Origin of the sequence: Catalinimonas locisalis (assembly GCF_038039535.1) — a bacterium.
GTDB lineage: Bacteria > Bacteroidota > Bacteroidia > Cytophagales > Cyclobacteriaceae > Catalinimonas.
Genome location: NZ_JBBPHP010000010.1, coordinates 115,344 through 173,014 on the forward strand (window position 1 = coordinate 115,344; position 57,671 = coordinate 173,014).

45 protein-coding genes, 1 tRNA gene and 1 other RNA gene (2 of these 47 cut by a window edge) are annotated in these 57,671 nt (G+C 38.3%); 10 read left to right on the forward strand and 37 right to left on the reverse strand.

Annotation, left to right across the window (positions count from 1 at the left end; all coding sequences use genetic code 11):
- From WJR50_RS14985 to WJR50_RS14995, 3 genes are all read right to left on the reverse strand, one after another.
- On the reverse strand, window positions 1-844 hold the 5' portion of the coding sequence (locus WJR50_RS14985) for a sigma-54-dependent transcriptional regulator (RefSeq protein WP_341294111.1). Its footprint begins 515 nt before the window's first position; only the first 844 of its 1,359 coding nucleotides appear in the window; its start codon is at window positions 842-844; its stop codon lies off the left edge, out of view.
- A 97-nt stretch (window positions 845-941) separates the two neighbouring features.
- Entirely contained in the window at window positions 942-1,322 is a 381-nt protein-coding gene (locus WJR50_RS14990; RefSeq protein ID WP_341294112.1) for a response regulator, read from the reverse strand.
- Between the two features lie 310 nt (window positions 1,323-1,632).
- Window positions 1,633-2,022, reverse strand: a complete 390-nt coding sequence (locus tag WJR50_RS14995) for a gamma-glutamylcyclotransferase family protein (protein ID WP_341294113.1) — start codon at window positions 2,020-2,022, stop codon at window positions 1,633-1,635.
- A gap of 59 nt (window positions 2,023-2,081) precedes the next feature.
- Between WJR50_RS14995 and WJR50_RS15000 the strand changes: the two genes are divergently transcribed.
- From WJR50_RS15000 to WJR50_RS15015, 4 genes are all read left to right on the forward strand, one after another.
- On the forward strand, window positions 2,082-2,963 hold the full coding sequence (locus WJR50_RS15000) for a diacylglycerol/lipid kinase family protein (RefSeq protein ID WP_341294114.1): 882 nt from the start codon (window positions 2,082-2,084) through the stop codon (window positions 2,961-2,963).
- A gap of 283 nt (window positions 2,964-3,246) precedes the next feature.
- A complete protein-coding gene (locus WJR50_RS15005) occupies window positions 3,247-4,095 on the forward strand; it encodes a UDP-2,3-diacylglucosamine diphosphatase (protein WP_341294115.1) in 849 nt (282 codons plus the stop codon).
- Window positions 4,092-5,105, forward strand: coding sequence for a glycosyltransferase family protein (locus tag WJR50_RS15010; protein ID WP_341294116.1), 1,014 nt, complete (start codon window positions 4,092-4,094; stop codon window positions 5,103-5,105). Before WJR50_RS15005 ends, WJR50_RS15010 begins: the two co-directional genes overlap by 4 nt.
- Window position 5,106: 1 nt before the next feature.
- Window positions 5,107-6,444: a GH1 family beta-glucosidase gene (locus WJR50_RS15015; RefSeq protein WP_341294117.1), complete on the forward strand. Its 1,338-nt coding sequence runs from the start codon at window positions 5,107-5,109 to the stop codon at window positions 6,442-6,444.
- Here the strand turns inward: WJR50_RS15015 and WJR50_RS15020 are convergent, their stop codons facing one another.
- From WJR50_RS15020 to WJR50_RS15140, 25 genes are all read right to left on the reverse strand, one after another.
- Entirely contained in the window at window positions 6,445-6,621 is a 177-nt protein-coding gene (locus WJR50_RS15020; RefSeq protein ID WP_341294118.1) for a hypothetical protein, read from the reverse strand.
- 59 nt (window positions 6,622-6,680) lie between these two features.
- Window positions 6,681-7,130: a hypothetical protein gene (locus WJR50_RS15025; protein WP_341294119.1), complete on the reverse strand. Its 450-nt coding sequence runs from the start codon at window positions 7,128-7,130 to the stop codon at window positions 6,681-6,683.
- Window positions 7,131-7,735: 605 nt separating this feature from the next.
- The gene (locus WJR50_RS15030; protein WP_341294120.1) at window positions 7,736-10,018 is read right to left on the reverse strand and encodes a TonB-dependent receptor; all 2,283 of its coding nucleotides are present in this window, start codon (window positions 10,016-10,018) and stop codon (window positions 7,736-7,738) included.
- Window positions 10,019-10,282: 264 nt separating this feature from the next.
- On the reverse strand, window positions 10,283-13,954 hold the full coding sequence (locus tag WJR50_RS15035) for a DUF8818 domain-containing protein (protein ID WP_341294121.1): 3,672 nt from the start codon (window positions 13,952-13,954) through the stop codon (window positions 10,283-10,285).
- On the reverse strand, window positions 13,951-17,748 hold the full coding sequence (locus WJR50_RS15040) for an ATP-binding protein (protein WP_341294122.1): 3,798 nt from the start codon (window positions 17,746-17,748) through the stop codon (window positions 13,951-13,953). Before WJR50_RS15040 ends, WJR50_RS15035 begins: the two co-directional genes overlap by 4 nt.
- Window positions 17,749-18,064: 316 nt before the next feature.
- A complete protein-coding gene (locus tag WJR50_RS15045) occupies window positions 18,065-18,394 on the reverse strand; it encodes a DUF983 domain-containing protein (RefSeq protein WP_341294123.1) in 330 nt (109 codons plus the stop codon).
- 25 nt (window positions 18,395-18,419) lie between these two features.
- On the reverse strand, window positions 18,420-18,680 hold the full coding sequence (locus WJR50_RS15050; protein ID WP_341294124.1) for a CAMCR motif-containing small membrane protein: 261 nt from the start codon (window positions 18,678-18,680) through the stop codon (window positions 18,420-18,422).
- A gap of 65 nt (window positions 18,681-18,745) precedes the next feature.
- Complete coding sequence (locus WJR50_RS15055) at window positions 18,746-19,321, reverse strand: DUF420 domain-containing protein (protein ID WP_341294125.1); 576 nt, start codon at window positions 19,319-19,321, stop codon at window positions 18,746-18,748.
- Complete coding sequence (locus WJR50_RS15060) at window positions 19,314-19,949, reverse strand: SCO family protein (RefSeq protein WP_341294126.1); 636 nt, start codon at window positions 19,947-19,949, stop codon at window positions 19,314-19,316. Before WJR50_RS15060 ends, WJR50_RS15055 begins: the two co-directional genes overlap by 8 nt.
- A gap of 49 nt (window positions 19,950-19,998) precedes the next feature.
- The gene (locus tag WJR50_RS15065) at window positions 19,999-20,328 is read right to left on the reverse strand and encodes a cytochrome C oxidase subunit IV family protein (RefSeq protein WP_341294127.1); all 330 of its coding nucleotides are present in this window, start codon (window positions 20,326-20,328) and stop codon (window positions 19,999-20,001) included.
- A gap of 13 nt (window positions 20,329-20,341) precedes the next feature.
- The gene (locus WJR50_RS15070) at window positions 20,342-21,094 is read right to left on the reverse strand and encodes a cytochrome c oxidase subunit 3 (protein WP_341294128.1); all 753 of its coding nucleotides are present in this window, start codon (window positions 21,092-21,094) and stop codon (window positions 20,342-20,344) included.
- 14 nt (window positions 21,095-21,108) lie between these two features.
- Window positions 21,109-21,711 (reverse strand): cytochrome c oxidase subunit 3, encoded by a 603-nt coding sequence (locus tag WJR50_RS15075; protein WP_341294129.1) that lies wholly within the window; start codon window positions 21,709-21,711, stop codon window positions 21,109-21,111.
- Between the two features lie 5 nt (window positions 21,712-21,716).
- Window positions 21,717-22,616 (reverse strand): heme o synthase, encoded by a 900-nt coding sequence (gene cyoE, locus WJR50_RS15080; protein ID WP_341294130.1) that lies wholly within the window; start codon window positions 22,614-22,616, stop codon window positions 21,717-21,719.
- Complete coding sequence (locus tag WJR50_RS15085) at window positions 22,591-23,709, reverse strand: COX15/CtaA family protein (protein ID WP_341294131.1); 1,119 nt, start codon at window positions 23,707-23,709, stop codon at window positions 22,591-22,593. The genes cyoE and WJR50_RS15085 overlap by 26 nt, the downstream gene beginning before the upstream one ends.
- A complete protein-coding gene (locus WJR50_RS15090) occupies window positions 23,693-25,576 on the reverse strand; it encodes a cytochrome c oxidase subunit I (RefSeq protein ID WP_341294132.1) in 1,884 nt (627 codons plus the stop codon). Before WJR50_RS15090 ends, WJR50_RS15085 begins: the two co-directional genes overlap by 17 nt.
- A gap of 27 nt (window positions 25,577-25,603) precedes the next feature.
- Window positions 25,604-26,662, reverse strand: coding sequence for a cytochrome c oxidase subunit II (coxB, locus tag WJR50_RS15095; RefSeq protein WP_341294133.1), 1,059 nt, complete (start codon window positions 26,660-26,662; stop codon window positions 25,604-25,606).
- Window positions 26,663-26,685: 23 nt separating this feature from the next.
- Window positions 26,686-27,957 carry a quinol:cytochrome C oxidoreductase gene (locus WJR50_RS15100; RefSeq protein ID WP_341294134.1) on the reverse strand — a complete coding sequence of 424 codons (1,272 nt, stop codon included), beginning with the start codon at window positions 27,955-27,957 and terminating at the stop codon, window positions 26,686-26,688.
- Between the two features lie 32 nt (window positions 27,958-27,989).
- Complete coding sequence (locus WJR50_RS15105; RefSeq protein WP_341294135.1) at window positions 27,990-28,616, reverse strand: c-type cytochrome; 627 nt, start codon at window positions 28,614-28,616, stop codon at window positions 27,990-27,992.
- A gap of 4 nt (window positions 28,617-28,620) precedes the next feature.
- Window positions 28,621-29,148, reverse strand: a complete 528-nt coding sequence (locus tag WJR50_RS15110; RefSeq protein WP_341294212.1) for a DUF3341 domain-containing protein — start codon at window positions 29,146-29,148, stop codon at window positions 28,621-28,623.
- 5 nt (window positions 29,149-29,153) lie between these two features.
- The gene (gene nrfD / locus WJR50_RS15115) at window positions 29,154-30,572 is read right to left on the reverse strand and encodes an NrfD/PsrC family molybdoenzyme membrane anchor subunit (RefSeq protein WP_341294136.1); all 1,419 of its coding nucleotides are present in this window, start codon (window positions 30,570-30,572) and stop codon (window positions 29,154-29,156) included.
- A gap of 20 nt (window positions 30,573-30,592) precedes the next feature.
- The gene (locus WJR50_RS15120; protein WP_341294137.1) at window positions 30,593-33,691 is read right to left on the reverse strand and encodes a TAT-variant-translocated molybdopterin oxidoreductase; all 3,099 of its coding nucleotides are present in this window, start codon (window positions 33,689-33,691) and stop codon (window positions 30,593-30,595) included.
- A 39-nt stretch (window positions 33,692-33,730) separates the two neighbouring features.
- Window positions 33,731-35,077 (reverse strand): c-type cytochrome, encoded by a 1,347-nt coding sequence (locus WJR50_RS15125; RefSeq protein WP_341294138.1) that lies wholly within the window; start codon window positions 35,075-35,077, stop codon window positions 33,731-33,733.
- 349 nt (window positions 35,078-35,426) lie between these two features.
- A tRNA-Cys gene (locus tag WJR50_RS15130) sits at window positions 35,427-35,497 on the reverse strand.
- Between the two features lie 105 nt (window positions 35,498-35,602).
- Window positions 35,603-37,504, reverse strand: coding sequence for a 30S ribosomal protein S1 (gene rpsA, locus WJR50_RS15135; protein WP_341294139.1), 1,902 nt, complete (start codon window positions 37,502-37,504; stop codon window positions 35,603-35,605).
- Between the two features lie 236 nt (window positions 37,505-37,740).
- A complete protein-coding gene (locus WJR50_RS15140; RefSeq protein WP_341294140.1) occupies window positions 37,741-39,303 on the reverse strand; it encodes a M28 family metallopeptidase in 1,563 nt (520 codons plus the stop codon).
- A gap of 356 nt (window positions 39,304-39,659) precedes the next feature.
- On the opposite strand from WJR50_RS15140, the gene WJR50_RS15145 reads away from it, so the two are divergent.
- From WJR50_RS15145 to WJR50_RS15170, 6 genes are all read left to right on the forward strand, one after another.
- A complete protein-coding gene (locus WJR50_RS15145; protein WP_341294141.1) occupies window positions 39,660-40,808 on the forward strand; it encodes an OmpA family protein in 1,149 nt (382 codons plus the stop codon).
- Between the two features lie 248 nt (window positions 40,809-41,056).
- Window positions 41,057-41,431, forward strand: coding sequence for a DUF7793 family protein (locus tag WJR50_RS15150; RefSeq protein WP_341294142.1), 375 nt, complete (start codon window positions 41,057-41,059; stop codon window positions 41,429-41,431).
- 15 nt (window positions 41,432-41,446) lie between these two features.
- Window positions 41,447-41,824 (forward strand): DUF7793 family protein, encoded by a 378-nt coding sequence (locus tag WJR50_RS15155; RefSeq protein WP_341294143.1) that lies wholly within the window; start codon window positions 41,447-41,449, stop codon window positions 41,822-41,824.
- A 1-nt stretch (window position 41,825) separates the two neighbouring features.
- Entirely contained in the window at window positions 41,826-43,061 is a 1,236-nt protein-coding gene (locus tag WJR50_RS15160; RefSeq protein ID WP_341294144.1) for a sensor histidine kinase, read from the forward strand.
- 26 nt (window positions 43,062-43,087) lie between these two features.
- Window positions 43,088-43,588, forward strand: coding sequence for a hypothetical protein (locus WJR50_RS15165; protein WP_341294145.1), 501 nt, complete (start codon window positions 43,088-43,090; stop codon window positions 43,586-43,588).
- 42 nt (window positions 43,589-43,630) lie between these two features.
- Window positions 43,631-45,067: a CCA tRNA nucleotidyltransferase gene (locus WJR50_RS15170; RefSeq protein ID WP_341294213.1), complete on the forward strand. Its 1,437-nt coding sequence runs from the start codon at window positions 43,631-43,633 to the stop codon at window positions 45,065-45,067.
- Here WJR50_RS15170 and WJR50_RS15175 read toward each other — a convergent pair.
- The 9 genes from WJR50_RS15175 to WJR50_RS15215 form a co-directional block, all read right to left on the reverse strand.
- Window positions 45,064-49,671 carry a hypothetical protein gene (locus tag WJR50_RS15175; RefSeq protein ID WP_341294146.1) on the reverse strand — a complete coding sequence of 1,536 codons (4,608 nt, stop codon included), beginning with the start codon at window positions 49,669-49,671 and terminating at the stop codon, window positions 45,064-45,066. The genes WJR50_RS15170 and WJR50_RS15175 overlap by 4 nt on opposite strands.
- A gap of 140 nt (window positions 49,672-49,811) precedes the next feature.
- Window positions 49,812-50,534: a cell division ATP-binding protein FtsE gene (locus tag WJR50_RS15180; RefSeq protein WP_341294147.1), complete on the reverse strand. Its 723-nt coding sequence runs from the start codon at window positions 50,532-50,534 to the stop codon at window positions 49,812-49,814.
- Between the two features lie 9 nt (window positions 50,535-50,543).
- Entirely contained in the window at window positions 50,544-50,747 is a 204-nt protein-coding gene (locus WJR50_RS15185) for a fructose-6-phosphate aldolase (RefSeq protein WP_341294148.1), read from the reverse strand.
- Between the two features lie 27 nt (window positions 50,748-50,774).
- Window positions 50,775-51,431, reverse strand: coding sequence for a fructose-6-phosphate aldolase (gene fsa / locus WJR50_RS15190; protein ID WP_341294149.1), 657 nt, complete (start codon window positions 51,429-51,431; stop codon window positions 50,775-50,777).
- Between the two features lie 86 nt (window positions 51,432-51,517).
- An RNA gene (ffs, locus tag WJR50_RS15195) (signal recognition particle sRNA small type) lies at window positions 51,518-51,613 on the reverse strand.
- 143 nt (window positions 51,614-51,756) lie between these two features.
- Window positions 51,757-52,137: a hypothetical protein gene (locus tag WJR50_RS15200; protein ID WP_341294150.1), complete on the reverse strand. Its 381-nt coding sequence runs from the start codon at window positions 52,135-52,137 to the stop codon at window positions 51,757-51,759.
- A 47-nt stretch (window positions 52,138-52,184) separates the two neighbouring features.
- Window positions 52,185-53,660, reverse strand: coding sequence for a SusD/RagB family nutrient-binding outer membrane lipoprotein (locus WJR50_RS15205; RefSeq protein WP_341294151.1), 1,476 nt, complete (start codon window positions 53,658-53,660; stop codon window positions 52,185-52,187).
- 14 nt (window positions 53,661-53,674) lie between these two features.
- On the reverse strand, window positions 53,675-56,839 hold the full coding sequence (locus WJR50_RS15210; RefSeq protein WP_341294152.1) for a SusC/RagA family TonB-linked outer membrane protein: 3,165 nt from the start codon (window positions 56,837-56,839) through the stop codon (window positions 53,675-53,677).
- A gap of 491 nt (window positions 56,840-57,330) precedes the next feature.
- On the reverse strand, window positions 57,331-57,671 hold the 3' portion of the coding sequence (locus tag WJR50_RS15215; RefSeq protein WP_341294153.1) for a bifunctional UDP-N-acetylmuramoyl-tripeptide:D-alanyl-D-alanine ligase/alanine racemase. It continues 2,134 nt past the right edge of the window; the window shows 341 of its 2,475 coding nt (coding positions 2,135-2,475); its start codon lies beyond the right edge, outside the window; the stop codon is at window positions 57,331-57,333.

Consider the following 57,671-nt stretch of genomic DNA (forward strand, 5'->3'; position numbering starts at 1 on the left):
CAGCAAGGTTTTCATTGGTCGCTACGATCAGACGCACATCAATAGGAATGTCTTTAGTCCCTCCTATTTTCTTAATTTTCCTCTCCTGAATTACCCTAAGTAATTTGACCTGATTTTCATATGACAAATTGCCTATTTCGTCCAGAAAAAGAGTCCCTCCATTAGCAGATTCAAAGCTTCCTTCCTTGTCATTGAGTGCGCCGGTAAAGGCCCCTTTTACATGACCAAAAAGTTCACTCCCTGCCAGATCTTTAGGTAGGGCACCGCAGTCAATTGCAATAAATGGAGCTGATTTTCTTTTACTGTAATTATGGATTTCGTTTGCGACAAATTCTTTACCAGTACCCGTCTCTCCCTGTATGATCACTGACATGTCTGTAGGAGCGATGAGTTTGATATGCTTCATCACCTGATTGGCCTGAGGGCTATCTCCTATGATAAATTTTTTCTGCTTGGGCTTTTTGGGTTTATTCTGATCTTTTTTGTTATTGAGCGCCTGCTCAATTGTAATAAGGATTTCATCGGGATAGAGCGGCTTAGTTACATAATCATACACGCCTAGTTTGATGGCTTTTACAGCCACTTTCACATCCGAATAACCCGTAATCACAATAAGCGCAGCCTCTGGGTTAATTACTTTGATTTTCTGAATAAGCTCCAAGCCATTTAAGTCAGGTAGTTTAAAATCACATAATACAAGATCACACTTATGCGATTTAAGTATTTCTATGGCAGATGAGCTATCAGAAGCTGTCTTGGTTTCGTAACCATTTTTGCTTAGAAACCGATCCAATAATAATCGGATGTCCTGATCATCATCAACAATAAGAATTTTTTTAGCCATTGAACAGGATAATAGTAGGTAAAAGTAGTTTTAATTTACAATAAATTGGGACAAAAAATAAAGTCCTCAAAATAAAAAAAGACCGAATCTCAATCTCCTAGCTGGAGGAATAATTATACATATTTAGTTTAATTAATGCTTCATTTATTTTTTCCTTATTAAAAGGTTTATCTATAAAGTGGTCAATGCCCTCTACTTCAGATTGAATTTGTTTGAGCATACCATCATGGGCGCTAATCATAACAATCCTTGAGTTTTGATGATACTTCTTGATCATCGGGGCTAGGTGATAACCCAAACCATCAGGAAGGTTAAGGTCAAGAAAGAAAAGATCATATGAGTGCTTTTTCAATTTACCCATCGCTTCCTCAATCGTAAAAGCCTGGTCAGGTAAATATCCCATTTGTTTTAATAGTGCGGAGAGTAAAAAGCAAATTTCTTTTTCGTCATCTACAATAAGAATTTTCCTCCCTTTCATTATTTAACTATACTCAGTATCAGTAAAAAATATAACATGACCTTAAACTTTTTCAAAAAACGCTCCTAATCCAATAACATTCTCAGGATAAACATACTTATAATATTCAATTGTTATCCAATAGTATACAATGCTATGGTGTCAGGCCCTAAAAAAATATTATGGGGCTAAACTATTTCAATATGTAATATGAATAAATAGTTTTTTAATTTCTCAACCTAAAGTGTAATAAAGAAAAAACCCAATATAATCAGAATTTATTTCCACAAAAAATGTAGAAAAAAGGCAACGTTTTTCGGTACTTTTAATTCTATAACTTCAATGTCACTATATAGCTGATCCAATCACCTCCCTCAATTTTGGGCATATCAAAGATGTTATCATCATATTTGATATAAGCATAAAACCCTTCAGTCGGCAAATATACAAACTTATACAAGTTATTATCTATATCTTCCAGGATGTCAAGCTGCTTTTTTACCCTTTCATCTACTTTGTATATTTCTCCGACTACGCTATCCTGCTCAGTACTATAGACCATATATGGATACCAATGTTCATAATCATATAGACTAAATCCTCTCAAATTATGTTGATTACTTATACATTCGCAATCCTTAATGATATGATGGTTAGTTCCTTGCTTGCGAAGGGTACCGTAAACGAATACATTGTAAAAATCCATTGTAGAAATTAACAAATTATAAATCTTAAACTGCGATAAATAGTAGTATAGTAGAGCATTAGTTTATAAGTAAAATGAATAAAAAACGCTGTCTGTTTATCATCAACCCAATTTCAGGAATTGGCAATCAAAAACTACTTCCCGACCTAATCAGGAAATACCTTGATCTAAACCAATATAGTTACGATATCGCTTATACGAAATATGCTGGCCATGCTCCCCAACTCACTGCCGACCACAAAGAGGATTTTGATGTTATCGTAGCAGTTGGTGGCGATGGCACCGTAAATGAAGTGGCCACCGCTTTGGTAGACTCTACTACTGCCATAGGAGTGATCCCATCAGGTTCCGGCAATGGCTTTGCCAGACATATGGAAATTTCTATGCAGGTGAACAAAGCAATTCTTCAACTCAACAGCAGCAAGGCTGAAAAATTTGATACAGGCTTACTGAATGAGAAGACCTTTTTCAATGTCTCAGGAGTAGGTTTTGATGGCCAGATCAGTAAAACATTTGCCGAACAGCTTAAACGTGGATATTTGACCTACGCTCGCTGTATAATGGAGGAGTTTCAAACCTATACCCCGAAGAAGTTTCGCTATCAGCTTGATGATGAAATCGTTGAAGAAGATTTTTTCCTGATTGCTTTTGCTAATACCAGTCAGTACGGAAATAATGCGATCATCGCACCTCAGGCTAGTGCTAATGATGGTTTGCTTGACATAGTGCTTGTTCGCCCTTTTCCGCCTATACATCTCCCCACTTTTACTATGATGGCACTTTTTCGTAATCTCCATCACTCGCCTTATGTCCGCATCATTAAAACTAAATCCTTTAGCCTGGAAAACGAAGAACTGGCACCTGTTCATATTGATGGCGAATTCCTGAACAATGACCCATTTATCAACGTGAGTATCAAGCCTGGAAGTTTGTTGGTGATGACACCTATTAAATAATTGTTAACAACTATCTCATCCTTAGTGAAAATGTTCATATTTTATTAACCAAAGCGTAAAACCTGTTTAACCTGATTGTAATTATTTCTTGATTACTTTATGCAATCAATTAATATGCTCTTGAAAAGCACAATCAGAGATAGTTTTGGTCAAATTCCTCTTTTAAAAATACGATATCTGAAAATCGTATACCAATACACTTTTCCCCTCGCCTCAACTTACAGCCTTACCTCATGTGTAGAAGCGTTTCTTGGAATAAATTCATTATTAATAACTTATCATTATGTCTTCAAGAAAAAGACAAGTAGAGGTAGCCATCATTTCTGATGTTCACCTGGGTACTTATGGATGTAATGCCCGTGAACTCCACAAATACCTCAAAAGCATTCAACCCAAAGTGCTTGTGCTTAACGGTGACATCATTGACATCTGGCAATTTAGCAAACGTTATTTTCCCACTACCCATATGAAGATCATTAAGCAGATCTTCAGCATGGCGTCCAAAGGGGTACATGTTTATTATGTCACTGGTAATCATGATGAAATGCTTCGCAAATTTGAAGGTTTTACCATGGGAACACTCAAGATTGTGAACAAATTGGTACTGGAACTGGATGGAAAAAAAGCCTGGATTTTTCATGGTGACGTGTTTGATATCACGATGAAACATTCAAAATGGCTGGCCAAATTAGGAGCAATAGGTTATGATACGCTGATTTTGCTGAATGCAATGGTCAACTTCTGTTCTGAAAAAATTGGTAAAGGAAAAGTTTCCTTCAGCAAACGGATTAAAAACAGTGTGAAAAGCGCGGTCAAATTCATTGATGATTTTGAAAATACTGCTTCAGAGATTGCTATTTCTAATGGCTACGATTATGTGATTTGCGGACATATTCACAACCCGGAAATCAGAAAAATAGTGGTGGAAGAGGGTAAAGTAACGTATTTGAACAGTGGCGATTGGGTTGAGAATCTTACTGCCCTGGAATACAAAAATAAAAAGTGGTCGCTTTATAAATACGGAGATGATCAGGTGCTTCATGAAGATGATCATGAAGAGGATGATCAGAGCATGGACATTTCAGTATTGTACACTAATCTATTACAGGAGTTTCAACTCAAGAAAGTATGAAAGTATTATATGCTATTCAGGGAACTGGCAATGGACACGTGAGCAGAGCCAGAGACATTGTTCCTTTGCTTCAGCAGAAAACGGATCTGGACATTTTGATCAGTGGTATACAGGCTGATGTAAGTCTGCCCTATCCGGTAGCTTATCAGATGAAAGGGATGAGTTTCATTTTTGGCAAGTCAGGAGGCGTGGACCTGATAGAAACCTATAGAAAAACCAATACAAGAGAGCTATGGAAGGATATACAGCAGTTTCCGGTGGAAAAGTATGACCTTATCATCAACGATTTTGAGCCGGTTTCTGCCTGGGCATCTTACCTAAAAAAGACACCCTGTATCAGTCTCAGTCACCAAAGCGCAATACTGGCAGCACAGTCTCCCCAACCAAAAAAAACAGATGCTTTTGGCAAAATGATACTCAAGCGTTACGCTCCCTCAGCCATGAAATATGGCTTTCATTTTGCTGCCTTTGACGAAAATATTTTTACTCCGGTCATTCGCAAGGAGATTCGTGATACAGAGGTCAAAAATAAAGGGCACTATACTGTATACCTGCCCTCTTATGATGATGAAAAACTGATCAAGCGACTTAAGAAAATAAGCGATGTGAAATGGCATATTTTTTCAAAACATACGCAAAAGAAGTACAAAGTTAAAAACCTGAGAATTAAGCCGATCAATAACGAAAGTTTCATCAAAAGTCTCACGTCTTGTGAAGGCATCTTATGTGGTGCAGGATTTGAAACGCCTGCGGAAGCGCTTTACCTCAACAAAAAACTCATGGTTATACCCATGAAAAACCAATACGAGCAGCATTGTAATGCCGCTGCCCTTGATACCCTGGGTATACCTGTACTGAAAAACTTAAAGAAAAAGCACCTTCCAAAAATTGAAGATTGGGTGCAAAATGGCAAATCTCTGGCTATCAATTACCCTGACATTACAGAAGAAATCATTGATATGGTTTTGTCAAAACACCTAAGTTTGCAACCTCAAGTAAAACTAGTTTAAGTTGCAAGCGAAAGATTTTGGTGATTCATTTTATTGGGGTGTATCTACAGCTGCTTATCAAACTGAAGGCGCGTACAAAAAAGACGGTAAAGGCCTTTCCATCTGGGACAAATTTGTAAGTACTAAAGGAAAAATATATCAAAATCAGCATGCGAATGTAGGATGTGATTTTTATCATCGCTACCCAGAAGACATTGACATCCTGAAGCAGTTAGGCATAAAGAATTTTCGCTTTTCCATCTCCTGGCCTCGTATATTTCCAAAAGGCAACGGTAGCCTGAATCAAAAAGGGCTTGATTTTTATAAAAAAGTAATTGACCACTGTCTGAAGCAAAGCATCACTCCCTGGATTACACTTTATCACTGGGACTTGCCTCTTGCCTTACAGCAGCGCGGAGGTTGGACCAATCGCGACATTATCGGATGGTTTTCGGATTATGTAGATACTTGTAGCCGAGCATTCGGAGATCATGTAAAACACTGGATGGTACTTAATGAACCTTTGGTATTTACAGGTGCGGGATACTTTCTGGGCATTCATGCGCCGGGCATGCATGGCTTACTTCCTTTCCTTTCAACTGTACATCATGCGGCCATGTGCCAGGCAGAAGGTGGACGTATTATCAGGTCAAATTTACCAGAAGCAGAAATTGGCACTACATTTTCCTGTACTATGGTAGAGCCAAGTTCAACACATCCCAGAGATTTACATGCTTCCCGTAGAGTTGATGCATTGCTTAACAGATTATTCATTGAACCTGCCCTGGGTTTAGGCTATCCACATGATTATTTTCATTCGCTTAAGCGTATAGAAAAATATATGTACCCCGATGATGAGGTGGCTTTGCAGTTTGACTTTGATTTTATTGGCTTGCAAAATTATACCCGGGAGGTTATCCGTCATTCGTACTTCACTCCCTATATCCATGCTCGTCCGGTAGAAGCTGAAAAAAGACGAGTACCGGTAACCCTTATGAGATGGGAAGTCTACCCGGAATCCATTTATCATATACTCAAACTTTTTCATCAGAGATATAATCTGGATAACATTATCATTACAGAAAATGGTGCAGCATTTAGAGATGTGTGGCGGAATGGAAAAGTAGAAGATCCGCAACGTAAACATTACTTGAAACAGTACATAGCACAGTGCTTGCGTGCCCAACAAGAAGGCGTACCTCTAAAAGGCTACTTTGTATGGACTTTGATGGATAACTTTGAGTGGGCCGAAGGGTACCGACCTACCTTTGGCTTGGTTCACGTTGACTTTACTACGCAAAAAAGAACAATTAAAGACTCAGGCAGGTGGTATGGCAGATTTATCAATGAAATTAGATAATCAATCCTTAACCTCCGTTACCTCTTTTTCAGGTTGCTTATCGTTTTTGCCATATACTTTCTTCAGATGAGAACTTACATTTTCATGAAAATGCTGTTGCTCAATCACTCTATTTTTCCACTCATCTAATCGTCGTTCCCAGAAAAGGGCATTATCATAATTATTAACTGTATTCATAACTTAAAAAATTAGGGTTAACACAAATTCAAAAAAAATGGGCAATGACTACCTAAAAATTATGACTCCAACAAAACTCGGCTGGAATAGTCATTGTTCAAGAATTTTTTAGCGGATTCTCGTTCAGTAAATAGCTTAATGTGTAAGTTTTTAAATACTCTCCTGGAATTCTGCAACCATTCATGTTCAGAAAGGAGATGCAAATAAGATTCTGCTTTAGTGACTAAAGCTACTTTGCATAGATAATTGGGAGAATTAATTTCATACACCTCACTAGCCTTTTTTGACCATTTCCTCACAAATACCATAAATGCATTGTGGCTGATATCAGTAAAATCATCTTTTATAAAAAGCCAAGTGTTCGTTTGATGAATCATCGCAATATTCATCGCTATATCCATAGTATCATGGTACAAATGAGAAGGTCCCTGGCCATTAAAGTTAATTTCTACTGCACGTAAAGTTTTGTTGAATTCTGCTACTGCTAAACTATTGATGATTCTATGCATATTTCCAATTAATTTATATCAACCGTTTGATTCTACCCCTTAGGTATTAATTAAAAAAGATCAATAATACATATCATATTTCACGTGCAAATACTTACAAAAAAACCAAAATGCGGATCTTTATTTATTAATATAAGAGAAAAAAATAAAAATTAACACTATAAATACGTTTATAATTACCGTTTTGTTCAAAAAAATAAAAAAATATTACGAGCTCTGAAGGAAGGAAATAGCCACTGATAAGATAAAAACTTATTCGGTGCACAAAATCTAATTATTATACTGTAAGGCAAATATTTTGTTAATACTTTAAAACAACTCGTTTAAACACTTTTATTATTCAATAAATAATAAAAAAAGAGGAATTATTCTCGGCATATCATAATTGTTAATTACCTAAGTACAGGTTGGTTAGCGTTATTATTCAACAGTTTATGCGACAAATTTTGTACATCAGAAACTAATAAATAACATGGGAAGATATTGTGAATAGCATTGGCAAAAATTAATATGTATATACACTTAATTGCTATATGTTCAACCATAAAAAAAGCTACCTTTTGAAGTAGCTTAATTCATAATAACAACAAAAGTCTATATTTTTGTTAGAAATTATAGCCCAGACTTACCAAGAGAATACGAGACTCTCTCTTATATTCAAAAGTCTGTCTGAAATTTTCACCATAATTTTCTCCAGCAAACATTCTCGTATCAAATACATCTCTATAGGTGACACTAAGATTAGCCTTATCTTCTAGAAAAGATCTTTGCAGACTGATATCGGCATAGTAACGAGCCAAATCCCTGCCCTGTGCTTCAACCTCAGGGGCAGTATAATTTCCTGTCAACTGAAAATCAATATCATAGGGGAGATTTACGTCAGTAGTAAGCTTTGCATTCCATGAGAGTCCACTGTTAGTTAAGTCTGTTCCTAAATTACTACCATCTACTTCGGTTTGGAAAATTGAATAGCTGGCGTTTACATTCCACCAAGGAGTAATCTGAGCGGTAGATATCAACTCAAAACCGTAAGTCTGGCTGGTATTGAGGTTGGTAGGCTGACGATAAGAGATGCCATCCTCAATTCTTACAATGTAATCTACCTGTCCATCTACATGGCGGTAGAAAATATTAGAGGTAAAATCTGCCTTCTCAAAACGGATCATATGTCCGAGTTCCATAGAGTGAATAAACTCTGGTTGAAGATTAGGATTACCTATGCGTACATTTAATGAGTCAGAGATGTCAGGAAAAGGATTTAACCTCCATCCGTTAGGGCGATCTATCCTTCTACTGTATGTAAATTTTATAGAGTTAAGGTCATTAATATTGTAGAGTGTCTGTAAACTCGGAAACAGATTAAGATACTCTTGATCGTTTTCTTCTCCAGTATTGTATAGTTTAGTATCTACAAAGGTTTGCTCCAATCTTGAGCCTACAGAAACATCAATTTTATCAAAGCTTCTTGAATATATAGCGTAGGCTGCATAAATCTGATCCTGATAAAGAAAACGATTGCTAACAGTTTCCTGATTTATCCATTCATCAGTATTCTGATTGAGCACTTCATATAGATAATCATTATCAAATGAGCGGAGTGTTGATTTCAGACCTGCCTCTAATTTACCTTCGCCCAAAGGCTGTACATAATCAGCTTGAGCTACCATTGTTTGTCTGTATTCATCATTAAAAGAACGCTCCTGTCCTGTAGGGTCTTCTCCTTCAGGATTGATAGTGCCACGAAAAACATTGATATCCTGATTTTCTAATTGATCTCTGAAAGAGTGACTTATTGAAAATCTAAATTCTTTACCTTTCTGATCAAACAAACGTTCATAGATAAGCGCATTATCCATGGAATAGTTGTCCTCACTCTCTCGGTTCTGACGATTGAATTCCAATAAGGTATTTCCTGTTTCAGTATCAAAAACCTGAGTAAAATTATTCTCAAAGTCGCTTTCATCTTCCATATTAAAAGCGCCTTCGTAGCTTATTTTATTTTTCCCGATAAAGTAATCTCCTCCTATGTTGATCGTATGTTCTTTATCCTGACTTTCGCGCTCTCCGTACTGCTCAAGTCTTTCGTTGTCATCATAGGTAATTCTGGTTGTCCTTCCATTACCTACTCTTGGCCAGCTACGATAACTGTAGCCTCCATAAACATTGTAATTATTGCTTTTGTGATTTAATCTAAGGTTTGTATTTAGTCTATAGCGAGTGCCAAGAGTTACTTCTGCTTTTCCATTAGTACCTTTATCCTCACCTCTTTTCAATTGAATATTAATCACCCCTCCTGCACCTTCTGCATCATATTTAGCATTTGGATTATTTACGATTTTAACCTGATCAATAGCACTGGCAGGGATCTGTTCCAGGTCTGAAGCTAATGCGGAATTTCTGCCATCAATCAGTACATTAGTACCACTACTACCACGGATAGTAACTGTACCATCCTGACTTACATTTACAGAAGGTGTATTTCTTAACACATCTAGCAGGCTACCCCCAACATTGGAAATAGTTTGATCAGGACGAATATTCAAGCCTTCAAGATCTGTAGAAACAGGCCTACGTATTTCCTTACTTTCAACTACTACTTCTTCCAATTGCTTGGTATCAGCCGATAAATTTATATTACCGAGCTTTACTGGGGCATCCTGAACAACAATATCTGTAATTCTCTTTTCTTCATAACCCACAAAAACGATTTCTAAAACGTAGTTACCTTCTTCAGCCTGAATCATAAATTTACCATCATCCTGAGTAATACCGCCAGCATAAGGTGAACTACTTCCAGGCTCATAAAGCGCTACCTGCGCATACGGCACCACTTCATCGCTCTCCTCATCAATGACAGTACCTACCACTCTGTATTTATTCTGGGCCATTAATGTGATGCTGAAAAAAAGAAATAAAAAAGTTAGGATATATTTATACATAGGAATTTATTTATGACTCTAAAAAATGTTTAATGTTTGGCTATATAAGTTTAAACGAATCCCTGCTGCTCGGGTTTGCAATTTTGTAGATTCATAGCCGCGTTTTGTAGAATAAATAAAAAAAATGAAGGTGTTTACTGCTATTATTCACGCCATTTTTGAAAATAAGTATGTAAATGTCTGTCAAGAAAAGTTTATGAATATTGTCAATTTTCAAAATAATGCCCTCATCATGATACTTCCTGAGTGTACACTAGGTCTTTCTTCAGATTTTCTTCCGTAATAATTTATTACCAATTGCAGCCCTTCTAAGATATGTTGTTGCCAATTCAACGTCCACCTTATATTAGAACCACTATTTAGTCCGTCTAACATTTCATAAGCAAGTGGTGAGTTAATTTCACCTTCATACAAAATGTCAATATATTCTATGCTGGCGTTGATATTATGTTTCATCAACTGAGTGTACCGAAAATCAAGTCCAAGGGTGTGGTGATCGGCTGTTTCTCCTGCCTGTTCATCAAAACTATCTTCCTGATTTTGCTTGTTGGTATAAGTGTACTTGGCTGAAATTCGGGTTTTCATATCAGCCTGCCAGGATAACTCAGGCCAGAGTTGATAATAATGAATGTTGAAATTTCTGCCACTCTGTTGAGATAGCTGTAACTTCTGAATCTCAACGCCTCTTTCACCCTGCCATCTTAGCCCCCAATGCCGATTAATATTCCAACGTGTGCCTAGCAGATAAGCCTGTTTTACTCTCTCTTCAAAGCCCCCATTTAATAATTGTTTTCTTCTTTGATTTCTGAAGCTCAGCTCAGCTCCGTGAGAAGTTTCTTTCCGGTTAAAAAATAGCGTTGAACGAAGGCTTTCTCTTATGGAAAGTAAGTTTTCATTTTCAGAATCTAACCAGGGTATCACTCTGTGAGCTAAATCCTCATCGCTGATTTTTTTATCTATGCTCCATGCCGTCATGTTAGAGAACCTTCCTAAGAATTGCCGGATACCATTTCTTTCCAACCATTCGTAAGGAGGCTGAATGTTAAGCTGAAAATCAAATGCATTAGTATAAGCTAACAGGAATTCGTTGGTGGGCACAAAAACTCGGATATAATTACGCTCGTCAAAATAGCGTGCTTCGTAAAACTCATCAATCTCTTCAATTCCATCACCGTTATCATCTCTCCAGGTATACGCGCCCTCTCCTACCGGAACCCGCACGTAAACAAACTCTCGTTTTGGCTCTCTTCCATTTGCCAGGCTGTAATTCAAATCGGTTTGAATCGCCCCATTAGCCATTGAGCCTGTCCAGTTCAATAACCCCATTAAAGTATTGCTACCGAATTTAGTTTCGGAAGAAGAAAAATCTGAAAATAATGAATCGTTTCTATAATCAAGTTGACGATAAGCCAATTGCATGTTGATATGGTGCTTCTCTCCTATTGGCATATCAGCAGAAGCAGTTAGCGTTTGTGCGAGATCTGATTGAAGAAGTTGGCCTTTGTGTGGTAAAAAATCTTTTCTCAAGCTATAATCCAGTTGAAAGATACCTTTTAAGCTGTCAGCACTTCTGATGTAAAACAAATGCTCTTCAAAGTTCATGGAAGAGAAGATGATAGAATCATTTCCCTGATGGTTTTGCTGATTTTTATCTATTCTATAAGTATAGCCGGGACGAACATATTGCCCCCGATGATGCAGGTCTACTGACCACCTTTTCCATTGTGAATTGGTATCAAAGCGACTGCTTTGCAAAAAGAAAGCTTGTCCACTGAGCTGAAACTTCCCTAAAGATTTGCTTGCGAAGGTGCGGTGTTGGGTACCAGAAAGTGCATCTCCTTTATTTCTGCCAATCCACTGGTAAGTAAACTGGTTTAATGCGCTTTTTTCCAAAAATACCCGTGAACTGAGTATGTGATCGTCGTAAAGGGAAGCAGTATCTGAAAAACCAAGCGTATTGAGTGTCCAATCTCTTTCAAACTCTATACTTCGGTACGGATCTACTTCTTTAAAATACTTTTGCCGATATTCATAACTGACATTACTCCCCCACTGATAATCGGAACCTAAGAAAGACCTTTCATTTCCATGATATTGTACAAATAAACCCTGCCCGTGATCATTATCAGCATCTAGCGATGATAAAGCATTGATATCATTTTTAGAAAACGCAGCTTCAATCGTAACTTCATCTTTATTACTGATTTGTGCTTCAGTGCCCAGCACGAGCATATGTTGATTTTTTGGCGTCACTAATAATCTTACCGGCTCATAATTCCCTAGCGTTACACCATTAACTGGAGCAACCCATTCATAGACTTTACTATTGACTGCCGAACCAGAAAGTACGTAGTTTCCTTTTCCTTCTCCCACAAAACTAAAATCAACCTTAAAATCGCCATCTTTTCCTGCAAAATTATATATCTGGTAGTTCGTTCCATTTACTACTGTATCTAATTTGTTATAAAATACCTGATAAAGGTTGCCCACACCTGGCACATCAGCATTCCTATTCGTTTGGTATTGAGGTTGTTGCTGAAAATGAATAGCCGAATCAACTGCCGGGACAAAAGCATTCTCCAATTGATCTCCTGCCAAACTAAGTTCAAGTTTCTCTTCCTCACTTAATGAAAACCCTAAAGCCTGATTGGGGTTATCTTTTTCTCGGTAATAAGAAGTATAAAAGCTCAGACGCTTAAAATTCTGCCGATGGCTGGCTGTAATAATGCTCCTGCTATAACTTCTGTCAGTATATTCATAGTCAATATAAACTCTGGAATAACGCGTGAGCAATACTCTGCTGGTAAAGGTGATTTCGCTCAGATTATAGTTGATTGTATAATCTTTATTATAACCTCTTTCTAACAGCTTACCATCCAGATAGACTTTTTCACTATTGGCTATGATAAAATAAGCTCCGGCTAACTGATTATTACCATCTGAAGAATTTTTATTATCCGGGGAGTTGATCTGATACGGGCCTTGTACTCCTTCCTGAATATTAAGGTTGATTGAGGCAAACTTACCTTTTGACAAAGCAAAACCTATTTCTGTTTCAGCTTGGTTATTCTCAGAAAATGAATAATTATTATGAATTCGTCCGCCCTGTACATTCCTACGATAACGTAGAAAATAAGGTCCGCCTTGATTTGTATTCAGGTCATTACCACCACGGCTATTTCCTATCCATTGATTTCCACTTTGCTGCAGTATGATATCTCCGGCAAGTAATGAGAGATTTTCATTATACAATTCAAGGTAGACATTATCAAAATCTTGTAACTGCTGGGTGTTGCCCTCGGGTTGCACAGGAATATTTTGATCGGTAATGGAAGCCCGTATCTGCAACTCATCAGATAATGCTCCTTCAATCTGTAGATTTAAAGAAGAGTTGAGAAAAACATTTTGCCTGTTACCAACAGATATACCCCGACTGATACTGCCATTTTTATACAACTTGGGTGTTTCAAATAACTCTTCTCGTCCTTTTAATCCTAAGCTACTTTTGGGAGGCGCCTCTTTGAAATAAGCTGAAGAATCGTAAATAGAAAGATCTTTATGGGCATGCTTCTGAAGAAAAGAAAAAGGAAGTAACCGATAATAAATATCAGTAGCTGTTTTTTTTTTCAAAGCAGCAGAATGGAAATGTAAATAATGAGTACTGTAATCGTAATGAAATGAAGTTGAGTCTAATAATTGATCATCTACTTTGATAAGCAAAGAACCTGGTACAATAGAGAGGCTATCTAGAAAAATTGAATCTGATAGTTGATTCAGATGTAAATGTTTTTGGTTGATTAACAACTGCTCCTCAGGAGTTTGCCCCATCAGCTGATATGAAGCAAGAAACAGAATGAAAGCAATATGTAATCGTTTGAATATCATTCTTTGAGGCTAACTGACTCTTTATCTATAGCAAGGGGAAGCTCAATAAAAAAAGTGGTGCCTTTTCCTTCCTGGGTATCAAAAGCTATACGGCCACCTGCATGTTCAATGCCTCTTTTGGTGATAGCCAAGCCGATACCAGAGCCAGCATACTTGGTACTGAAATTTGGTAAAAATACTTTATGCTGAATTTCTTTAGCGATTCCAGAGCCATTATCACTCACCTTCAGGATAAGTTTATCTCTTCCAATCTGCTGTAGATGGATGTCAATTTTTGGTGTTCGGTCTTTTGGAATGGACTGACGGGCATTGATAATCAGATTGCTGAGAATACGCCCCATGAGTTGCTGATCACTAACAATTGCATAATTTCCATTCTCAATACACATTCTGATATGGTCTCCTTCCTCTTCAATAAACAAGCCTACTACCTTATTTACCAGGGCGGAAAAATCAAAATACTCACTCTTGGGGGTAGGCATTTTGGCAAAGTCAGAAAATGAACTGGCAATATCGCTCAGCGTATCAATCTGGTGTAAGAGATTGTCAAATGGCTTACCCATTTCATTCACCTCAATTGCGTTCATCCCTTGTTTAAAATCCACCTGTAATTTGCGCTTCAAATGTTGCAAACTCAGCTTCATAGGGGTCAAAGGATTTTTAATCTCATGAGCGACTTGCTTTGCCATTTCTCGCCAGGCTGATTCTTTTTCACTCCTTGCCAAAGCCGCTTTACTGGCTTCCAGCTTCACCAACATTTTATTGTACTCTCCAATCATCAGGCCTATTTCATCATTAGCATCCCAGGAGAGCGGCTCGTTATAGTCTGCAAGTGAAGTGCGCTTTATTTTTTGAGTAATATACTTCAGTGGGTAGGTCAGCAGGATAGAGGCCAGATAGGAAATAATCAAAAATACTATAAACACCATCGTAAAGATGTTCATAATATTAGTCATTACCTGGATTACCTGCTCTTCCAGCTGGCTCCTGGATTCAAAAAATGGCAAACTGAGCATTCCCATCAGCTCCCCTGTATTTTCTGACTTAAGTCCAATGTATGAAGATTTATAAGAGAGACTTCCCACCGATTCATCTAACACCAATTTGTTATTTTCACTTTCTTTAATGTTTGCTAATGCTTTGGGATTGATGTAGGAAGAAAGCAGGCTATCTTCATAGATCAAGGGCTGGGAGGTAGCAATCAGTTTTCCATTGGTGTCAAAAATATTGGCATCAGTCTCGGCATATTTTGACATTTGAGACAAAGAATTTGCCAATGCATCATCACTCAATTCACCCTGAAAATAATTATCAAGGATATCAATAATATTTCTGCCAATCTGCTCCGCCTTTTTCAGGTACTCGGAATCTACCTCCTCGCTATAAGATTTACTTATCACACTCAACGTAGTGATGCTCAGCGCTAAAAGAGGCATAAAGAAGGCCGCATTCAGGTAGAGCTGAATTTTGGTAGCAAAGTTCAGATTTTCATTTTTTAACAAGAAATATATGGAATAACCTCCCAGTACGACTAAAATAGTAAATACCAGAAGAAGAAATAGAAATGAAAAATTAGAAACTACATTGATAAAAGCATAAGTTTCTGACACTATTACGATGTACTCATCTACCTTGCCTTTTACGATCAGATAATCATAGCCATCACGATTAATTACCTTATCATTGTCTATATTTTTATCAAAATCATAACCGTTGAGGTTCAAAAAAGACACATCATCTCCATTACTATAAGTCAGTTCTCCGTCCCCATTGAATATTGCATAATCATAGTCATTACTAGGATAGGACTGTAGGTATCTCCTGTCAATCAGCAGTTCAGGATAAACCCGGTTTGGAATAAAACGCTTAAGAGATAGGTCAAGAACTATGTAACCAATTGTGGTATTAAAATCTTCTAATTCAATTAGCGTAATATAACGCTTGGGTGCCCCTTGAGCTATACGCTGATCGCTGGCTTCATTGATGAAGAAAATATTTTCGTACTCCGTTTCAAAGCGAGCATCATCAGTAATATTTACAAACTCTTCGTAGCCAATGACATCAGTATTTTCTAAAGGAATACCTCTGCTATTATAAAGGTATATATCAATATCATAACGGTCAAAGTAGTTGCTAAGATAGATACGGTTGATCTTTTGGCGGATTGCTTCCTTGGATGCCAGGGTATTGTAAATACGATTTTTAATGAACCTATCTTCTTTTATCTTTTCTGCAACCTCGTTAAGAAGATACTCTCCCAGTATGTCATTATCTACCAGCAACTGATTGGCAAATTTCTGTTTGTTATCCAATGTATCTACTTGATGAATATCATACGCTGCCAAAGCACCTGTAACACCACTTACAAGGGCGCAACTAAAAAGATACAAAAAAGTAATGTAGCTTACCCTGGTGAGATACTTGGGTAATTGAAAAGTGTAAAGTAAAGCGAGGTAAAAAAAGCTAATAAGGATAATTGGCAAAGTTGGTGCCTCCCAAATCAGATAACTTAGACAAAGTAATACTACTGCAGTGATCAATAACCATTTCAGTTCCAGAAATGAACGGGAAATAAGGCTGATGAATGTGCGAAAAACAATATGAGCAAACAAAAAATAACTCACCGTATTTATCACAAAGATCACTAAACTTATAATTTTAAGTGAAGAGAAGTCTAAGCTTTCGGTGATATCTAATGTCCACTGTGAATTGAAATAAATCGTCTTAATAGTATAATAGTGAATATGTAATGCCCAGACACCAATAATGATAAGCGATACCACAATACCGGAAAGCAATTTTGGTTTTAGTTTTAATAGAAGTTGATAGACATTTAGTTTTCCATAATAGAGATATAGATAAAATAGGATTAGAAGTAGAGAAAGAGAATTGAGTAGTAAATCACCTAGTGAAGGATTGAGGCTTGAAGATGCATAAAATCTACCATCAAATAGCCTCATAGGCATGATGCTAAAGGGAAATTCAAAATACAGCATGAAAAACCTTAGTCCCAGTAAACTGATGATTACCAGCGCAATTGCAAAATCATATTGATTATTATTAATATTATGGTGAACACTACGAAAGACATTGAAAAGTATCAGTATGATGGAAAATAAAATCAGCACGCTAAGCAGTGTCTGAAAAGATTTTGCTGTATTATGCTCTCGGTATCCTCTGGCAGGTTTATTGAGTTCTACTGAAAAAATAGGTTCACCTTCGTAAGAGATGAGGTTTTCGTTTTTAGTAAGCTTTGGACTTACGGCCACTGCCCCCTGAGGGAAAATCTCAGTGTTATATCCAGAGCTTATGTACTTGTTATTGATCTTATTTTCAAAGTATATAGGCAACAGTATATAATACTCAAGCTTATCATTCTTATGCGTTACTGTATCTCTGCGAATGATATAGCTACCTCCTTCCAGGTTACGGTACTGGTAAGTATAATATCCTCTTAGCCCTCTATAATTGGGCACCTGCCGATAATCTGACCAATATAAAAGTCTGCCATCTTTGAAAACATAAAAAGGATAGGTTTTAGAGAAATTAAAATTACTAAACATCAGACTATCCATGGCCAGAATCTGTTCTCTTATGTCTTCAGATTCTGCTTCTACCTCGTCCATAGCCTTTTCTACATTGTTGGAGATATCGCGCAGATACTGAGACTCACTTCTAAATCCTCCTATAAAAAACAACCTTAAAACCAATGCAAAAAGCAGGAGCAACAAAGCTGTAAATAATGACAGCTTTTTGATTTTAAAGAATTGAAATAATGTAGGATCCAGCTTCATGGTTTGCTAATTGACTTCAAATTCTATGCATTTTTTTATTCAATGAAATTTAAGCGTTGAAACAAGACGCTATTTCAATAAATGAAATTGAGCATTTGCCTTTGAAGCCTAAAATATCATTTCAAAGCACTATATACACTTCTTATTTGTGGAAAAGGCTACATCTTATAAGATAAATGAGCTAAGTCAAAACGCAACAAGTACAAGGAATGAAAAAAAATTTCCTTCAATATATTACACGAATACTAAAATGAGCGAGTTTTCCTGTAGATACACTCTACCACTCTCAGTTTACAAAATAAAATTTAAGGAAAGTTTATTCACCTGATTCGGCATATTTATTCTCATAACTTATCCCTCCAAAACCGTGGAGGTATAATGTTCGGGAATAACGGAATATGACCGGAAGTAAAAGTAAGACAATTAGCGGAACAGTCACTATGTAGACCCATAGGTCAGGATCTCCGAAAACATTATAAAGAACGAATGCAGTAGCCAATAGCACGCCCATAGTCAGGGCATAACTAACGTACATTGCACCAAAGAAGAATCCAGGTTCTCGTTCAAAGATGAGTTGGCAATGTGGACAAGTTTTGTTGGTAGCAGTAAAATGATGAGGCTTCTCAATGAGACTATATTTAAACAAATTTCCCTGTCTGCAGCGGGGACATTTATGGTTTAGTATAGCGTAGGGTAGTGAATTTTTTGGCATTCTCTTTACTTTTCTTATACCATAAAAAAGCTAGTACAGCTATAATTAGGTAGGGAGTAACAAAAAGATATAATATTCCGAAGTTCAAACCTGATCCTAAGGCAGTTTCTCCTGCGCTTACATTATTTTCTATGGTAGTTCTGCACATCGCGCATTGTGCCATAAGATTTTGAAAACCAGTGAGCATCAATAAACTAAATATGCTTAATAGCTTTTTCATAACATTGGAACGTTTAGTGCAGAACATTTTCATTTCACTTAGAGTTCTGAAATCTAAAGTAATGATCAATAATAGGGACTAATCATCAGATATACAATTACACCCGTAACTGACACATATAACCAAATAGGATATGCAAAACGTACTACTTTCCGGTGTTTACTGATCTTATCTGTTAGTGCATAGAAAAGTGCAAAGAGCACAAACGGCACCACTATCGCCGCTAGAATAATGTGAGAAATCAATATTCCCAAATATACCGTCCTCATGGCTCCTAATTGCTCAGCTTCTGTTTCTTCTAATATTCCATTACCGTTGATATCACCATAAATCGTGGAAGCTGCACTTGAATGATAAATTACATAGGATACCAGAAAGATTGAGCCCAGAATAAATGCTATGAGCATCGCGGTTTTATGATATTTGACTTTCTTCTGCTTGATAAATACCAGCCCTGCAACTAAAGCCACTGAAGTAGTCGTATTGATCAAACCATTGAGGTGCGGCAAAACACCAACCCAGTCGCTTTCAATATCAAGTTTAGTAGGGGAAAACATAAGAATAGACACTACAATAGGTATTGCAATTGATAGTACTCCTATAAGTATAAGATAGCGATTTTCGTTGGCTGTTTTAATCATGGTAAGCAACTTCCTGCATATACTCTAAAATCTTGACTTCTCCCTTTAACCTATCAATTTCATCAGAATCCACCCCATTATAATACCCTCTGATCCTCTGGGATGAATCCGTAAGTATCAAGGTAAAATCCTGGTCCGAAGACAATACAAACCCACATTTTTTTAGATAATTTACCTTTTGCTCTTCACCTTTTAAAAAGTCCCACTCACCTGCATTGGCATTAAAACGACTCTTAAAAGAAGCTAGTTCATCAGTAGAATAATTCTCTCCAGCAATAACAAGGATTTTGAAAGCTTGTTCCTGAGCCAGCACACTTTGAATATTAGCTAACATTTCAAGTACCAACTTACAGCTATCTTCACATTGCTCGGGCAAAAAATAACTTAACAAAATTTTGCCTTTCAGCGCTTCTGAACTCAGATTCTCACCATTTATTTGTGTTAATACAAAGTCCGGTAAAGTATGAGGCTTATTCTCTGAACTACAATCAGCTATTGTGTCAATTCCCTGAGAATAGTAGACTGGTAAATCAAAATTATTGCTACCAAAAAACTTAAGAAAAAGCCAAATAAAAACCGGTATCGCTAAGGTTAAGAGCAGGATACCGGTCTTTAATTTTTTATTCATCAAATGCTAACTTACTTGTTCAATATTGATAAGAATGTTTAGGCTTCAGTTAAAACTTCAGTTCAAATATAGAGGCCCCTTCTGCCAGCAAAGCAATTATCAGCCATATTACAAATATAATAGGAATCAATATTGACCAGATTAACGTTTTCACTTCACCTTTAAGGTGCATGAACTCAGCAACTATATAGAAAGCTTTCACTATTGTGAGGGCCACGAAGGTAAAATATAGTAAAGGTCCTCTTGGTAGAACAGTTGCCAGAACGAATTCTATTGCAGTAACAATTGCCAAGATCAAAGCAATCATCCACAACTTTTTAATTTTACTTTTATCTGCCGGTTGATAGGCTACCGAACTGGTTTCGTCTAATTCACCCATGTCTTGTTACTAATTATATCAAATAGAAAAATGTAAATACAAATACCCATACTAAATCCACAAAGTGCCAGTACAGCCCTACTTTCTCTACCATTTCATAATGTCCTCTTTTCTCCAGCACACCAACTGCTGCCTGATAGAAAATGATAAAGTTAAGCACTACTCCGCTAAATACGTGGAATCCGTGGAAACCAGTAATGAAAAAGAACAGAGAAGCAAATAAAGGAGGTCCATATTGGTTTTGCATCAAATTAGCTCCAAAAAATACCGAGCCATCAGGAAACAAACCCCCGGCATCAGTACCATGAATAAAGTGAGACCACTCCCAAGCCTGGCAGCCTAGGAATGTAATTCCGCCTACTAGGGTCCAGAGCATCCATTTCACCACTGCTTTTCTGTCCATCCTATGACCAGCCTCCACTGCAAGCACCATAGTCACACTGCTAAGAATCAGAATGAAAGTCATGATACCCACAAATACCAGCGGAAGCTCTACACCATGCAGGAAAGGTACTGCTTCAAAAACCTTTTCTGGAATAGGCCAGTACTCCTGTGAAAACTCAAAATCTTCTACCTCTCCGGTATAAGCAGGATATGAATATCTAATAAGTCCGTATGAAATAAGTAGCGATGAAAAGGAAAAGGCATCAGACAAGAGGAAAAACCACATCATTAGTTTTCCATAACTGGCTTTAAGCGGTGATACACCACCATTCCAGATATTCTTCTGCTTTACTTCATCTACGCTTGTTGCAGTTGTAGCCATTGTATACTCGTGAATTAATGATTAAGAAGCAAAAATAGGAATAAATAGAGCCAAAGTCCATCTAAAAAGTGCCAATAAGTTGCACACATTTCTATTTGGTCTGTACTCTTAGCATGTACTTTATAACGAAATGCATTTACCAAAACAACCAAAAGGAATATTACACCACTCAATAAATGCAAACCATGAAGCCCAGTCAATACATAAAGAAATGAACCCGCAGGATTACCCACAAAATATACATCCATGGCTACCATATCCTGCCATGAGAGTAATTGTCCTACCAAAAAAGCAAGCCCTAAAATAGCAGTAATACCCATGCTTATCTTCAGGCTACCAAGGTTATCTTTTTTGGCTGAGATATATGCCCAATGCATACTTATACTACTCAGAAAAATAATAGCTGAAGTAATATACAAACGTTGAGGCAATTCAAAATCTAGCCAGTTACCTTCTGATTGACGTACAATATAAGCACTGGTGAGTGCCGCAAATATCATTACTACCGTTACAATAAACAGCCACAATGCAAATTTTTTAGGATGCATTGAGAGTGTCTGCTTGGGTTCTTCTATGTATCTTAAATTGAGATTTTCTAAATCTATCTTCTGTTCCATCCCTGCTATAGTTTATCTAAGAGAAAGGCTATTTGCACTACCGGCAAATAAATAAATGATCCGAACATGATTTTTAAAGCAGATTTATGTGAACAATCTACCATTAAACGAAATGTTTGGAATAAAAACAATGCTCCACAAAGCGTAGCAATAATCGCCGAGTCTACACCAGTAATTCCAAATTTCAAGGGCAATAAACCCAACGGAATTAAGAAAAGGGCATATGTCATAATTTGTACAGCTGTTTTAAGGTCTTTTCCTCCTCCTGAAGGCAAAAGCTTAAAGCCTGCTTTTTTATAATCTTCATCAGCTACCCATGCTATTGCCCAGAAATGAGGAAACTGCCATATGAATTGAATTCCGAATAACACCAAAGCCTCAGCACCTATCTGTCCACTATAAGCTACCCAGCCTAATAGAGGTGGTAATGCGCCTGGAAACGCACCAATTAATACTGCAATTGGGCCTACTCTTTTCAATGGAGTATACATGAAACTGTAGGCTACCAAAGAGAGTAAAGCTAAACTTGCAGTTAAAAGGTTAGTGTATTGTAGTAGCATCCACAAACCGACAGAAGCATTAATCAAAGCAAATAAACTAGCCTCAGCTACACTGACTTTATTTGTAGGTAATGGTCTGTTTTTGGTTCTACTCATCAATTTGTCCAAATCTTTTTCTATGATCTGGTTGATGGTAATAGAGGCTCCGGAAATAAGAAAGCCACCTATACTCAAAATTATCAATGTTGAAAAATCAATCGGTCCCTGACTGGCAAGTATATAGCCAAAAGCAGAAGAAAAAGCCACTAAAAATGAAAGCCTGAACTTCATTAGTGTTATATAAGCACTAAGCTTTTCGCGCAATTCACTGATTCCTAACTTAACTGTAGACTTGGTAGCTATCATTATTTATTACTTTGTTACTATGTCCTACAAAGTGTGTTTCACTATTAGCTCTTCCGGCTTGGATTTTCATCCAGATGTAAAGTTGTATCCCAAATACTAGAGAAGCAAATAATAGATGTAGTGGTTGAGCCATTCGCGGAATCGCAAAATATGCCATAACCACACCTGACAATACTTCAGCTAAAATGACTACTAATAATACCAAAGTATTATTCATTAAGTTTCTCTGATTACCATAATATTTTACTACTCTGGCTAAGAGAAAAATATGTGCTAAAACGATGATAATGGAGAAAGATCTATGAAAATAGAAAGCAAATCCTAGTTGATCAATCCAGCTTTCTCTACCTGTGAAATTCATCTTTTCTGCTACTAAGTCAACTTCCTCCCTCACCTGCGTACCCATCACTACTTGTATAACCGTAAGAAAGATCAATATGAGTAAAGTGTAATTGATTGTCTTGGATGGGGCAAATGTAATTGCGGAAAGTGTATCCTTACGTGCTCCAATGTATTGATATGTTAATAAAGCCAGGATAAGCAAAGCCAACAGCATATGGACAGTAATCATCCATTGCAGCAGATTGGTAGATACTACGATAGATCCGATCCATCCTTGAAAGCCTACTGCAATAAGAGACAAAAATGAAACCACAAACAACTTGCTATGTGTACCAATAAAACTTATGGAACTCAAAAAAGTAGAAAAAATTAATAAACCTACGATTACACCTATCAAACGATTGATATACTCCGTCCAGGTTTTGTTAGCATTAAAGGTAGCTTCAATCAAAATGCTATCATCATTTCTGATTTCATCAGCAAGATTTGAAAACCCCAGAACATCAAGATAAGCAGTAAAACGTATATTCTTATCTTCTCTTTGTTGAGCGTATATTTCTTTATAATTGGCAGGCAGATCATTTACAGAAGTCGGTGGGACCCATTGTCCAAAACATTTTGGCCAATCCGGACAACCCATACCAGAACCTGTACTTCTGACTACTCCTCCTACGAAAATCAGAAAATAAATGGAGACTAAGGTGATTAAGCTTAGTCTCCTGTATAGTCGTATATTAGGCTTTAGCCTCATTTGTACTTGAATCCACTTTGGCTTCTTCCTTTTCCTCAGCTATTAATTCATTTTCATGAGGGAGATTAGATTCCGGCGTGGCTGAAAATGGTATATGTTGTGGAATAAAATCATCCTTGGCTCCAGGCTTACTATAGTCATAAGGCCATCTGTAAACTTTAGGAATAGCTCCTGGCCAGTTTCCATGCTCAGGGAAACGAGGAGTAGTCCACTCTAAAGTATTTGAATTCCAAGGATTAGCAGGAGCTAACCTTCCACGATACATGCTATGGAAGAAGTTATAAGCGAATATAGCCTGTGCAGTGAAAGTAAGTATTGCAGCCACACTAATGAACATATTCAGATCAGCGAATGTACCGAATAAATCAAAAGTAGTGAATGAATAGTATCTTCTAGGGAAGCCAGCTATACCAATATAATGCATTGGGAAGAATACCAAATAAATTCCTACGAAAGTTAACCAGAAGTGGACGTACCCTAGGTGTTTGTCCATCATTCTACCATACATTTTAGGGAACCAGTGGTAAACACCCGCCATCAATCCAAAGAAAGATGCGCTACCCATCACCAGGTGAAAATGAGCTACTACAAAATAAGTATCATGAAGTTGTATATCAATTGCAGAGTTACCTAGGAAAATACCTGTTAAACCTCCAGAAATAAATACTGATACCAGACCGATTGAAAACAACATGGCTGGTGTGAAAACTATATTTCCTTTCCAAAGCGTAGTCAAGTAGTTAAATACTTTTACTGCTGAAGGTACAGCAATAATCAGTGTTAGGAACATGAATATAGATCCTAAGAATGGATTAAGACCAGAAACAAACATATGGTGTGCCCACACTACGAATGAAAGTATTGTGATACCCAACATTGATCCTACCATTGCACGATATCCGAAGATAGGTTTTCTTGAGTTAGTAGCTACAACCTCTGATGTGATTCCCAGAGCTGGTAAGAGTACAATATATACTTCCGGGTGACCCAGGAACCAGAACAAGTGCTGATAAAGAATTGGACTACCTCCTACGTTAGGAAGTGCTTCACCTCCAATATAGATCTCTGAAAGATAAAAGCTGGTTCCGAAGCTTCTGTCAAACACTAACAACAGAGAAGCTGCAAATAATACAGGAAATGAAAGTAAGCCAATAACAGCAGTGAGGAAGAATGCCCAGATCGTAAGCGGAAGTTTGGAAAAGGACATCCCTTGAGTCCTCAGGTTAATAACGGTTGTTATATAGTTAATGCCTCCTAACAACTGAGAAGCAATAAAGAAAACCATTGACACTAACCATAAAGTCATACCCGCTTGGGAACCTTGGATTGCCTGGGGCAAAGCACTTAGAGGGGGATAAACTACCCACCCTCCTGCTGCTGGGCCTGTTTCAAGGAATAAAGAGATGAACATGATTACACTAGCCAGGAAAAAGAACCAGTACGAAAGCATGTTCATAAACCCTGAAGCCATATCCCGAGCTCCAATCTGAAGGGGTATAAGATAATTACTGAAAGTACCACTCAATCCAGCGGTAAGCACAAAGAATACCATAATGGTACCATGCATAGTGACTAATGCCAGATAAAACTCAGGATCTAATGATCCTGTAGTGCTAATCCAATCTCCAAGCAAAGGTCTGAGAAATTCCAGATTCATATCTGGAAATCCTAACTGAAGACGGAAGATAATGGATAACAACCCACCAATAAATGCCCAAAGAATACCTGAAAAGAGGTATTGCTTAGCAATCATTTTATGGTCGGTACTAAAAATATAGGTTGTGATGAAATTACCATGGTGATGTTCTTCATCATGTCCATGATTATCATGTGCCAAAGACTCGTTACTTATATTTGCTGTAGCCATACAGATAAGTTATTAAATGCTTAATGCTTATTTTCCTTCAACTTCATTGTCCAAGCCGGCACTTATTAATGCCAGTTCTTTCATATCACTTGGCACTTTAGCCAAATAGTCAGGATTTTTTTGTAGCCAAGGCTGCTGATCAGCATACCATTGCTCATATTCTGCGGGTTCCACAACTTCTACCATTTTTCTCATAGAAAAGTGGCCTCTTCCACATACTTCAGTACAATAGATATAGAAATTGAAATCAGGATCACCCAGTTCTTCTCTCATTTCTGCTGTTGTTTTATTAGGAGTAAACCAGAAACGAGTTGGCATACCAGGAACAGCATCCTGCTTCAAGCGAAATTCAGGGATGAATACACTGTGTAATACATCTCTAGCCCTAATTTTAAACAAGATTGGCTTACCCTTAGGAATAACCATCTTAGTTCCTGAAGAAAAATCATCAAACGAAGCTCGGTCCGTAAAGTCCATGCCCCACATATTCAATGGATCAATTAAGCGGAAGTCATAATCGCCCAACTCATTATCCTGTCCAGGGTATCTAAATTCCCACCCAAACTGGTAGCCCATTACTTCAACAACTTCAGCATCTTCAGGGGCTTTTTCAGTAATATCTGACCACGCTTTCCATCCGGAAAAAACCAAAATTGAAAGCACAATTGCCGGAATTACGGTCCATACAACCTCCAATTTACTGTTATCAGGATAGTAGAGAGCTTTTCTGTCTTTCTTAAATTGATATTTGTAAGGGAAATAAAACAGGAGTATTTGTGTGATAATAAATACGATTCCTGTTACGATCATGGTAATCCAAAATAGTCTATCAGTAACTATTCCATGTTCTGTTGCAATAGGAAGCTGGTAGCTATCAAATCGTGCCACAGAATACCAGGTAGTAACAGCCCCAGAAACCAATAAAAATAAGAAGAGCAGTAATGCGTTGATCTTATTGCTGGAAGAAGCAGAATCAGGCTTCTTATCTGACCCTCTTGCTACATTTACCAGTCTTAGTATTCTTAGTATGGTAAGAATAATGGCGACAACTAAAATTACGCCTATACCTATGAATAATTCAAACATAATTGCTATGCTGTTTTAATAAATCAAGTGTGATGATGGATACTTTCTTGTAACATAGGATGGTTTTTGGCAACCAGAGGAGCTTTTGACAGATTATTCAAAACTACAAATAGAAAGCCTGCCAAATATATCATCGTAGTACCTAACTCAACAAAACCTAAACTACCATTTTCTTTCAAAATTCCAGGGGTGATCATAAGGTAAAAGTTAAGCCATTGCCCAACCATAACTACCACACAAACCAACTTCAAAAATATGGTGTGGCGCTTTGAATCTCTCGTCATTAAAACTAAGAAAGGAAAGAAGAAGTTCAGGATTAATGTACCAAAGAAAAAAGGTGAATAATAATCACTTTCAAGTCTTTCAAGGAAGTAAATTGATTCTTCCGGAATGTTTGCGTAGTAGATCAATAAAAACTGGCCAAACCAGATGTAAGCCCAAAAAATACTGAAAGCAAAAACAAATTTTCCTAAGTCATGTAAATGCTCGGAGCTAACAATATTGATATATCCGTTTTCTCGTAGTATTACCACACACAAAGTAATCGCTGCTAATCCTGCAACAAACCAGCTGGCAAAATTATACCAACCATACATGGTGCTAAACCAGTGCGTATCTATTGACAAGGTCCAGTCCCAAGCAGAAGTAGAAGATGTAATGGCAAAAAATACAATAAAGATTGTAGAGTATTTTACCATTTTATGATAATGAGCTACTCCCCCATTGATGTCTTCAGCCAGGGACTCTTTCCTGATGAGCCTATACATAAAATACCAAACACCAAAATATATTACCATTCTGATAATGAAGAATACTGAATTCAGATATCCTCTCTTACCCGCAATAATTGAATCATACCGTGGATCACTTTCATCATATAGATACTCATGTGTCCAGTGAAAGATAGTATGTCCACCCACTAAAAACACGACTAACATTAATATACCTGCGTAAGGCAACCATGCTCCAAATGCCTCAGGAATTCTTTTGATTCCAGCAGACCAACCTGCCTGAGCTGCATACTGCAGAGCTACGAAGAATAATCCTATCACTCCTAGTCCGGTGAAGTATACATTATTAATCCACAAGCTAGTATACAAACGATCATACCAATGAAACTCAGAGTGACCGCCACCGTGTCCAGCCGAAGCCCCGTGTGCTGCTTCTGCTGCATGTCCTCCCCCACCGAAGATTAGTAATATTACCCCCAGTATCAGAAGTACCACCCCCACAATACCTAAAGTGGCTATCTTTTTCTTAAGGCCTGCATTAAAATTGAAATGTTCTGCTGTCATCTTTTAGCGCGACTTTAGAGTTGTATTATTTTTTATTGTTTTTGCAATTGCTGTACATAGCGCACGATCTTCCAACGATCTTCTATATCTATCTGAGATCCGTGTGCATTCATTCTGCCTCTACCGTAAGTGATGGTATGAAAAATATGCCCTTCAGTAAGCTCGGCATATCTCCCTACTTTGTACGATGGTACACCCAAATATACTTCTGCAACAAGCCCATCTCCCTGACCTGCTCCACCATGGCAAGAAGAACAAAAGCTCAGATATAGCGCCTGACCATCAGCAAGTACAGCCTCTGTAGAATCCAAAGGGTTCGTTAAAACTCTTGAAGCTAGCTCAATACTATCTTTTGGAATGCGATAAGGAAGATAATCACCTGGATTCCTGCGAACAGTATTGGCAGCAGGCTCACGCATGGTCATACCAAAAGGATTGTTAGGATTAGAGTTGTAGTACTCTCCTACACCATCATCAATTGAGCTTAGCCACTCACCTTGCTCAGTATCAGTAATTTGCGTTAAAGGCTCGTAGGGAGTAGAATGATACATCTGAGGTGCATATTCCAAACCAGGAAATTCACCTTCAGCAGAACAGGCTCCAAAAACAGCTGCAAGTACCAGTAGGTATATATTCTTTCTAAATATCATTTTCATCATTGATTTACATGCTTTTCTCATTCACTTCCACAGCTCCTGAATCCTGCAATATCTTCTTGATTTGAGCGAGCTCTGTTTTGCTATTTTTAGACAAATCTATAGCCATTATGTGTTTATCGTCAGTCGCTCTCAGATCAAAAACTTTTGCTTTTCCGTAAGGACGAAGATCACTTATAACCAAAAAAGTAATTACCATTCCAAAGGCAGATAGCAAAACTGTGAGCTCAAAGGTTACCGGGAAAAAAGTTGGCAACGAAGTATAATTTTTACCTCCGATAATCATAGGCCAGTCAATTCCCATCATATAGTATTGCATAAGCAGTGCTAGAGAAGTACCTAAAACTCCGAAAATAAAGGCTGCAATTGGTAGTCTTGACCTCTTGTAACCTAAGGCATGGCCTAGACCATGCACGGGGTAAGGTGTATAGCACTCATGAATCTTTACGCCCGCCTCTCTTACGAACTTAACACCTTTGAGAAGTACGTCCTCATCGCTAAAAACACCTATCAGATAATTCTTATTTTTCATGATATTAATTAAGCTTCTTTAGGAGTAGGATTCATTACATTTCCAGTTTCTACTGGATCTTTTGTGGTAGATCTCTCTGAGGAAGATCTCAGAATTGCTTTCACCTCTGCCATGTTGATCACCGGGAAAAATTTGGCAAACAGGAAAAACAACGTAAAGAACAAACCAAATGTAAATAGGTAAACCCCGACATCATATAAAGTGGGAGTAAACATAGCCCAGCTTGAGGGAAGGTAATCTCTGTGAAGAGATGTAACAATAATCACAAATCTTTCAAACCACATCCCAATGTTGACCACAATTGACAGAATAAAAGTAGCTACAATATTAGTTCTGATCTTTTTGAACCAGAAAAGCTGTGGTGAAATTACGTTACACGTCATCATAGTAGCATATGCCCACCAGTATGGTCCGGTTGCACGGTTTAGGAATGCATACTGCTCATATTCAACGCCCGAGTACCAGGCCATAAACAACTCGGTAAGATAGGCCACCCCTACAATTGAGCCAGTAACAATGATGATAATGTTCATCAGCTCAATATGGTTTATGGTGATATAATCTTCCAGTTTGTATACTTTTCTGGTAATCAGCATTAGCGTCAATACCATCGCAAAACCTGAGAAAATCGCACCTGCCACAAAGTATGGAGGGAAAATCGTAGTATGCCAGCCTGGTATTACTGAAGTAGCAAAGTCAAAAGATACGATGGTATGCACTGACAATACCAGAGGAGTGGCAAGACCTGCAAGAATTAATGATACAGACTCATAGCGTTCCCAGGCTTTAGCTGAACCAGTCCATCCCAGGCTTAGCGCACCATAAACAGTTTTAGAAACTATTCCTTTAGCACGATCACGAATACTGGCAAAATCCGGCACAAGTCCGATATACCAGAATACCAGGGAAACTGAAAAGTAAGTACTAATCGCGAATACGTCCCAAAGTAAGGGGGAGTTAAAGTTTACCCATAAGGAACCAAAAGTGTTTGGTAAAGGCAATGCCCAGTAAAATCCTAACCAGGGACGCCCCATGTGAATCACGGGGAACATAGCCGCACAGATAACAGCAAATATTGTCATCGCCTCAGCTGCACGGTTGATTGAAGTTCTCCACTTTTGTCTGAACAAAAGAAGCACCGCTGAGATCAGCGTTCCAGCATGACCAATACCTACCCACCAAACGAAGTTTGTAATATCCCATGCCCAACCAACTGTCTTATTTAGTCCCCACATTCCGATACCTTCCCATAAAGTCATTACCAAAGCATAGGCTCCGATAACTAACACACCTAAGGAAGTAGCGAGGGCCAAAAGCCAACTAACAGTGGGTTTGCCTTCAACGTGTCGGCAAATGTCATTCGTTACATCATGTATAGTTTTCCCTCCTGTTACCAGAGGCTTACGTACTGAAGAAGTAATTTCCATAATCTCTTATTTATATGGCTTTATGCATTAGGAGACTCTTCGTCTTTATTTCTAATCTTAGTAAGATACCAGATATTAGGGCTGGTATTGATTTCCTGAAGTACACGGTACGCACGACCTTCTACTTCTTCTGCCAACATTTTTGACACTTTACTTTCAGGATCATTAATATCACCAAAAGTAATTGCATCAGTGGGACAAGCTTCTGCACATGCAGTGTTAACATCTTCATCGGTAGGTCTGCGTCCCTGCTTTCTCGCTTCAAGTTTACCTAACTGAATACGCTGAACACAGAAAGTACATTTTTCCATCACACCACGTGCTCTTACAGTTACGTCAGGGTTCAATACCATTTTACCTAGATCGCTGTTCATCGCTGTATTTACAGCAAACTTCTCATTGTCATGGTATTTGAACCAGTTAAACCTTCTCACTTTGTAAGGACAGTTGTTGGCACAATAACGGGTTCCAATACATCTGTTGTAGGTCATCTGGTTTAAACCTTCTGTGCTATGTGTAGTAGCTGCTACCGGACAAACTGTTTCACAGGGTGCATTGTTACATTGCTGACAAAGCATCGGCTGGAAAATTACTTCAGGGTTAGCGGAAGCGATTTCCATTTCCTTTAGGTCTTCAACTTCATCACTGCTATAGTAGCGGTCAATGCGCAACCAATGCATTTCACGTCGGTTGATTACCTCTTGTCTTCCCACTACTGGAACATTATTTTCTACCTGACATGAAACTGTACAGGCATTACAGCCAATACAACTATTTAAGTCAATGATCATATTCCAGTGGTGGTTGGGGTATTTATGTCCTTTCCACAATGAAATAGAACTAGGCTCTTTCTTTCCTTCAGCAGTTGCAATCATTGGTTCAAAGCGGCCTGCTTTTGGATTTTCTTTATATTCACTCAGCAGGGCATCTTGAATAATAGTCTCACGGCCCATGTAAGTGTTATGAGTTTGTGTCTGGGCTATCTTGTAAATCTCATCAACAATCTCAATCTGAACATTAGGATAGAAATTAGCATAATATCCATTCATTTGAGGGGCTAAAGGATACACGTTTACTCCTACCCCTTCAGCAACTTTTCCAGCTACTTTTCTTCCATAACCTACCGCTACACCAACTGTACCTTCTGCCTGACCAGGTTGAACCAGCACTGGAAGAGTAATAGTCTGTTCACCAGCGGTTAATCTGGCAAAATTGGTTTTTCCTTCACTGTATTCTACTCCCATATCTTCAGCCATTTTCTGAGACATGGTAATATAATTATCCCAGCAGGCTTTAGTGATTGGATCAGGAGTTTCCTGTAACCAGGGATTATTTGCCTGGCGTCCACTACCTATGGCAACTTTTTGATAAAGTACCAGGTCAGTTCCTTCGCTAGGCTGATATGTGCTATTTACTCTTGAAGCTACATTTGATAAATCCACCGAAAAGGCTTCATTAGGAAAGCCAACTGATCCCGTTCCAGGAGAAGGAACGGTAACGTCAACCTCCATGGCCCCATCATATAGAGCCTTATCAAAGAATCGGTCAAAATCACTCTCTGTACTTTGAGCCTGATATAAAGTCTCTCTCCAATTATTTTTTACAAATGTATAATAGTCAGTCTCAGCTGCATTAGCCCAGCTTAGGAAAGATGATTGAGCCTGTCTTGTATTAAATATAGGTGAAATGGCAGGTTGAACTAAGCTAAACCTTCCTCTCTGTGGTTCAGCATCATTCCATGATTCCAAAAAGTTATGATCAGGAGCTATATAATTACACACTGCCGCAGTTTCATCTGGCTTTTCAGAGGTAGAGACTTTTAATGCGACTTTTTCCATAGCAGCATTTAAAGCTTCACCCTCATGAAAATCATATACCGGATTACAATTATAGAATATCAATCCACTTATTCTTCCTGCATTGGCATCAGCAACCAGCTTTGACATCGCTGCATCATCACCTTTGCGGAAGTAAGAGGGTCTTTCTATGTCTAATGTAGTTCCATAACTTCCCAGCATTTCATTGATAGCGATGATCAAGCTCTGGATGGCTACATCATTGGAACCAGAAACAACAATAGACTTACCACGGTTGGCCCATAACTGATTTGCAGCTTCTTCTAAATGAGCAACTTCTCCAGCATCATTAAAAGAAGCAGAAGACCTTCCGGCTTTTGCTGCCAGTAAATTATATAGCCTTCCGATTACTAACCCTTCCTGAGAAGGTTTAATCTGAGTACGATAATCAGCATTAGCACCAGTCATTGATAAGTTAGACTCAAACTGATAATGCCTTGACATATCAGTTTTGTTACGGCTTACTTTTCTGGTTTCAGCATATTGCTTTGCAAAAGGAATTGGGGCGATCCATGTACCTAAAAAGTCTGCTCCGAAACTAACAATGATATTGGCTTTGCTAAAATCATGTGTTGGAAGAATCCTTTGCCCTACAGCTGACTGATATGCATCTAAAATTCCGTCAGCTGACTGATTATCATACATCACGTGGTTCATTCCAGGATAAGCCTCCAATAAGCTATTGATCGCAGCCTGAGTAGAAGGACTAAGTACAGTGTGACTTACAATCACCTTATTTCCTCCTTTTCTTAGCTCTCCTTTTATTGCTGAATCTAATTCTTGCCAGGTGGTAGGCTCTCCATTCGCCATAGGAGTTTGGTATCTCTGCTTATCATATAACGATAAAACTGAGGCCTCAACTTGAGCATTAGTTCCCCCTAAAGTTACGTTAGAGCGCTCATTTCCTCTGAGTTTAATTGGTCTGCCTTCTCTGGTTTTTACTACTATACTGCAATAATCACCACCATCCATATATGTTGATGCGTAGTAATTAGGAATTGATGGATCTACATCAACTGGCTTTACCACATAAGGAATTGCCTTTCTTATGGGTGCTTCGCAGGCAGCGAGAGTGGCTGCACTAATTCCAAAACCCATCATCTTAAGAAAATCACGACGTGAACTACCGTCTGATAACTCACCATTTCGTTTCTTCTCATCAATAGGCAAGTATTCAGGAAACTCTTTATCAGCATGCTTAACGAACTCTGCATCATTTCTGAGCTGTTCTAATCCTTGCCAGTATTTTTTATTATTTGCCATCTTATTGATAATGTCTTTTCGTTTGAAGTAAGAGAAGGATTAATAGTGACACTTAGAACATTCCAGACCACCAATATCCTCTACTCTCATTGGTTCATTACTATCTGCTGACTCGTGCAACTCCAGTAACTTGTCATAGTAATCATTTCCCTCAGCATTTACTTGTGTTTCTCTGTGACAGTTGATACACCATCCCATAGTTAATAATGAATGTTGGTAAACCACTTCCATTTCCTGAATAGGACCATGGCAGGTCTGACATTCAATACCTCCAACATTTACATGTTGAGAGTGATTAAAGTATGCCAGATCAGGCAGATTGTGAATCCTTACCCACTCAATAGGCTGTTGATTATTACCGTAGGTTTGCGTTTCAGGGTCAAAATCAATGGCCGCGTATATTTTCTGAATTTCGGGGGACTCAGTCTTGATTTGCTGATGACAATTCATACAAATATTTGCTGATGGGATGTTGGCAGACTTGGCTTTCATCACCCCTGTATGACAATATTGACAGTCAATCTCATACTGCCCGGCATGAAGTGCATGAGAGAAGGCAATGGGCTGTTTAGGCTGATACCCTTGCTGTATACCCACTGAATACAAGCCATTAATTACCAGCTTTACAGCAATCGCCATAAAGAGAAAAAGAGATATTCCAATAAAAGGCTTACTGGTTACTACTTTCTTTACATCTGTTTTTTGGCTGATGATCTCTCTATCCTCATCATCAAGGTCTTCTTTCTGACTTAAGAAACGACTTAGTACTGAAATGATGAGCACCAATACCACAAGTATCAGTACTAGTACAATTAATAATCCAACAAGTATAATAGTCAGATAATCTGAAGAAATGCCTCCAGCAGCCGCTGCACCTCCCGCTGGCGCTTGCCCATCTGCTGCCGCAGTTTCAGCAGTTTCAGCTGGAGCTGCAGATTCACTCTTGATATAAGCTACAATTGAATTAACCTGCTCATCCGAGAAGTCAAATGAAGGCATCAGGGTTTTGTTGTACTCATTGTAAAGGTTCACTGCATATTCATCACCACTCTGGATAACAGCCTGAGAGTTTTTGATAAATCGCTGCAACCAATCAAGATCACGCCGCTCATGCACGTTCTTCAATGCAGGACCAACCACCTGGTTATTGATTGCGTGACATACAGTACAGTTATTAGTGAACAAAGTTTTACCTTCATTGATAGCTGCCTCGTCTGTTGGTAATCCATCTGCTGACGCAGAGGCAGCTTCTTCCGCGGGAGCTTCCTGAGAAGCTTCGTCCTGTGCATAGGAAGCAGAAAAGCTTAGGGTGAAGGCGAGACAGATAAAGAGGTAACGAAGTGCGTAAGATTTACAAAAATGCCAGTCTAATCTATTTTTCAACATTATTTCCCGTGATTTTAAACACCCACAAAAGTAATACGCGAACAATTGATTTCAAACATATTTCAACCAAATTGGTACATGCTTTGATAGAGTACGATCTTAACATACAAATATTTGATTACCAAGTATTTAGACACATCAAACTACACTTAGGTAGTAAATTTAGAATGAGTATAAATAGTGTTAATTTGGAACATTTTTCAATGACTGCAAAAGTTAAGATTATCAGAGTCAATAAGTTCTCTACTCACTTAATGCTCTCCACATTTAAGGAAAGACATGATTAAGTATTCATTTTCCGTAATAAGCTAACAATTCAAAAAAAAAGCCGGGAACAATTCCCGGCTTGAGGTCGCGAGCGGATTTGAACCGCTGTAGGAGGTTTTGCAGACCTCTGCCTAACCACTCGGCCACGCGACCTTTTATTAAGTATTTTGGTGTTGGGATGCAAAGGTATAAATCCTGCTGATTTATACAAAAGTTTTTAAAAAGAGGGGGAGTATTAATCCCCCTACTTTATTGACCTTATTTTTTTTCTTCAGAATCTTCTTCTTCTTCAGAATCGTCAGCTTCCGCTTTAGGCTTAGCCTGCTCCTGCTCTTTCTTATCCATTTTCTCCTGAGCAGCTTTTTTCTGCTCTTCCTGCATCTGCTCTTTCAAGCTGGAAAGCGCTTCCAAATCACCAAGGGTATCACCTGCGTCGGCTCCACCACCTTGTTTACCTTTACTTTTCTTGCTCTTTGATCCACCACTGCTTGAAGTAGAAGGTGCTGGTGTAGTAGGTTTCTCCTCTACTTCTGAATATACATTAGAATGTGAAAGCACAATTCTACGATCTTCTTTAGAGAATTCCACCACTTTGAAATCTAAGGATTCACCTACCTGAGGTTCAGTACCATCTTCTTTCTTAAGATGTTTGAAGCTGGCAAAACCTTCAATTCCGTAAGGAAGCTCAATTAAAGCACCTTTGTCAATTTTACTCATTACTGTTCCTTTGTGAACTGAGTTAACTGGGAAAAGGTCTTCAAAAGTATCCCAAGGGTTTTCTTCTAACTGCTTATGTCCAAGCGCCAGACGACGATTATCTACGTCAAGTTCTAATACCTGTACTTCAAGCTCTTCGCCTACTTTGGTAAACTCTGATGGGTGCTTTACTTTTTTTGTCCATGATAGGTCAGAAACGTGAACCAGGCCGTCTATACCTTCTTCAAGTTCAATAAACAAACCGAAGTTAGTCAAATTACGGACGATCCCTTTATGTACAGTGCCTACCGCATATTTGGTAAGCAGATCCTGTTTTGTCCAAGGATCTTCGGTAAGTTGCTTGATACCCAATGACATCTTACGCTCATCGCGGTCAAGGGTGAGTACTACCGCTTCCAGTTCGTCACCAATGCTGATGAAGTCCTGAGGGTTGCGCAAGTGCTGAGACCATGACATTTCAGATACGTGGATAAGTCCTTCCACACCAGGCATTATTTCAAGGAATGCGCCATAGTCGGCTACATTTACAATCTTGCCTTTTACCTTAGATCCCACCTGAATCTCTTCTGATAGTGAATCCCAAGGATGAGGAGTAAGCTGCTTCATACCGAGAGAAATTCGCTTCTTCTCATCATCAAAGTCAAGTACAACGACGTTGACTTTCTGATCCAGATTAAGCACTTCTTCAGGATGATTGATTCTACCCCAAGAGATATCTGTAATGTGCAACAGACCGTCTACTCCTCCTAAGTCAATAAAGACACCGAAGTTGGTCATGTTCTTGATCACACCTTCCAGTACCTGACCTTTTTCAAGGTTATTCAGGATACGAGCTTTCTGCTCTTCAAGGTCTTTCTCAATTAGTACTTTATGAGAAACTACTACGTTGTCGTTAGCATAATTAATTTTGACAACTTTCACTTCCATTTTCTTGCCTACAAATACATCAAAATCACGAATAGGCTTAACGTCTATTTGTGAACCAGGCAAGAATGCCTCTACTCCATATATATCACAGATAAGACCACCTTTGGTACGGCGTTTTACTGTACCTTCAATTACCTCATCATGATCAAGAGCATGTTGAATTTTTTCCCAAGCCTTTACAATTTTTGCTTTCTTGCGGGAAAGAATTAATTGACCCTGGGCGTCTTCCTGTTCCTCTACATATACTTCTACTTCGTCACCCACTTTAAGGTCAGGCATGTCACGAAATTCTGAAGAAGAAACCAAACCGTCAGACTTGAATCCAATGTTCAGAATGATGTCGCGATCATTGATACCTACCACGGTACCAGTTACAACTTCATTTTCGTTTACTTGAGTCAGGGTATCATCATACATGGAAGCCATGTTGGCTCTTTCTTCCTCAGTGTACTCTTCACCGAATCCACGCAAATCAGCCTGATCCCAATCAAACTTTTCTTTTTGTACTTCTGCCATATTAAGATTGTTGCTCTAGTTACATACTAACCTTAGAGCGATGGGGTTAGCAGTTTTGGTTATACATTATTTATTAAAATAGAAATTAGGGAGCTTGCCCCTAATTTCCCGCAAAAATAGTAAGTTCTTTAATCTGTGACAACTTATTAAGGATTTTACTTGCAAAAAGTTCCCTATATATTAACACAACAGTATTGAAACTAAACTTTGAAATAGAAAGTGATTATATTTTTAGTTTAAGGCATGTAAGCCTCACGGGCTGCTTTAAACTCTGAACCACTCTTCCACTCAGGAAAATTCCTTTCATTGGCTAATCTGTAACCGACATTAAATAATAACTGTGCATCTAAAACCATACCTTCAAAATTCCATTCATCGGGCAGATACTCATCAGATGGCTGATGATAATGCTTTTGGGTCCAGGCAGTATTTTGCTCTTTAGTCCATGCTTTACCTTTTTCCATTTGTTCAGACTCTCCACTTGCGTATAAAGCCGGTACTCCAACTTTGGCAAAATTAAAATGATCAGAACGGAAGAAGTATCCTTTTTCCGGCTGAGGATCGGGGATAATGTAACGGTTCTGAGCCTGAGCAGCAGCTTCTACATACTCGTCCAATTCAGACTGCCCATAACCAACTACAGTTACATCTTTCATAGGCCCTAAAAACCAAATACCATCCATATTGATATTGGCAACAGTTTTATCTAATGGATAGATCGGATTATCAGCATAGTAAGCAGAGCCCAAAAGCCCCTGCTCTTCAGCGGTAACGGCCAGAAAAATTATGCTACGTTCAGGCTTTTCATCCAGTTTGCTAAAAGCATTGGCTATCTCCAGCATGACTGAGACTCCACTGGCATTGTCAAGTGCTCCATTATAAATGGAATCGCCTTCCACTGCTTCATTAATTCCTATATGATCCCAATGGGCGGTATAGACTATGTATTCATCCGGATATTCATTCCCCTCTACTTTGGCGATCACATTCTTTGAGGTGGCTGACTTGTGCGCAACATCTATAGAAAGTGATGCTGACATTCCCATGGGCAAGGGCTTAAAGCCTGGCTGACGAGCCATACCTAAATAATTTTTGATTTCGGCCATTTCAAACAACTTTTGTGCTGAGGCTATATCCACCCAGCCTTCAAAAGCACAGCGTGACATATTATTATCATCTGGCTGAAGATATAGGGCTTTGCCAGTCCAGCTACTTCTTACCACACCCCATGGATATCCCGCCGGAGCAGTGTTGTGAACTATAATTACCCCCTCTGCTCCTTGTCGGGCCGCTTCTTCATATTTGTAGGTCCAGCGTCCGTAATATGTCATGGTATTTCCTTTGAAGAAAGTAGAATCCTCAGCTCCAAAGCCAGGATCGTTGACCAGTACTACTGCGGTTTTTCCTTCCATATCTATTCCCTCATAATCGTTCCAGTTATACTCTGGAGCTACAATGCCAAAGCCACAAAATACCAGTTCAGAATCATTTACATCAATCTGGTCAGTGACTCTACGAGTGAGCGCAACAAACTCATTCCGATAAGTCAGACGCATAGTTTCATCACCGGCTTCAATGACTAAATCAGTGGTTGGAACAGCATCAATTTCTACTAAGGGAACTGCCTGTAAATAACGCTCTCCATTACCTGGCTCAAGGCCCATTTGCTGAAACTGTTCTGTCAGGTAAGCTACCGTTTTTTCTTCACCCTCAGAAAATGGCATTCTCCCTTCAAATTCATCCGAAGCCAGGGTAGAAACGTGTTTTTTAAGATTCTCAGTGCTAATATTTACATCCATTGCTGTGGATGCTGCTTCACTACTCGTATTTGAAGAATTACAAGAAATAACTAACAGCATTGAACTTAAGCTAGCCAAGTAAATGATAAAGGCTACTGGAAATTTTCTAATCATCATAAGGTATACATCAAAATGGTTATATAAATCCTCTAATAATGCTATTTATTGATAGGCAATCATAGCAAATTTATTACCCGCGCGTGATTTCCTTCAAAATAAGCCTAAAAAATTTCAAAACATGAAAGGGATTTGTGAAAGTAATTTATTACCAAATAATATATGGCATGAAAATGACGAATGGCAATTTTAGACTGTTGTTCATTACCCTACTTTTTTGTTTTACTACCTCAATTAGTTTGAACTCATTTGCAAAATTTACCAGCACCATAAGTATTTCATCAAAGTTTAATCAGGAGCCGGAAATTCTTCACGCAGGAGCCTATTTAGTCATAGGAGTGTTTCAGGATGTGAATAACGCTCGTCAATTTGCTGAAAGCGCACTACAAGAAGGTTTAAATGCTCACTATAAATATCATCAACAAAATCAGTTAATTTATGTGTATACCCACTCTGAAAATTCTAAAAATAATATACTCCCCACTTATTATCAGATTCGGGAAACTACCAAATATAAAGATGCATGGATATTGAGCGTTCAGGATAATACGAATCCTGACCTTTTACATCAAACAACCTCTTATCATTCTTCACTGGGAAATGCAGAGGGTGAAGAGTTACCTTTGGAGGATGAAAAGCAACTTACTGATCAATTATCTGAAAAAATAACAGTGGCATTCCGTGCTTTAGATTGTGAAAATGGAGATACAACAGCTATAAATGCCCAAATTCAGGTAGTGGACGGAAAGCAAGCTTCATTGATAGAACAAACCGATACCAAAAGAGGATGGGCGTTTATCCCAAAAACACTTAACCTAGATACTGTTCAGGTTATCACTGAATCTATTGGGTACCGAAAAAACCAGGTAAACTTAAGTATCCATGAGCTTTTAAAAAATTCCAAAAATCCAAATATTCATTTAGTAGGAGATACACTCTTTGTCCAAATAGAAATGAGGAGTCTGGAGGCAGGAGAATATCAGGTAATGTACAACACCTATTTTTATGGAAACTCAACTGTCATGCGTGAGCATTCAAAGTACGAATTAGAAAAAGTCTACAATGTACTAAGAAACAATCCAGATATGAAAATTCGCTTACATGGACATACCAATGGAAACTCGAGGGGTGTTGCTTACTTATATGATGAAGAAAAGCAGAATTTCTTTGAAATAATACGTACCAAAGCTTACCGTAAACGAGGTGTTAGCTCAACAAAACTTTCTCACTACAGAGCAGAAACTATCAAAAGCTACTTAGTCTTCAGGGGAATTGACACTGAACGTATAGAAACTCAAGGTTGGGGAGGTAAAAAGATGCTTTATGCTGCCGATTCTCCCATGGCTTCAAATAATATACGGGTTGAAATTGAGGTCATTAGCAAATAAAATTCAACTATAATTAGCCTAACCGTTCTTAAAGTTTTTTTAAGGAGAATTCTATTTTCATTAAGCTAGAACTTAAAAATCAGGTACATTTTTATGATAAAATATACATACTGAAATAGAGCATAAAGGATTAGAGTTAATTTGAAAAACTTTCATAAAAACTATTAAATATTTTTTATAATTTATCTATGTAAGTTTCCCATCACTCCCATTTGGGATAATGTTTTTATAGGTTGTTTATTTGTAAAATGAATGCTTTTCATTTTGATAACGAAGTTGTAGAATTTGAAATAGAAGATGGAATACTTTTCGGTAAGTACAAAGTATCCAAAATTGATTTGGAGGCTGCGAAAAAAGCTACCATCTTCCGTAAACAAATTACCCAGGGAAGAAAACTTCCGTCCATTGCTAATATTTCATCGGTAAAAGAAGTGCCCAAGGAAACCAGAGAATTTTTCTCACAAGAAGCTGGTGATGACCTAAGTGCTCTGGCCGTAATAATTAGTAACCCTGTAACGAGAATAATGGGTAATTTTTTTCTTAAATTCCATCAACCAAAATATCCTTTTAAACTTTTTAAGGATACCACAAGCGCGAAAAAGTGGATAATACATTATAAGTAACACAATCTCAGTATAATGAATCATAAAAAATTTGAGAATGACTATTTTTATGCTGAATTGAATGATGATATTGTTACGGTACAGTACAAGCCTAATCTTCATTTAAAGTTAGAAGATGCAAAACGCATAGTCTCAGAACGTTTAGATTATTTTGGCGACCTTAAATCCCCTGTACTGATCAAAAGCTCACGCATCAAGAGTATTGATAAACAGGCAAGGGAATACCTTTTTAGTGAGGGTTTAATAAATATCACTGCCATTGCACTGGTAGAAACCAGTACCGTAGAAAAGGTTTTGACTACAATCGTATTCAACTTCAATAAACCTAAAATTCCTCATAAAGTCTTCTCTGACAATCAGGATGCGATCAAATGGTTGAGAAAGTTTTTGTAGCATGACGCATAAAAACAGGATAGAGGATATAAATAACTTAATCATCAAAATTGCCAGTGGTGACTTTGATCACAAAATACAAATATCCGATTCTTTTGATGAAATTGATGCCATAGTATCCGGTATCAACATGTTAGGTGAGGAGTTGAAAGCCTCAGTGATTGCCAAAAATTACCTGAAAAGTATATTTGAAGGGATTGTAGACATGCTTATCATTTTTGATGAGCATTTTTTAGTTAAAGAGATTAATAAAAAAGTAACTGATTTACTGGGTATTGAGGAGTCTCAATTATTAGGTCAGCCATTAGAAAAACTGTTTCCAACTACTGAGAAATATTTAGCAGAAAAAATAAAGAAAAAAATTGAGCATAAAGGATTTCTGTATAATCAGGAAGCATCATTTTTACATCTGAATGGGGATAAAATACCTGTATCCATTTCACTTTCACTGCTCAAAGATAATAACGATATTGAACGTGGGTATATACTGATTGCCAAAGACTTAAAACAGGTCTTGTTAACTGCTAATGCGTTAAAACAGAGAAATGCTGAACTTCAAACCCTAGTTTATAAAGTTTCTCATGATTTAAAGGGTCCGGTAGCCTCCGTTATGGGTTTGCTTGATTTGGTAGATATGGCAGGGGATGATTTGCTAACCATCAGAAATTATCTTGAGCATATCAAGAAAAGTATGCACAAGCTGAACCATACTATTTTGAGTCTGTTGGAATACTCTCTATCCTACCAATCTACTTTTGAGGTCACTCCTGTTTCAATTAAATCTTTGCTGGATGAAGTCATTTGCAGTTATAAAGATTACCCTGGCCTGAGTTCTTTGCGAGTTATTTTAGAGATACCTGAGGACCTCACTTTGATAACGGGCAAAAAACTTCTAATTTCTGTATTTCAACATATCGTTGAAAATGCTATCATTTACAGAACAACTCACAGTCAAAATTCCTATTTGAAGATTAATGCTTCAAATCATGGCAAAAGCGTCTTTATTTCATTCAAAGACAATGGAATGGGCATGGAAGAGCAGGTACAAGCCCGTGCTTTTGATATGTTTTACCGCGGAAATGAGATATCTAAAGGAAGTGGCCTCGGCCTTTTTATTGCTAAATCAAATGTGGAGAAACTTGGCGGAGAAATAAAAATGAATAGTAAAGTGGATGTTGGTACAGAAATTACTATACTTTTGCCCTCTCTTACTGGAAGTAAGATTTCTATTTCTTAATTTTTCATTACACAATTTTTTTTGCTTTGAAGGTTAAATCAAATGCTATTCTGCTATTGACTAATACTCCTTTGAATGTCATAGCTACTCATGCTTTTGCCAAAGAAAATATTGACAAAGTTGTTCAAAATCTTAAAAATCATCATAATTCTCCTCTCCCCTATCATACTATTTTAATTAACCAAGAGGAAGACCTGCATCACTTTGTAAGTCATATTCCTGATCTGGCCTGGGAAATGCTAGAATACGCTGAGGAGCCACTTGAATTAGTTTACCCAAAGAAAAAATACCAAAGCCCTTTAGATGCTCAGGATAATTTTATCAGCATCAGAGTGGTCAAGAGTAGAAACCTGAGTCAGATAGTAAAAAAATACGGACCATTGATCACTTTTTTGGCAAACTTACTTAAAGAAGATAATTCACTTCCAATTGATGAGGAAATAAACTGTAGTGAAAAAAACAGTCCTTATCAAAAAGTTAAAACCATGAAGCTATTTGAGGATGGTAGTTTCACTTTTCTTAGGTGATCGTTCTTCTTACCTTTGCAAAGAATGACGCTGCAAAAAATGATGAATTTCAAATCTGAACTGACAAACAAGCCGATATTTAAAATTATTGCAGATGCTTCTGATGATCTGAATCTGGAGACATACGCAGTTGGAGGCTACGTAAGAGACTTGATTCTAAAAAGACCTTCTAAAGATATAGACGTAGTATGTGTAGGGGATGGAATCAAGCTAGCTAAGCAGGTAGCCAAATCAATTGAGAAGGACACCAAAAAACCTACTCCTGTGGCTGTTTTCAAAAATTTTGGAACTGCCATGTTACGTTATCAGGATCTTGAAGTTGAGTTTGTTGGAGCACGCAAAGAGTCTTATCGTTCAGATTCTCGCAAACCAAGTGTTAGTGAAGGCAGTCTGAAAGATGATCAGCTTCGTCGCGACTTTACGATTAATGCACTTGCTATCAGTTTGAACAAAAATGATTTTGGAGCGCTTATTGACCCTTTTGAGGGAGTAAAAGACCTCAAAAGAAAGCAGCTCAAAACACCATTAGATCCTGACATCACTTTTTCTGATGACCCACTCAGAATGATGCGGGCAGTTCGTTTTGCAGCACAACTTAAATTTGATATTACCCCCAATACCTTTGATGCCATCATCAAAAATGCTGAACGGATCAGGATTGTCTCTCAGGAAAGAATTTCAGATGAACTGAATAAAATTATTCTTGCCTCAACTCCTAGCTATGGTTTCAAGTTGCTTCTGCACGCTCAGTTATTACCTTTGATTTTTCCTGAGATGGTAGAGTTAAAAGGAGTAGACACCATTGATGGCAGGGGTCACAAAGATAATTTTTACCATACTCTTCAGGTGCTGGATAATATCTCGGAAGTAACCGATGACCTTTGGCTCCGCTGGGCAGCTATTCTGCATGATATCGCAAAACCTGCTACCAAAAGATTTGACAAGCAGGCAGGATGGACTTTTCACGGACATGAAGATAAGGGTGCTCGTATGGTTCCTAAAATATTCAGAAACCTTAAGCTTCCTCTGGACCAGAAAATGAAATATGTACAAAAATTGGTTAGGCTGCACCTTCGTCCTATTGCTTTGGTAAAAGAAGAAGTCTCTGACTCAGCCATTCGTCGCTTACTTTATGAAGCTGGTGATGATGTGGATGATCTGATGAAATTATGTCGGGCAGATATCACCTCAAAAAATCCAAATAAGGTTCAGAAATATCTTCACAACTTTGACAATGTGGTGGCCAAAATGGAAGCAGTGGAAGAAAAAGATCAGCTTAGAAACTTTCAGCCCCCAATTTCAGGAGAAGATATCATGCAGATCTTTAACTTAAAACCTTCCAAAATTGTAGGTGAAATCAAAAATGAGATACGGGAAGCTATTTTGGACGGAAAAATTAATAATTCTAGAGAAGAAGCTTATCAGTTTATGATGCAACTTGCTCAACAGAAGGGTTTGCATCCGGTGGATAAGCACTAGTCTTTCTCCAACTCAGCAAAATCTTTGGTTTTTTCCATATTTTTATCAATCCCGATACTTGATTTAATCCCGGAGAGTAAGCTTTTCCACCAGAAGTGAAACATTGCTCGGGACTTATCTCTATCGTTTTCAATATTGCCGATACGCAGAAATACTGCTTTGGGGTTATTGGCTTTCAGTACAAAAGCATTGGCAATGAAAGATCCTAACTTTTCGTCAAGGCCACTTTTTCCTTTTTCCCTGTCAATCATTTGTACACTGAGATTGTTGTATCTAAACTCCATTTTTCCCTCTGCTTTATCTTTATCCCCTTGAATGTTAAATTTCATCTCCTGGTTAATACCTTCTTTAATATGCACAAAAGCCACCGGTTCCAGTATCTGATTAAAAGCTGTCAGGTCCATTTTTCCTAATGAACCATTTACATAAAATTTCAGGTCTTTGCTGGCATTCAGAAACCTGAAAGAAGTCTGCAGTTCACCTTCACCCATCACTTTTGAACTGACGTTCACGGTTGTGACAATGCTATCCTCAATTGCTCCTGGATCATTGGTAATATGATTTGCAGTAAGATAAAAGTCATCAAAACTAATTTTACCTTCCTCCAAGCCTTCCTCTGCCCTCTCAGCGTATATAATCTCACCATCTATAACTTTCAACTGATCTATTTTAACAAAATGATCCAGCTGAAATAATAATTCCTGATGGAGGCCCGGCCTTTTGGCTTCATCTCTTGGCAACCGGTTATCTTTAAATACCTCCAGTTTGGGGTCATACAAATTTACTTCCCCTACAATTAGTTTTTCATGCTCCAGCAATGCTTCAAAATCCACCTCTTTCATCTCAAGCTGTTCAATCTGCACATGCGCCACGGATTTGCTGAATGCAAATTTATCAAGCATCTGATCTCTGCTAAGCTGAGGCTCCAGCTTTATTCCATTAACCTCTATTCTATTTTTTCCCGATTCAATATTGACTTGTTCCGCTGACATAAGGTATAACCCATCATCCAGACTCCTGCTATAATCCTGTATGCTAATATTGATATCTTTGGAGAAAAACATCTGTGCTGTAGCGGATTGATTAGCTCCAAAACTCAACGTGAATGAAGATTGATCTACATAAAAGTCTGAAATATCAGCCTTAAGTTTGTTGGAGGAAAACTTTAATTTTTCGTTTTTCTTATCATAAACTTGCAATGGACTTTGAGGATATTTGATCATGCCCACACTGATCTGATCCAGATAAGGAGAGATCACTTCATGTATAGAGCCTGATTTTTTTTTGTTCTTCTTTGAGGGACTGGAACCTAAAAAAACTTTAAGTGCAGATTGCTTAATATCCACATTTTGCACCTCAAAATCGCCATATAAGTATGCTTTTTTAAAATCCAATCCTCTTATGATAAGGTCGCGTGCGTCCAGATTGAAATGTGTTTTTTCTTTAAACTGATACACATTTTGTGGCGGTATAAACTGGAGCTTTGCTATTTTCAGATAAGAATCTCTGCTAGAAAAGTAGGCATCATCAATCTGCACTTTTTGATTTCCCTCAGCAGAATTGTCAGCATAAATCTGATCGGCAAAAAAGCTGAAATCAATTTCATCAGCATACAAAATATTATGAAGATGTCTGCTTTCCTGATTGTTGACTATAAGATCTCTGGCCTTAAACTCAATAGAATCAACTCTAACGAAGCTTAGGGTATCATTTGCAATTCTTTGAATGTAATCCAGTTCTCCTTTTTCTACACTTACGTAGCGAAGATGTATTTTTTGCAGGTTTTTATTCAGGAGCTTATTTAAATCAGGTTGCAACGATTTTCTGCTTAGTGCTTTCTTATCCTGACCATCCTCTTTACTATTTTTTTCATCTACTTTGTACGTGGGTTTCATGATCATCACTCTTCCCACCTGTAAAAATTTATCATGAATTAAAAGATATGGGCTGATATCATCTGCCATGATCTTATCACAATAGAGCTGTAAGTTTTGTAAGTCTGAACGGCCTGAGGTGTTGGTAAGCATTGTGATTTTACTGGCATCCAATTGGCCTTCATATGAATTGTAGTGGATACTACTTCCTTTTACCCCCAATAAAGGGTAAGTGTCGTCCTCTGGATAAAAATTCCACTGATAATTTTCTGCGCTTACATCTAATAAATCTGCATAAAAAGGCCTCAGCCGGTTCATACGCGTAAGCGAATCCAGAAAAAAACCTCTTAGCTTTACATTTAGCTTTTGGGTAGTAAATAGAGGTTCAACCCTATTACTGCTGATCTTTTGGAGTTTAAGCGTTGCATTGTAGACATTAATATCTGGTACTGATAATTGATTTAAGTAAGAAGATAACTGAGGATACAGATTCTTAAAGTCAAACTTAAGCTCTTTCTTAGGGAGGTCGTTCTTTTTATAGTTGAGTGTAATCTGTGGTGAATGTACTGATAGTTTTGCTATCTCGGCATTTTGATCAACATATATCTCTTCCAGATTTACTTCTTTGAACTCAACAAAAGGTATGTACATTCTATGGAGCCATACTTCGGTAGACGGGGGTCTTTGTGGATTCGTCCAGAAGTAGATATTTCTAAAATAAGCTTCTTTTGTTAGGGTTGAGATTCTCATATCTTCCACATCCAGCAAACCGCCTTCACCCTTCTCCCCCGGTAAAAGAAACTTACTCTTCTGAAGAAAAATATCTACTTCATTAGCTAATACAGCAACTTTTCCATCTGGAATCAAAAGCGAATCATTGTTTAATTGATCAATACTAATTTCGTTGAGATAAGCGTAAAAGGTATCAACTGCTGTAATTTGAGTAAAACCACTAAAATCTTGTTTTGCTTTTAGTACCTGAAACCTTCCTGAATCAATCTGCAATTTTCCGGCTTTCAACCATTGAAAAAGTGCTGTTGAATCGCCTGGTGAAATTATTGGAGAAAGATTTAATTTGGCATTACTCCAATCATAAAGGAGTGATTTTACATTTTCCTGATCCTCCTCTCCGGCTACTTTTATACCGGAAGCTAACTTTCCCAATGACTGTTGTGAGAAATTAGCGATGATTACCCCCGGTTTTTTGATATAAATACTATCCAGAATTGCTGCTCGTCTTTCCAGCAAACTGGCAAGTTGGATTCCATAAAAAGAAATTTTAGGTACCTCTACATCAAAAGCTACTGGTTTTTGAGGCGGATTGAGCAAGAGTTCTTGTAGGGAATCAACGCCGGCTTTAAACAATACAGAATCAAAATGCACATCACAGGCGAAATTTCTGAAGCGGTCGGTCCTGAGCGTTGCTTCTGATGAAGTAAAATAGTGCCGTTTGTCAGGTAAGTATAATTTCAGGTTTTGGATATTCAGGTCAACTGTATCAAGGGGTAAGACATGTGCTAATGTATCATCAGGTTCCTTAGCTTTGTCAAAACTGATTTGTGCCAACAATAAGCTTATCTTATCAGCATTTAATATTTGTAGCGTATCTTCACCAAATTTGCTCAACTTCACTTGACCGTCATTAAAAATAATATCCCCGATTTCTAATTTCCTTAGTTTACCGGCGAAGCGATGATACAAGCTATCCGTACTAAATGAGTTAAGACTTTTGATGGTATGATTACCAATGCTGTCGTCCTGAATTTCAAAATGGATAGAAGGTTTTTCAAAAATTAATTGATCAGCAATGAGTAAACTATCAAAATAAAAGTCACGCCAGTCAATCTTAGTAAGCCTCACTTCAGGTACAAGTAAACTTATGCCATTTTTTGCTTGTGGAGAAAGCGGTAGCACGGCCATATCTTTGAGGTAAATTTGCTGCCTGCTTGTGGAAAAACCTAAAGTATCAGCTTTTAACAGATAAAGACTGTCCGTAAGAAGTTGGTAATTGGCCAGTCCAATGTCAATATCTTTGGTAAAGAAAAAACGATCTTTTCTGCCAGAACTTAATGAGTCTAAAAGAAACTTATACAGACTTATATTTACCTGCTGTGCATGAAACTTATTACTGATTCCTGAGTCTGCTTGGTGCCTGGAAACTTGTGATTTTTCCTGAGTGATGAATAAATTTCCATCAATGACATTAAGAACATCAAACGACAGCTCATTAATATATTGGGTAAGGTGCTGTTCCAGATTTTGCGCTATTAACTCAATCTGATCTCGGGAACTTAGATGTGTAGTATCTTCTATTTTACTAATAACCCATTGAATATCAGGTTGAAAAAAATTGATCTCACTTAATTTTAAGTTTCTTTTCTTATATAACTCAATCAATTTGATACCCTTCACTTCAGCTTCATGAACCATCAATTTTATATGGTCTACATTTCCGCTCTGAGCACTGTCTTTAGTTAGATAGCCAGAATAGTAAAGTCCCGTTACCGTAAAATTACCAGTAAAAATATTGATACTAAGGTTATCAAAGTCCAGGGAAGGGCGCTTTTCAGGCTTAAAATTTTGCTCGCTGTATCTTTTAAAACCTAGTAATATGGACTCCTTTAGGATTTCATCTCCAAAAAAGTAAAGCGTAGCCTGTAGGATGAGCATGATAAAGAGTATCGTACCCAATATTCCCCAAACCCATTTACGTGCAGTACGCTTTTTCATCCTCTAAACAGTTGGACACCATTGCTAAAACACCATCAATATGATAAAATTTCATCACATTCGTGGTAAATAAGAAAATGCAAAATGGTAAAATATCTTACAAGCAGTTGGCTTAGTTATGAACGTGGAAGGAGAAGCGTTTAGTAATTGATTAACTCAAAACTTTCTCTTTGTGAATCCAGCAGGCTACTGTTTTCACACTTGAGCACCCGGGAAGGAAACTCTTTGATAAACTGATAGTTATGTGTGGCCATCATCACGGTTGTGCCACTTCTGTTAATCTCACGGAAGAGATCAAGAATACCAGAAGAAACCTCAGGATCTAGATTTCCGGTAGGCTCATCGGCTATGAGTAAGATAGGTTCATTAATCAGTGCACGAGCAATAACCACTCTCTGCTGCTCCCCTCCGGATAGCTGATGAGGCATTTTATTACCTGAAGAACCTAATCCTACTTTCATAAGCACTTCGCTCAGGCGTTGTTTCATCTTTGAGCGCTCTTTCCAGCCGGTAGCTTTCATGACAAAAAGCAGGTTTTCGTCAACCGTTCTATCGGCGAAGAGCTGAAAGTCCTGAAAAATGATACCAAGCCTTCTTCTCAAATATGGGACTTCACTGGATTTAATTTTTTTGATGGAATAACCGGCAATCTCAATTTCGCCGAGTTGAAGGGGAAGGTCTGCGTAGAGCGTTCTTAATAATGAACTTTTACCGCTTCCGGTTCTTCCCACAAGGTACACAAATTCACCTTTGTCCACTTTAAAATGCACATCTTCCAGAACCACTTTGTGTTCCTGGAAGATACATGCATTGCTAACATTTACTACCGGTGTATTATCAAAGAATTGAGAAGCTTCTGTCATTTTTAGAGACTAAATTTCCAGTTTTTGTAGCTTTCCATAAGGTAAACGTTCAATAATCTCTTTAAGTGCTTCATCCTTGCCTTCCAACCCATACTTCTCAAGTTTTTTCAACTCGCGGTCAGCTCTGAAGTAAGCAACCAGCACAAAATTATCGTCACGCAACTGAATATAATCAGGGATCTTAGCTTTACCCTTTACCTTAATGATGTACATTGAATTCACCAGTCAGCGATTTTTTGATTAAGCGTTACCTTTACGATAATCACTCAAAAATTTCTCTAGGCCGCTGTCGGTAAGTGGATGCTTAAGAAGCCCTGTAATTACGCTTAACGGACAGGTTGCAACATCAGCACCTACTTCAGCACATTGAATAAGGTGCATAGTATGTCTGATGGATGCCGCCAGCACATTGGTTTCGTAACCATAGTTTTGATAAATATTCACAATCTGCTCTATCAAAGCTACACCATCAGTAGCAATATCATCCAGACGGCCAATGAAAGGAGACACGTAAGAAGCACCAGCTTTAGCTGCCAGAATAGCCTGACCTGGTGAAAATACTAATGTACAGTTGGTACGAATTCCTTCTGAAGTTAGCTTCTTGATAGCTTTAACTCCATCTTTAATCATAGGGACTTTGACCACAATTTTGTCATCAATTTTTGCCAAATTCATGCCTTCGCTCACAATCTCATCAAAAGTAGTGGCTACAACTTCAGCACTCACATTGTCATCTACGATGTTGCAGATATCTTTATAGCGTTGAATGATATTATCATGTCCGGTCACCCCTTCCTTAGCCATTAAAGAAGGGTTAGTGGTAACTCCATCCAATACACCCAGATCATAGGCTTCACGGATTTCGTCAAGATTAGCTGTGTCAATAAAAAATTCCATAGTTATTTTGTTTAGCGCTTAATTGGCCTAAAGATACAGGAGTTTATAAAACGAAAAAAATTCCAAAAGAATTTAGAGAAAGGGAAATAAAAAAAACGGGTATCACACCGCTACGACCGCCTACCCTTGCTACATTCCTGTCCTGGGGGAGTTCAGCAGGAGCTGGTTGTACCCGTCTTGTGCAAATGTATAATGAATAGATTTCAATCCCAAATGCTTGCCGGATAAACGTTTATTTTCTTTTTAATAGTTTGACAGTGATATAAAAAAAAGAGGCGTGAATACGCCTCTCTTTTCCATGCAAACAACCTATTACTTACAAAAATCAATCAAAGTCTGTTTTGAATATTCTGAAAGCTACACCATCATACATTCCGGCAAACTCATTAGGTAGAGCTCCAGAAAAAGGAATTACAATGGTGCCATCACTACCAGTGGTAAAAGTACCCAGCACTGAGCCTGCCTGAATGACTTCTACTTCCAAATTTGAGACAGGATTATAAATGATACCTACGTTCTGATCCAGAATGCCACTTTTGTCAAGTTCAAAGAAAGTGGCCTGGGCCTGGTTAGGAGCAATACTATCATACTGCAAAGTAACTGGGGCAGCAACCCTGTCAAAAGCCATATCGGATTCTTCTTCACAAGCTGACAGTAATAGTATTGTCAGACTTAATGCGATGCATATATGGAATATTTTTTTCATCTTTTATTTTTTTGAAATTTTTAACATCAAACGATAGTGTAATCCAATCATTCTACCCACCAAAGTTCGGTTTTCATATCGTCAGGACCTCCATTTAAAGCAACACCCGCTGCCAGGTTTGCTTCATTGAGTGAAGATTCTGTAGATGGATAGACAAGGCGGGTTGGCAAAACTCCATCATTCTGAAACTGGGCATTAGGATCTGCTTGAGGCATTACCGGAAAGCCGGTTCTTCTGTATTCTGTCCAGGCCTCTATTCCCTGTCCAAATAATGCAATCCATTTTTGTGTCATGATATTTTCTTTGGTAGCAGGTCCGGCTGCATCAACATAACCCTCAGGTACTGATAAACCATATTGATCAAATGCCGCTTCAATACCTGCCTCGTACAAAGCCTGAGCATCACCGCTGATATCTCCATCCACTACAGCTTCAGCTTGAGTAAATAGCAACTCAGCATAACTCATTAACACTGCTGGTGAAGTAGTTTGCGCAAAAATATCAGGGTTGATGGTTGCACTGTAACCAAGATAAGTAGTAGCTATCTCAGTAGGTAAGCCGCTGGGGTGCCCGGAAATCTCATCTACTAATGAACCAGGTATAGCGTATACCTCCAGACGAGGATCTTCCAAAGTATTAAGTTGATCAACCAACACACTGTTGATATTCCAGTCTGTACGTCCCTGCTGAATGAGGATATCATTCCAGGGATTGACAGTAGGTAGCGCACCATATACCAACTGTGCAATCTCATCATTGCTCTCCATCATAGGATAAGTGGCCGGGTCAGCCAGCATAGCCTGCATTTCACTTGCTGATGAAGCTACCTTGTGGGCCTGACGATTTAACAGCTTGAAACGGGTGGAATTGAAAAACTTTTTCCACATCATGATATCACCCCCGAATAGAATATCACCATTGATTGTAGGGCCATCAGGATTTAACTTTTCATTGGCTAATGCAAGATCTGCGATTATTGCTGCATACACTGCTTCCTGAGAATCATAGGCAGGAGAGTAAACTGCCTCATCGGCAGTACCAGAAACAGCTTCACTATAAGGGACAGCACCCCAAACATCGGTAAGCAAAGATCCTATCCAGGCTTTCATTCCTATTCCTATACCCTCATAATTGGCATTCGGATTATCTGATTCCGGGCCGGCTAAGACCGCAATCTTCTGAAAATTAATCATGCCATCAGTATAGAATACTTCCCAGTTGGTGATATTTACTGAAGGTTGTACATTGTAATTGTCTCCTTCGTTTTCGTAAATATTACGTGTCAGATAACCTATCCATGACATCGCATGGTCAAAATTAAGGCGTTGGTTCCTGGTTTTATTTCCCCAATAGTTATCTACACTCACTTGGAGAGCATGGGGTAATAGATACTGGGGATCTACTGAGGTTGGATAGTTAGGATTAGTATTGATCTCCTCAAAATCATCTGTACAGGCAGCAGCCATCACCATCAACGATAAGGCCATTGCTACTATTTTGAAAGGATTATATATATATTTCATCAGAGATTTCTTATTTAAAATTTCACATTCAGATTGAACCCTATAGAGCGGGTGCTAGGCAACTGTCCATAATTATATCCCAGATCTGCTGCGCTGATTTCAGGATCAATGTGCCTAATGTTCCTGTGAAAGATAGCCAGGTTACGGCCTACTATTGAGAAGCGAGCTGATTGTAAAAAGAAATTATCAAACCAACTAGAAGGGAACTGATACCCAATGGATGCCTCTCTTAACTTCACATAGCTTCCATCCATAACCGCAGCTTCATGAAACTGGCGACCACTGTAGAAGCTATAGAAACCACGGGCCGAAGCCACCACATCATTAGGAACATATTGAGGGGCTTCTTCAGTACCTATGTTTTTCACACCCTGTCCAATCACCCCTTCTTCTCTACCTATTACGCTTTCCTCCAATACACCTGTAACGCGAGCAATACTGCTACCCATATCATAAATATCTCCGCCCTGCTTGATATCAATTAAGGCACTTACTGATACTCCTTTGAAACTGATGGTATTTGAAATTCCTCCAATCCAATCGGGAGTGATGTTACCTATGACATGCTGGCCAGGAATATTGTAAGGAAGCCCATTACGGAAAATTACCTCACCATCTTCTGTTCTGGCAAGTTTGTTTCCATAAAGGTTACCATATGCCTGTCCTACTCGTGCTTCTAATGAAGCTCCTCTGATGCTCCACAGCGTGAGAGAAGTGAGACCATCTGCTAGCTCTTTAACCTCATTACGATTACGGGCAAAGTTAAAGCTTGCATCCCAGGTAAAGCCACTAGGGAGTTGCAGAATAGTACCACTCAGCATAACCTCTATACCAGTGTTGGTAATTTCTCCGGCATTAAGTACACGACTCTCATAGCCAGAGGCACGGGAAATATCTACTGCCAGAATCTGATCTTCAGTGGATTGATCGTAGTAGGTTACATCCAGGCCAAGTCTACCGTTCAGGAAGCGAAGGTCTGCTCCTATTTCTATTCCAGTAGTGGTTTCAGGCTTCAGCTCAGTATTGGCGATCTCTTTACTTTCGGCAAACTTAGGTATACTGCCATCCCACAAGCCTTCTGGCTGGTAGACCTGCTGCAGCATATAAGGGTCGGCATCATTACCTACCTGTGCCCAGCTAGCTCTGATTTTTGCAAAAGATAAGATATCGCTTTGTACATCCAACATATCTGTTACTACAGCACTGAGTGATACTGAAGGATAGAAGAATGAATTGCTACCGGTGGGGAGCGTACTTGACCAGTCATTTCTTCCGGTGATATCCAAAAACAGATAGTTGTTGAATCCAAACTGTGCAGAAGCAAACAAACTATTGATGGTTGATTCCTGGATTAAGCTTTCATTTACGTTAGGACTGGCATTGTTACCCAGATTATAAATTCCATCTATGGAAAGCTGCTCTACCGAAGCGTAGTTACGCTTGTAATAATTTACTCGATTAACTCCTCCCAGTTGTGTTACCAAAGAGAAAGAAGTACCAAAATCTTTATCAATTGTGAATATGAAATCTGAATTGGTTTCCTGTCTTCTCAACACTTCCTCACTGTAGGTTCCTGCTCTGAATGAGCCTCTTGTTCTGGCGTAGCCATTTACCGATATACGTGTATCTGTCCAAATATCCGTACCAGTACGCGCCATCAGGCTTAGCCAATCATTGAATTGGTAGTTAAGAGCGATATTACCCAAAAAGCGGTCTTTTTCATTAGGTTTCACCATCACTTCTTCCCAGAAGAAAGGATTGGTAAAGTAGGTATGCTGCCAGTTAGGTGGCTCATCATTACCTACCGGCTGAATATGTACATCTTCGTAATCCCGGTAATTTCTAAGTTGATCAAAATTGGAGTGACGATGGTGCCAGATAAATTCCTGCCCGCTTTGATAACCACGGTTATCAGAACCTGACTTAATATATTCACCCATCGCAGTGACAGACAACTTATCGGTAAAATTATAATTAGAATTTAGACGGAAGTTATTTCTCCAATAGTTGTTGTTGTAAGCGATACCTTCCTGCTCAGTGCGGCCCAGGGATAAACGGAATGAACCATTATCGTTGCCTGCACTAAGCGCTACATTACCATTTTTGGTTACACCGGTTTCCCAAAACTGTTCCCAGTTATCGGGTTCAGGTACCAGCGGCGCTGTTTCAGTACCTGACCACCAATGACGTACCAGTCTTCCATCCATAGGTGCACCCCAGCTTTCGTCAGTACCTGCGGAACCCTGGATACCATCTACTGTACCACTCCAACCATCAGCGTACCAGGTTCTTCCTCCTGAACCTCCACCGTAAATGTTCTGAAATTTTGGCTTTACAAGCGGATCATCAAAGGTGGTACTTAAGTTAACATCAACCCCGATTCCTTTTCTTCCTTTTCCTGACTTGGTAGTAATCAGGATTACACCATTTGCCGCACGCGAACCATAGAGAGCAGCAGCATTAGGCCCTTTCAACACACTCATCTCAGCGATGTTATTAGGATCAATTTCTGATATTCCTCCTCCGTAACGCTGATTATCTCCGCGTTCGTCGTTGGTTGCATTACTTGATTGCTGCATAGGAACACCATCAATTACAATCAGGGGCTGATTATTACCAGCTACAGAAGAAAAACCACGGATAACAAATTCTGGTGATCCTCCCGGTGTACTGTTTGTAGCTACCTGTAAGCCAGCCACTTTACCTGAAAGGTTGTTGACCACGCTTTGGGTAGGTACCTGAGCTACTTCTTCTCCACTGATACCTTGTACTGAATATCCAAGAGCTTTTTTCTCTCTTTCAAGACCGAAAGCAGTAACCACTACTTCGGAAAGAGATTGTATATCCTGAGCCATTGACACGTTTATTTGTGACTGGTTGCCAATGGCAACTTCTTCTTTAGCTAATCCTATAAAGGAGAAAACTAAAGTTTCAGCATCAGGAGATACATTTAAAGTAAACTTTCCATCAATGTCAGTAATTGTACCAACACTGGTTCCTTTTACAACGACGTTTACTCCAGGTAAAGGCGTTTCATCCTCAACAGAAGTAACAGTACCGGTAATATTCCGATCCTGTGCAAAGAGTAAATTCGTCATGAGAAGAGTGACTAATAACAGCCCGTAACATTTTAGCTGGTAAATGCCACCCCGACTGTGAGTGGTAGAGTTGTTCCTCATACGTTTAGCAGTTTTAGTTAAATCAATTGAACAGCTTCCAATAAGTCTAAATCATCTTCGCGGCTTGTGATGAATGAGAGGTAATTGAGAGAAAGACCGCAAACATAATTTTGTACTGACTTTTCAGAATTAATTGATCAAATCTAAAACAAACTAAACTAATTTTCAAAACATAATTTTGTAAAAGTTAGTTATTTCGCAATTTATTAAATTGCAGTTATGCAGTTTGAAAAATAAATAGCGGTATTTATCTAGTTATTTTTGAATACTTATAAATGAAATGTATTTTTATTGAAATATTATTAAATAAATAACCCATTTAGTAAATATTTAATTCTGCTAAAAATATTTTATACAGAATAAAAAATAAGTAAATATTTAATATGCCATATATTGATATTAGGAGATTTTATCTTCTTTCAGGAGTGTAATAGTAGCTCTGTGATAGTGATAACTACCGATAATCTTGCATTTCTACTTTAGGAAAGACGTTAAGCTTCAGAATAAAAAATACGCTTTACACGGGCGCTTATATTGGTTAGCACTTCGTAAGGAATTGTCTGCATAGCCTGGGCCAGCACCATTACGGACTGTTCTTGTCCAAATATAACTACTACATCTCCTTCTTCAGCTTCTATCCCTGTAATGTCTATCATCGTCATATCCATACAAATATTACCAATTGTAGGCGCAGGAAAACCATTTACAAATACTTTTAGGTTTCCGTTACCTAACCTCCTATCTAATCCATCTGCATAGCCAATGGCAATAGTTGCTATTTTCTTAGGGTCCTCAACCTTACCTTTACGATTGTAGCCTACCGTTTCCCCAA

Bases quoted from the DNA above. Each gene is read 5' to 3' on its own strand.
- WJR50_RS14990 (WP_341294112.1), bottom strand. From the start codon at position 1,322: ATGAAAGGGAGGAAAATTCTTATTGTAGATGACGAAAAAGAAATTTGC.
- WJR50_RS15000 (WP_341294114.1), top strand. From the start codon at position 2,082: ATGAATAAAAAACGCTGTCTGTTTATCATCAACCCAATTTCAGGAATT.
- WJR50_RS15005 (WP_341294115.1), top strand. From the start codon at position 3,247: ATGTCTTCAAGAAAAAGACAAGTAGAGGTAGCCATCATTTCTGATGTT.
- WJR50_RS15010 (WP_341294116.1), top strand. From the start codon at position 4,092: ATGAAAGTATTATATGCTATTCAGGGAACTGGCAATGGACACGTGAGC.
- WJR50_RS15020 (WP_341294118.1), bottom strand. From the start codon at position 6,621: ATGAATACAGTTAATAATTATGATAATGCCCTTTTCTGGGAACGACGA.
- WJR50_RS15025 (WP_341294119.1), bottom strand. From the start codon at position 7,130: ATGCATAGAATCATCAATAGTTTAGCAGTAGCAGAATTCAACAAAACT.
- WJR50_RS15030 (WP_341294120.1), bottom strand. From the start codon at position 10,018: ATGGCCCAGAATAAATACAGAGTGGTAGGTACTGTCATTGATGAGGAG.
- WJR50_RS15035 (WP_341294121.1), bottom strand. From the start codon at position 13,954: ATGATATTCAAACGATTACATATTGCTTTCATTCTGTTTCTTGCTTCA.
- WJR50_RS15040 (WP_341294122.1), bottom strand. From the start codon at position 17,748: ATGAAGCTGGATCCTACATTATTTCAATTCTTTAAAATCAAAAAGCTG.
- WJR50_RS15050 (WP_341294124.1), bottom strand. From the start codon at position 18,680: ATGAAAAAGCTATTAAGCATATTTAGTTTATTGATGCTCACTGGTTTT.
- WJR50_RS15055 (WP_341294125.1), bottom strand. From the start codon at position 19,321: ATGATTAAAACAGCCAACGAAAATCGCTATCTTATACTTATAGGAGTA.
- WJR50_RS15060 (WP_341294126.1), bottom strand. From the start codon at position 19,949: ATGAATAAAAAATTAAAGACCGGTATCCTGCTCTTAACCTTAGCGATA.
- WJR50_RS15065 (WP_341294127.1), bottom strand. From the start codon at position 20,328: ATGGGTGAATTAGACGAAACCAGTTCGGTAGCCTATCAACCGGCAGAT.
- WJR50_RS15070 (WP_341294128.1), bottom strand. From the start codon at position 21,094: ATGGCTACAACTGCAACAAGCGTAGATGAAGTAAAGCAGAAGAATATC.
- WJR50_RS15075 (WP_341294129.1), bottom strand. From the start codon at position 21,711: ATGGAACAGAAGATAGATTTAGAAAATCTCAATTTAAGATACATAGAA.
- cyoE (WP_341294130.1), bottom strand. From the start codon at position 22,616: ATGATAGCTACCAAGTCTACAGTTAAGTTAGGAATCAGTGAATTGCGC.
- WJR50_RS15085 (WP_341294131.1), bottom strand. From the start codon at position 23,709: ATGAGGCTAAAGCCTAATATACGACTATACAGGAGACTAAGCTTAATC.
- WJR50_RS15090 (WP_341294132.1), bottom strand. From the start codon at position 25,576: ATGGCTACAGCAAATATAAGTAACGAGTCTTTGGCACATGATAATCAT.
- coxB (WP_341294133.1), bottom strand. From the start codon at position 26,662: ATGTTTGAATTATTCATAGGTATAGGCGTAATTTTAGTTGTCGCCATT.
- WJR50_RS15100 (WP_341294134.1), bottom strand. From the start codon at position 27,957: ATGACAGCAGAACATTTCAATTTTAATGCAGGCCTTAAGAAAAAGATA.
- WJR50_RS15105 (WP_341294135.1), bottom strand. From the start codon at position 28,616: ATGATGAAAATGATATTTAGAAAGAATATATACCTACTGGTACTTGCA.
- nrfD (WP_341294136.1), bottom strand. From the start codon at position 30,572: ATGGAAATTACTTCTTCAGTACGTAAGCCTCTGGTAACAGGAGGGAAA.
- WJR50_RS15120 (WP_341294137.1), bottom strand. From the start codon at position 33,691: ATGGCAAATAATAAAAAATACTGGCAAGGATTAGAACAGCTCAGAAAT.
- WJR50_RS15125 (WP_341294138.1), bottom strand. From the start codon at position 35,077: ATGTTGAAAAATAGATTAGACTGGCATTTTTGTAAATCTTACGCACTT.
- rpsA (WP_341294139.1), bottom strand. From the start codon at position 37,504: ATGGCAGAAGTACAAAAAGAAAAGTTTGATTGGGATCAGGCTGATTTG.
- WJR50_RS15140 (WP_341294140.1), bottom strand. From the start codon at position 39,303: ATGGATGTAAATATTAGCACTGAGAATCTTAAAAAACACGTTTCTACC.
- WJR50_RS15150 (WP_341294142.1), top strand. From the start codon at position 41,057: ATGAATGCTTTTCATTTTGATAACGAAGTTGTAGAATTTGAAATAGAA.
- WJR50_RS15155 (WP_341294143.1), top strand. From the start codon at position 41,447: ATGAATCATAAAAAATTTGAGAATGACTATTTTTATGCTGAATTGAAT.
- WJR50_RS15160 (WP_341294144.1), top strand. From the start codon at position 41,826: ATGACGCATAAAAACAGGATAGAGGATATAAATAACTTAATCATCAAA.
- WJR50_RS15170 (WP_341294213.1), top strand. From the start codon at position 43,631: ATGAATTTCAAATCTGAACTGACAAACAAGCCGATATTTAAAATTATT.
- WJR50_RS15175 (WP_341294146.1), bottom strand. From the start codon at position 49,671: ATGAAAAAGCGTACTGCACGTAAATGGGTTTGGGGAATATTGGGTACG.
- WJR50_RS15180 (WP_341294147.1), bottom strand. From the start codon at position 50,534: ATGACAGAAGCTTCTCAATTCTTTGATAATACACCGGTAGTAAATGTT.
- WJR50_RS15185 (WP_341294148.1), bottom strand. From the start codon at position 50,747: ATGTACATCATTAAGGTAAAGGGTAAAGCTAAGATCCCTGATTATATT.
- fsa (WP_341294149.1), bottom strand. From the start codon at position 51,431: ATGGAATTTTTTATTGACACAGCTAATCTTGACGAAATCCGTGAAGCC.
- WJR50_RS15200 (WP_341294150.1), bottom strand. From the start codon at position 52,137: ATGAAAAAAATATTCCATATATGCATCGCATTAAGTCTGACAATACTA.
- WJR50_RS15205 (WP_341294151.1), bottom strand. From the start codon at position 53,660: ATGAAATATATATATAATCCTTTCAAAATAGTAGCAATGGCCTTATCG.
- WJR50_RS15210 (WP_341294152.1), bottom strand. From the start codon at position 56,839: ATGAGGAACAACTCTACCACTCACAGTCGGGGTGGCATTTACCAGCTA.